The sequence below is a fragment of the Ureibacillus xyleni genome, from assembly GCF_900217795.1.
In the GTDB taxonomy this organism is placed as follows: Bacteria; Bacillota; Bacilli; order Bacillales_A; family Planococcaceae; genus Ureibacillus; species Ureibacillus xyleni.
The window spans coordinates 57,672-115,342 of sequence record NZ_OBMQ01000008.1; the positions used below are offsets into that span (position 1 = coordinate 57,672).

The following is a 57,671-nucleotide window of genomic DNA, read 5'->3' on the forward strand; positions in this document are numbered from 1 at the left end:
TTATACTTTAGTAGCCTTATTCCTAATTTCCGGAGTTTATCTAAATACGCTGCCATTAAATTATAGTGATAGTATTGTCCTTGCTTATTTACACTTTCCTATCTTTTTATGGGTAGTGGTAGGGCTTGCATTTACAGGAAATGACTATTCATTAGGCAGTTCAAGGTTAGCCTACATTAAATTTAATTTGGAATATGGCATTCTCTACGCAAGCATGGCTGTTAGCGGAATGGTGCTCGCATTATTAACCTTACAATTATTTAGCTTTGTTGGCTTGGATATAGAGAACTTTTATTTTAGCAATGTCGTGTTATTTGGTGCTGCTGCTCTCGCTATTGTGGCTGCATACCTCGTATCAATGAATCTTAAATTGGCCAAAAACATTACACCCTATTTAGCGAAAATTTTTAGTCCACTAGTTCTTGTCACATTGGTGGTCTATCTGATAACGGTAATATGGGTCGGAAAAAATCCATTCTTAGATCGCGATTTCCTATTAGCATTTAATGGAATACTTCTGGGAGTACTAGTCGTTACCATCTTTTCCATTACCGAGAGCGATTCTGATAGGAAGAAGAACATCTCAGATTATATAAATGTTGCTTTAATTGGTCTTGCACTTATCATTGACAGTGTAGCCTTGTCAGCCATCGTATTTAGGCTTTCTTCTTATGGAATTACGCCGAATCGACTTGCTGTTTTAGGAGTGAACATCCTGATTTGGGCTAATCTCATTTGGATTATGTTCTCCTATATACGTTTTCTACAAAACAAATCTGGCCCTTCCACGATCCAAGATGCCGTAACGAAATATTTGCCGGTTTACGGACTTTGGGCAGCTTTCGTAATTTTTACTTTCCCTATAATTTTTAATTAGGAAATAGAAAATGCATTAAAAAATGGAGTAATGCTTTTTCTTTAAGAGTTATTCCATATTTTGTTATGATGTACTCAGTAAGTAATTCATGTATATAGGGGAGTGCAGAAAAGATGGAATACATTACACTGAATAACGGGATAAAAATGCCGATTGTTGGTACAGGGACAAATACGTATGGAAAAGAAAATAACGACTATAATGGTGCGTTAACAAATGAAATTCCTGAACTATTATCAGCACTTGAGTTAGGTTATCGATCAATAGACGCAGCGATTATGTATAGAAATGAAGAGCTTGTTGGACGAGGTTTAGCAGAAAGCACAGTGCCTCGAGAAGAGTTATTCATTACGACAAAAGTTCCAGCGAGCGAAGAATATATTTCTTCAAAAGATGCGACTCGAGCAGCAATCGATAATAGTCTAAAAAACTTCCAAACAGACTATTTAGACTTGCTTCTTATTCACTTCCCGATTGAAGACAAAGAGCAGCTGAAAAACACGTGGGAAGTCTTTGAGGAATATTATGAGGCAGGCAAACTAAAGGCAATCGGGGTTTCAAACTTTGGAAAACATCATCTAGATGAATTGAAAGAATTCGCGAAAGTGAAACCAGCTGTGAATCAAATCCAAATTAACTTAAAAGAACGGAACACTGATCTTCTTGGTATATTAAAAGACGAGGGCATTACACCTGTTGCATGGGGACCTATGAAAGCGGAAGCTCATCAGTATGAAGTTTTGACTGAAATCGGTAAAGCCTATAATAAGTCTGGTGCTCAAGTCTTATTAAAATATCAAATACAGCGCGGGGTGGTCGTTATTCCGAAATCACACAATCCTGAAAATCAAAGAGCGAATCTAGATCTTTTCGATTTCGAATTAACTGCAGCAGATATAGAAAAAATAGAAAATCTATAACTAAACTACAAATAAAATTGAGAGCTTCCCCGAATCGAGAGGAAGCTCTTTTTATAAATTGCTAGTCTAATATTTTGACTTCTACTTGTTTTACCCCGAAATTAATTGCCTCTTGTTTTGTTGGAACAAAGACATCGATGCGTTTGCCTTTAATGGAACCACCAGTATCCCCTGCGATCGCTTCTCCATAGCCTTCCACATATACTTTACTGCCTAGTGGAATAACAGTTGGGTCAACTGAGATGACTTTTGCATCTGGGTTATCTTTCAGGTTAATGCCAGTAGAGGTAATCCCTGAACACCCATCACACGAAGCAGTATAAGCTGTAGCCTCCACTGTGATTTCCTTTGAATCTGCTTTGACTTCAGTATCTGCTTTATTTGTTGCGGGAGCAGGTGCCTTTGTTTCTACATTATTGATTACCGGAGTAGTTGGCTCAATACCTGCTTTACTTGTTGATGGAACTGTTACATTAGGTGTTCTTTCCTTTGATTTTGATGCTACAGGTTTCACCGGATTTTCAGTTAAAGTTGTACTATTAGTCTTCAACCCTTCAAAAATAACTAGTTTTAAACCAGGTTGAATAAGATCTTTATGTAATTGGTTCCATTCTTTAATTTGCGAAACGTTCACTTGATGATCTCGGGCGATGTCCCATAATGTGTCACCATTTTTAACAGTATAGTGTTTTTCCGAGACAATCGTTAGGACATCTCCTGGGTGTATAAGGTCTGTAGTAAGGTGATTGAACTTTTGGATATTTTCCACCGTCGTATGATTCGCACGAGATAAATCCCAAAGCGTATCTCCTTTTTCTACTGTAATCGTTGCCGCTTGTGCAGTAGTACCTAAAGTTATTGAGAGTACCGCTACTGGTACCATTGAAATCATTTTTTTAAACATCTTTTCTGCCTCCATATTCTGTGGTGCTATTCTTTTATTATCCTAACATAGAAAATCTTGAGAAAAAGAACAGGAGGATGTTAATTCCATTACTTCCATGGCGATTATATTTCAATCACATGTCTTTGTTGCAAGGTATAGATAATTGTTACGTTTAAATCATTCATTGATTCAAAAGGATTCTATTCTTATTAATGAAACTAGATTTTTAGGAAACTATATAGATTTTTACGTAGGTTGAATGGGGGATGCTATTTTAATTAACTTGTAGAGACAGACCGATGCTAAAGTTTGTGCTACTTTTTCCTGTAAATATTTGACTATGCAGGATAAATGTTCTATAAGAGGAAGAGCGTGTCCAATACTTAGAAATCATTGAGCAGGAAACGAAGCGATTGTCAGCACTCACGAAGCAGTTAATATTACTCAGTTCACTGGATCAAAAGAATTTACCCATTGAGAAAAAAACATTTTCACTAGATCAGCAGCTGAAGGAACTGTTATTTGCGAAACGGTGGGAGCTAGATGATAAGCAGATGGAACTTGATTGCATTTTGCAAGACATAACGGAGAATTTATGATTGAAAGTGAGTTAGGAAAAGGTACCACTGTTACAGTGAGGTTAGGGGAAGATTGAACACTTCAAGGATAGGGGCTAATGACATTCATAGTCCCTATTTTTCTTTGCCTAAAAACGACACTCTACAAGAGCAATTTTTGTCTATTAACTGCATCGGATTCTCTATTGTTAAGAAACTTTCTATTATAAGTTTAATTTTTTCTATTATGCCATCCGAATTTTTCATTATTTTTAAAATTTCTATTATTACAGCAATTTTTTCTATTAATCCCACGAAATTTTCTATTAACCGGTCGATTTTTTCTATTATCTCATCCGAAATTTCTATTATTTCTAAAATTTCTATTATTACAGCGATTTTTTCTAATAACTGCACGAAATTTTCTATTAATAGGGTGATTTTTTCTATTATCCCTTCCAAATTTTCTATTTTTGATAAACTTTCTATTATGAGAGCGATTTTTTCTATTAACTGCACGAAATTTTCTATTAATAGGGCCATTTTTTCTATTATCTCTAATAAATTTTCTATTATTAAGAAACTTTACTGCGAAAAAGCTGCAAAATTAAAAATCCTAAATTGGTCAAATTATGACTTATTAGGATTTTACTTATTTATCGCATTATTTGTTGCCATAACGAATAGATATTAACTCCTACTCAAAACAACTCTCTGCCTCAACAGCAAAGCCATCTATGACAGAGGAATAAGCTATTCCAGTTTCCTTTAACACGGTTGTTTGTACATAGTGGCCATCTTCGTTCAAAAGATAAACTTGAATAATGTTTAACAATGGGTTGACGATCCAATATTCCTTCACGCAATACTGCATGTACAGGTTTAATTTCACAACCAAGTCATGGGATTGATTTGAAGGCGAGACAATTTCAATAATTAAAGTAGGAACACCGATGTATCTTTGTTCCCCAAGGCCGGATTTATCACAAATGACAGAAATATCGGGAATGACAACCAATGCACCCTCTATTTTATCGGTCTTTAATTCTATATCAAACGGAGCAGAAAACACTTCACATGATCGCCCATCTAACAAATGAAATAATTGGGAGGACAATCTCATGAATATCCGTTGATGCTTGGTTGAAGGAGAAGGTGACATATACACCATTCCGTCGATGTATTCCCATAATCCATCATTTGACTCTCTAAATTCATAGTATTCTTCCAGTGTCATGCGATTTTCATTTGAAATTGTCATCTTCTCCCTTCACTTGATTATGTGTTATTATCCAGCCACATAAAAAAAGCAAGAACACTTCAAAATGAAATGTCCTGCTTTTCTCTCTATAAGTAAATAGCCACACACGCGACCATACATGCACATCCTGCGATGACAAATAAATGCCAAATCGCGTGATTATAAGGTAACTTTCGCCAAGCGTAAAAGATAGCTCCAAAAGTAAATAATAAACCTCCTGCAAGCAACACCGTAAACCCGTCAAATTGTAAAAATTCATATAACGGTTTTATGGCAAAAATGATTAACCAGCCCATTGCAATGTATAAAATCAATGACAATGTTTCAAAACGGTCAATAAAGAAACATTTAAACACAATGCCAAACAGGGCGATTCCCCAAATAATACAAAGTAAAACGATTCCTAACACACCATCAATGGCAATCATTAAAAATGGCGTATACGTGCCGGCAATTAACACGTAAATGGATGAATGATCTAAAATCGAGAAAAAACGTTTATATTTTTCGGGCATACTATGCAATAGTGTGGACATTAAAAACAGTAATACAAGGGATGCGCCAAAAACGGAATAGGATACGATTTCAACTGGACTTCCTGATTGAACCCCAATGAGTATAAGGGCAATACAAGCTGGGATACTTAATAATAATCCGATTCCATGGGTAATGGCATTCCAAAGTTCTTCTTTCCAATTTTTATAGTCAAAAGCTTGATCATTTTTCATATTTCTCACTCCTAATGCTTTCACTATAGCGAAAAAACATTTTGGCAAACACTATCATTTGTCACATTTTAACCGTTTTAAATGTAAGATTACATTTGTCATGTTTACAGTAAGTAATCGGTTACATATAATTATCTTAAGCTATAAAAGGATGTGTCAACTTGGGACGAATTCATATTGTTACAGATTCAACTTGTGATTTATCAACAGAAGAATTAATGGAACATGACATTAAAGTCGTACCATTAACGATTCAAATTGACGGACAAACATATGTAGACGGGAAAGATTTACAACCCGAATCATTTTTACATTTAATGAAAAACTCAAAAGAATTACCAAAAAGTTCTCAGCCTGCACCGGGTAAGTTCAAAGAGGTATATGACGAGCTTGGCAAAAATGGCGACCAAATCATCTCCATTCATATGACAAGTGGCATGAGTGGTACATATGATTCCGCAAGACAAGCTGCAGAAATGACCGACTCAGACGTAACCGTAATCGATTCAAGATATATTGCCGTTGCATTAGCCATCCAAATTCGTGAAGCCATCAAACTTCGCGATCAAGGTGCAACAGTTGAGCAAATCGTGGCGCGTTTAGATGAAGTGAGAAAAAATACACGCTTATTCGTTGTAGTAGATACACTAGAAAATCTCATCAAAGGCGGCCGCATCGGAAAAGGTAAGGGAATGATTGGTTCGTTATTAAATATCAAACCAATCGCAACATTAGATGACGGTTCCTACACGCCAATTTCAAAAGCACGGAGCCACAAACAAGTCGTAAAATATTTATACGAACAATTTTTAGAAGATACAAAAGGCAAAACAGTAAAAGCAGTCGGCATCTCCCACGCAGACGGGCTCGCAACTTTAGGCAACCCACTAATCGACTTAGTCAAATCATCAGGTTTTAACGATGTCGAAGTGAAATTCACTTCCCCAATCATTAGCACCCACACAGGTCCGGGGGCAATTGGATTTATTTATTTTGCGGAGTAGATAATAAAATAAAAGTGTCAATGTTGTGTACCCCCAACTTAGTTCGTTCACGTACAACTTAGTCCATCCGCAGAAAAAACAACCGAAAAAACGTCAGCGCAAAGTGTCAGATTCCTTATACCACAAGGGATTGGCACTTTTTTTGCGTTAAAAATAGGGAGGAACTATGTTGTCTGCAATTTTGAAGGGTTGGAAGAAAGAGGGGGGAAATGGGCAAATGGGGAAGAACTAAGTTGTATTTTTGGAATAGTTGGAAAGTAGATTGAGAGTAGATGGGGCAAGGGTTTGGGGGTGTCGGTTGAGGGAAAGATTGGCAAACCAACCAAGATGTCGCTACCAATTCAAGTTACCATGGCAACGTCATTAGTGTGAAAGTAAATTAACTGATACGAGATCTGCATTTTGCTGAATAAATATCAATTATTCGATTGGTCAATTATACGATTTTCTAGTATTGTTAAATAAAGGAAGTCTAATTATCAGCTTTATGTTTGTATAAATATTAACTGGTATGAATAATTATGATAATGGGAGGAGATTGATAATGATAATAAATTCTGCAATATTATCCGATGCACCAGTAATTCATGATTTAATGATTAAGGCATTTACGGAATACAAGAATGATATCCCACCATCAAGTGCTTTAGAAGAAACTGTTCAGTCAGTATCAGATTCTTTTGAAAAAGAAGAAAAAGCATTAATTGCTTATGAAGATAATCAACCAGTTGGAATGGTGCGATTTCAGCTAAAAGACGAGGGTTTGTATTTTTATCGTTTGTCAGTTATTCCCGAAAAGCAAGGTAAAGGCATTGCAAAAATGATATTAAAATCTTTAGAGGATTATGCAAATGAAATCGGAGTTCCTACAATACTATGTAAAGTTAGGATGATGGTAGTTAAGAATATACAGCTTTATAGTTCGATTGGTTATCATGTTTATGATGAAGAGATTGTGCATAAATCAAACGGTATAAATATTAAAGTTATTTCTATGAAAAAAGAACTTTAATTTTTCAAGTAACGAGGGCGATTGCTTAACAAGAGCAGTCGCTTTTTTCAAATGAAGATTAATCGAGGTCTGTTCATTGAACAAGGATAAAGAAACTCCCGAAGCAAGAAGAGAACGATTTAGACAAGAAGAATCAAAGAGGAATTCATGGTGGAGGACTTCAAGATGTGATTGGGGATTTAGGTTGGAAAGGTGCAGGAATACTCATTCTTTTAATAATAGTTGGTATCGTAATCTATTTAGCATTTTTCAATTAAATGGCAGGTCGGCGTAATAAAATTATAGTGGAAGTTGTTGAGAGACTTGGAAATGAGGTGAATCCAGTGGATAATGTTAAATGGATCAATGGAAGCTATAAAGAGGATAATCGTATTTTTGATTCGGAGTTTGAAGTGAAAAAATGGGCAGATGCTTTATATCCAGACTTTGTTGCTTATTTAGGTAATAAAAATAATGTAGGATATGCAACACCTGATGAAAAGGTAATTAAATATTTAGCATCTCTTTTACCTCAATGGGCAGTTTATAACAATTTGCAAATCGGTGTCTGTACAGGGAAAACAAAAATAAACGGTCAAATCATCTATAAAATTTGGACAGTAAAATTATAATTGTTTTTCACTAACGAAGGCATTTCTGGAATAACGGAAACGCCTTTTTTTATTTAATTAGATTACAGAGAAGTTTAGTAAGGTATTTGGATTATTATGGTAATATTGTTGGTAAGGGGGGTTAATACCATGGGGTTCCAAAGACAAAGGAAACTTAAAGATTGGATTCTTTTCATAATCATTTCGTTTATTTGTGTGTTTGGTTTAACATACAAAATAAACCTAAATAACGTTCCCAAATGCCACATAGGGAATGTTATTTTGGTTATTAATTGTATAATTATCGCTTAAATAATTTCGAGGAGGTTGTTTATGAAAATAACAGAAGACTACGGCAAAGTGAAGATAGATGACTTTGAATTTTATGGTGAAATTAAAGATGAAAAATGTTCTAAATGCAAGTTTAATTTAGTATATTACGATGATTTTGATTCTTATTTTTGTCCTAAATGTAATAGTTGGACTGAATCAAAATGTAGTGACCCTACTTGCAAATATTGCTCTATTCGACCAGACACTCCTTTAACTCGCAAATAGTGAAATTAAACTCCCCTGAAAGAACGTAATCATCTTTTATTTTCTTTGAATATTGTCTATACAGATTTTTATGTAAATATATAAACAGGGCTACGATAATACTTTTCAAGATTATGTAGAGTGTGATTTCTGAATAAAAACCTGTATATTTAATTGAAAAAACGCTCTTCAACAAAACCAGCTAATAGTAACTTATCGGTTATTCAATTAAAGGGCCATTAATTCAACCGACATAAAAGAGCATCGTACTCACAGTTAACCCGTTCAGTTGTCTGGTACAAAAAGAGAATTATACACAGAAATAGACTACCGATTAACATACTAATTGGTAGTCTATTTTTTATTGATATATAAGAATTCCCAATGAATTCACAGCATTTTTAACACAACAATTAGCAATTAAATTAGCAATGTAACAATAGTTGTTGTTATATAGTAAAAACATGCTAATTAGGATGTTAATTAATATGTTAAAACAGATGTTAAATTTACCTACTCAACGACTTTGAATAGCATATAGGGCGTATTCATCGGAAAGTATAGTCTATAAACGAAAGCGATGTATGAAAATGTTCGAAACATATCTGTCTTTCACATTAACATGAAACTTTTTTGGAATGTTTGAAAAATAGTTGTATAGTATAAATGGATGTTAAAATTTGGCTAATTCAGCTAAGAGGAGTTGTTCACTTAAATATATATTAAATTAAATGGAGGTGTATTATGGAACGAAAAAATATGATGATTAAAAAGATAGTAATTTATGGTCTTCTACTTATTACAACATTATCAACTTACCTTAGTTATCATCTATATAAGGAAAATCAATATTTTAAGATTGGAATGGGGGCAGAATATCATGCTACAGTTGTAAAAACTTTAAATCGAATTAATGAAAATGATATTAGCTTTTGGGTTGAAACTTTAAAAAGCGAAGAAGATGGCGATGTTCTTTTAGAACGTTATATTGATAATCTGAATGAACTTGTTAAGGGATATGATAGGATGAATGCTAATGTTGGCATTATCGGAATACAGATAAAACACCTTACAGAGCATTATCGTGAGTTAGAAAGTAATTTAGATGAAGGAAAGGATATTGAAATTTATAAGGAAGAAATCAGTATGAACATTAAATTTATAAGAGATGTTCTAACGCAAGTTCAATCGGATTTAGGTCATGATAAAAGTGAAATACTATGGTACACAGAACTGTCAAATGATGAAACAAAGACAGCAAATTATATATGGAAAGAATTTAAAAACTTCGAGAAGGAAAGTAAATGATGATTTTATCTAATAAGGGATTTTGTTGAATATTCGAATAAAAAGGACTTAGTTTACTTAATGAACTAAGTCCTTTTTTCTGTTAAAAGTTATGCTAATTACTGTATCAATTATAGTGATAATGTTCTTGTCAATATTATGCTATTTCGAATGCTATTTTGTATGTTTGTACTACTGAACTGAACGGGTTATACTCACAGTACCAATGCTCTTTCATTGCTTTTATTCAGTTATTCTTAATCCCTCGTACTCATTCTCCTCCTCCTGCTGTTCGAAATACCATAAAGAACGCTCGTACAATTCATCCTCAGTCATTTTAAAAAGAGGAGAGTCGAGAATGCAGTAATCCTCCTCCTCTTGGTCTTCCAGAGGCTTTTCCAGGTTTTCCTCGAACATTTCCCATGGATATTCACCAAGCTCTTCCTCCGCCCTCTCCTCTTGGTCTTCCAGAGGCTTTTCCAGGTTTTCCTCGAACATTTCCCATGGATATTCACCAAGCTCTTCCTCCGCCATTTGTGCAAGTTTGTCGGGATGCATTTTCATGATTGAAACTTCACGTACATTGACCACTTCATTCGCTTTTTTCTCGCCCAATGCCCTCGTTAAATTCTCGCAGAAGTTTAACTGTCTTTTCAGCTTTTCTAAGCGTTTCATTATCGAAATGTGGGATGGCTAAGGTTGAGATCATTCAACGAGGGGCAAGAGAATTAAAGACAACATCTTAGATAAATAGATTTACAATAGTAATTGTTACATCAGTTTAAGAAAATAACCATTTAGGCGATATAAAAAGTAAAGGATTACTGGAAAAAAAAGTTAATATAAAAGCGGAAGGTTGATGGAGATGTTTCAAGCAATAGGTTCCTATGACAATACAAAGATTTGGCAAGGTAAAGATGTAAGTAAAATTTCAAATTCCACTATCCAAAATACTCTTGTAGAGAATGAAGAAGTTGTAGAAAAATCAAATACTGTATTAGTAAATGGTGTTGAGTATAATGCTGAGGATGTTGAACGTTGGGATGTCTATATCAAAAATTTGCATCCGACTTTTATTGCCTTTGGGATTGTTGCAACTGAGGGTTTCGGAACGGATATTATTCCAGCAGGTTCGACATCCATTCATTTCTATGAATTTTGTTCAATGCTTGAAAGTGGAGAAGTGATTAGCAACGACAATGTTAGAAATGGTGAAGATAACTATGAAAATGCACATTGGAAAGAACGTTTGAAATTAGCGACTTTTGATAATGGGAAAAGTGATACCAAAAAAAGTGAAGATATCTTGGGGATTATTAATCGATGTTATGAACTTGGCATGATGACTGCAAATAATAGTTTAATTTTGCCAGAAGAGTTATCTAATATCCGTATGAAAAAGAGGTATGATGAACAACGCTCCTTATTAACTAAACCGAGTTTGCAAAATTTTAAAGAGCAGAGTAAAGATATTGAACAACTATATAAATCAACACGAGTTCTAAATGCCTATCGAAATTCAATTTGATAATTGTAGCTATATCGTGGAAAAAGTGATTGGAATCTAATTAAAGTATAAATATAAAGGGGTGTTGTCGTGAAAGAATTAATGCCGTATTTATGGAAGTTAGCATGGGTTGTCGGTTTATTTTTATTAACAATAATAAGTTTTAATATTGAAAAACATATCGATTCATACTCAACTTCCATACAAAGCATAACACCAGTATATTGTGCTAATTTTTTAATTCATTTAATTTGGGGTGTATATTTATCTTTAATATTAATAAAGAAATGGACTTTTCAAATTAACAAATCTCTATTTTTATGTGTATTTTTACCTTGCTTTCTTTTTTCTGTCATCTTACCAGTTGGCTTTCTTACGTCAATAAATTTCCCTATAGGCGGTGTATGGTTTATAAAAATTGTTTCCTCAGGATTAATTGAAATTGTAGCTGGTTTAACATTTATGTTAAGTATTTTTAATAAGAAAGTGTAAATAATTAAATCATTTCTCGAAGGCAAATTACTAAACTAATGGGGGCTTTAGTTCAATTACATTATTCAACAATTGCGCGCATTGATTAAATAATAGGCAACCGACATAAAAGAGCATCGTACTCATAGTACCAACGCTCTTTCATTGTTTTTATTTAGTTATTCCTAATCCCTCGTACTCATTACCTTCCTCCTGCTGTTCAACGTACCACAAAGAACGCTCGTACAATTCATCCTCAGTTAGTTTAAAAAGAGGAGAATCTAAAATGCAGTAGTAATTATCTCTTGGCATCCAGTGATTTCTCTACACTTTTCCTTATAGTAAATCAAACAAATTACCAAACATTCTTCCTACACCTCTAAATAACCAAAAAACTAATCGGAAAGGCAAGAATAATAATTCTGGTATCATAAATAGGACATCAACAATAAAATCTAAAAATGTATAATCATTATTACTTCTTTTACCTTTTCTAGTTCTATTTTTCTCTCTATTCCACCATTTCTTCATACGGCTCAATCCTTTCTCAAAATAGTCACAGACGTTCTTAATTTCTTTATTTAAATTTACGATTAAGGATTTGTTTGGATTCATTTTTGGAGGAATAAATTGGATTATTTTATGAAGCGTACCGGTTGCGCGGATTGAGTTCATGTTGTTAAGGTGTTTGAAGCAATAGTTAAACAATTAAGAGATTTTTATGAACCGTTCGAAGTCGTTTCATGAAAAAAAGGGGAATACGGTACATTTAATGATGAAGGAGTAAATATGGAAGATGTAAAGGATATATTTTTCCATTAAAAAGGAGGAGGTTTACCTTGGGCGAACAAACAATCTAAAAAACCCCCCTAATAAGCTAAAATAGGGGGAAACAAGATCTGCGTATGAAAAGAAATCTAGGACAATTTTTTCTTTTTGCATTTTCTATTATCGGCGAATGTTGCGATAAAGGTGCCGGACAAAACAGTGATCCATAAAATGAAATCCATTTTTTCATCTCCAATCATTAGAAAGTAAAATAGTATATGTTTAAGATGATAAAAAATTGGTTGAAGCGAATGATTAGACAGAAAACAATTATTTATTAATATTCAATATTTGGACGGAACAAAAAAGAAGAGAACTTAATAAGGCTTCCCATTCACTAATATCAATGGTTTCTAGGGCACTTTGTGAAGGTGTTTGAACTAGAAAATGAGTCCCTTCCCATCTGTTGGTAATTATAGTTTTGCAAGGATTTTAAAAGAAAATATAGGGTAATTTACGGTATTATATGGGTGGGTGAAGCAGAATGAAATCGGTAAATATGCAATTAGACGAAAACAATTGGCTAGAAATAACGCAGGTTAATGGTGAATTATTCGAGGTTCGAGTGAGTCAAAATGGTATTGTTAACGTATTTTATCTAACACAAGAAGAACTAAAAGCGACAGAATATCACTTAACTATGATGGATAATTAAATAGGTAAAAAATCATAAAATCGGTGAAAGTGAAATACTTTTACACAGTTTTATTAGAAGTATGTTTAGTATGGCAGCCGTTGAAAATGACCATTGAAGGATGTGCAGTAAATTCAAAAAGCTGTGTGAACATTTGCGAAGCTGTTTTTGGAAAAAGTGGGTTCGACTCCCGCCGTTCTCAAAATCGTCACGACGTTCTTAACTTTCTTTATTTTAATTTACGATTAAGGATTTTGATTGGTTTCATTTTTTGGAGGAATAAATTGGGATATTTGCGCAAAATAGAAATACTAGGAATTGCGTTTCATAGTCGAATTTTGATAGTAACATTTCATTTAACTTTGTAAAATTTAAAGAATTCCCCATACAAGTTGGTATCTGATTACAGTACCACTAATCATCGTCCTTATTGTTATTACATTTCATCGCATGTTGTTTAGATCAGCAACTTAATGATTCTTTTAATCGGAGTGTAATAGGGTTTGCACTTCAAAATTCTTCAGTAATGCAAACCGGATTGATTCTCGATACGATTGAGCAATCGAAGCTAGCCCGATTACAAAAAAATAAATTATATGAATTATTTATTTCAGAGTATGCTAGTATTCATCATGAAGCGGTCCCTAACGTTTTTTCACTACTGCCAAAACTTGTTCTTGAAGAAAAACTATTATACAAAATTCTGTATATTTACTTAAGTTATATGCATTTTATTCATGTTGAAAGCAATCAATATCAAAATGGAGCAATTAAATAAAATCCAAGCAATAGTTAGAAATAATTTTGTGCCGTAAAGAGAAATACACTTTAGCTATAATAATGTTGGTGAATGGTTACCGCTACTTGAGGATGAAGATGATATAGAAGATGTTCAAAATTGGGTGAGACGTGTAGAGAAAGGCAAAATGACCGTAGAGAAATTTAATCAATATGTCATGGATGTCCTTCTATTAGAAAAGGATTAGTTAAAGATCAAGGATAACTACAATAAATAGCGCGAAAGGCGAGCAAATGAACTGCGCCAGATTGCGATTAGATGACTTCGGTAAGTGCCGGAGTCTTTTTTATAATTGTCCACTTTGGTGGAAGGGAAGAAGGGATGAACCGTATCAAAAACAAAGGTGGTTTTTACTGAAAAATAAGTAGCACCAACCTGCTAATAGATTGGTGCTGACTTATAAAAACAATTAACCTAGTATTTCTAGAATACCTTGGCTCATTTGATTTATTTGAGCCATCATGGATTGTGAAGATTGTAATAATATTTGGTCTTTATTTAACTTAGTTATTTCTTTTGCCATATCAGCATCACGTATTAGTGATTCAGCATTTATTAATTGCTCTTCAGCATTTTTTACATTGTTATAAGAATGTTCTAATCGATTATATAATGCCCCATAAATTGCACGACGTTCTGTTAAAATATTATTTGCAATATCTACCCGACGTAGTGCCTCCATTGTCATCTCATATGATTCTGTAACTGTAATGCTGTTAATCCCTATTGCATTAGAACGATTATCATATAAAGGAATGATTGTTTGCTGAAATTCATTTGCACCGCCCTGTATAATTAAATCCTTTTGAAGTTTATGAGACAAATCAGAGTTTTCCGCAATTACATGTGCTAAATTCGGTGTTAAGTTTTCGGATATATCACTAGCCGATTTTGGTACAAAAATTTCTGTAGCATATTCGCCATATTCATTATTAAAAAACTGTTCAGAATTTCTTACACCAAAAACATAAACTTGAGTACCATTTAACTTATTAGCAAGTGATGTATTATCTAAGTCAGTTCCAAACTCTTCGGAATTCGTATCGGATAAAATAACGTATATTTTTTCACTATCTGTACGTAAGCCTAATTTACTAGGATTATCTACAATATCACTCAAGTGTTTTTCAGTACTTGTAACACCACCTGTTGCTACGTGTTTGTTTTTTAGGTGGTGTTTTACGGCATCAATATCATTTGTAGACATTAAGTCTCGACCTGTATGCACAACACTTGTACTCGCGATTTGCACATCTCCAATTGTCCGCATCTTTTCTACAAAAGTCGACAACCCCTGTGTCACCATTTGAATATCTGTAGCCATCGTTCCAGAATCATCAATTAAAAATACAATATCAAACTTTTTTTCGTTTGGACCACCAGGCTTTAGTTCTTCAGGTGTTAATACTTTAATTGTATTAAATTCTGTTCCCTCAGCAATATCATCAATCCCACGTTTCAAAGCATCAATTTCCAATTGAATTTTTTCTCGATCTTCTTGTGTATTCGTATCATTCGTAGATTTAATAATGAGTTCTCGAATACGAACGAGGTTTGGGTTTTGAATTTGACCAATACCCCCTTCAGCCGTATTGATTAAAGACAATCCATCTTGAATATTTTCCGCGGCTTGTTCTAAACCACGAATTTGAGCTCTCATTTTTTCACTAATACTTAAACCGGCAGCATCATCCGCAGCTTGGTTAATTTTATATCCAGAAGAAAGTTTATTTAATGTTTTATTCAGATCGGTATTTGTTTGATTGTATCGATTTTGAGTAAATAAGCCTTGGTTATATCGAATGCGCATCCTCTTACTCCTTGAATTTTATGTATAGTTAAATAATACTATAAAATTACAAATATGACCATTTATTTGGAATTTTAATAGTATGTGATTTGAACTAAATGAAAAGAAAACCGCACTTAAACTAGTCATGGAGAAACGTATCATAAGTAAATACGGTTTAAAATGTGCGGATTCTGCTGTGCGAATAAAAGTACTTGTACACGCGAGGTGACACCAATTTTACTATAGCGTGTAAAAATGTAGACACGAATCGTTCCTTGGGATAGGTTTAACATTTGCAAGTTCATGATTTTTGCTCCTGTATAATAAGCTTGAAAATTCCCTTTTCACGAGGTGTTAACGGCTCTATTTCTTTATAAGCTCTTTAAGTTTGGTGAAATAGGCTTGTAATGTTGGATTCCAAGTTCCTGCATAGGAAGGGTCGCGGAAAAAATGTTCGGGGTTATTTTTTAATAGTTGAAGAAAAAGAGCAAATAAACAAAGTAGAGTTCATGGGGATTAAGATGCTCTAAATCTGAACTTGGTTATACTCACATAAAATCTTTGTATATATCAACCTGAAAATGGAATTTTTATATTATAATTTTGAGAAAGAGAGGTGGGAATATACTTATGAGTAAAAAAGATAAAGCATTCACGCCATTGGAGAGTGAATTAAAGGAGATTAATAAGAGTAAAGAAGAAATCGGGGTTACTACAGTTTCAGCTCAGGGTAGAGCACATACTAATATCTCGGGTGTAAAGAATTTTTTAATTGTATTGATTCTTATAATTCTTACATCTGGAGTTACTTGGATATTATCCGAAAGTACACAAAAGAAGGAAACCACAATCTTTGTAGAGCAGATTCAAGAATTAGCAATGCTTGCAACAGCTGAAGCTAAAGTAACATTAGTCAAAGAGGAAGTGGATCATAAACTGTTTGGCAAAGATATTTCAGTAGATTTTTTGCCTGGTACAAAGCGAGAAATCTTATTAATTGTTCCTGCTACAGTCATTGCAGGCGTTGATCTTAAAGGATTAACTTCAGATGATATTAAAGTTAGTGAAGATGAAAGGGAATTAGAAATCGTCCTACCACGGGCAACATTTATACAAGATCCAGCAATTCAAATGGATAGTATTAAAACTTTCTCAGACAAAGGGTTACTCAGCGGAGAAGTACAATGGGATGAGGGGTTTGACTTAACAGCGGTAGCGCAGGATGAAATCAAAGAAGAAGCCAAGGAAATGGGTTTATTAAAAACAGCTGAAGAAAGTGCTGAGAAAGTCCTTAAAGGATTTTTTAGTAACCTGGATTATACTGTGAAAATAACATTTGAATAACAGGCTAAGAACTTCAAATAATGAAGTGTACTTAATGTGAAAATGCAAGTAACTGAGAGGAATGGTAGTTCTTCATTTTTTCCAATACATAATTGTTTTTTTAATCTAGAAGGTACTTTTCATGCCCGTTTAAGTGAAAGTGCCGTATTTCATATTCTATAATCTTTTCAATTAGGAAATTTCAATATCCGCTTCAGATTGACCGCAATTATAGCTTTAGCACCTTGCATGTTCATGTCAAATAGATTCATCACTTAGAGAAAAGGGGTTTACACAGGCGAACTATTTATCTCACTTTAAAATTGACCGAATTATATCAAGTCTCTTTCTACGTACGTCAATCCATTGAACCAATAAGTGCGGAAACAAACATAAAAATAGAGATTGATGAACGTTTATCGGAATGCATATTAAGTACACTTGGTTTGAAAAACTTAGAGCAACATTTAATGATTTGAGTTGAAATTTGAAGGGGAGAGTCGAGTAACGAAGCTAGGATGCGTTTAGTAAATGTTGTAGAAGAAACTTTCAAAAGTAAATTTTGAAAACACCATAATCGTTACACACTTAAATATAATGACCCTTCTACTAAAGTACAATGATTACAGTTTTAACTTTGATAGATGGAAAGGTCTTAGTAATACTGATATTTTTATTAAGTTACATAAACAATGAAGTAAATATAGCACGTCTATAGCGAAAGCAACTAATAATTGATTTCTTTTTAAAACACTTCCTTTTTTAAATGAGGTGTTTAACATTTACTACTCCCAAAAACTGTACGAGCATTTGTATGAAGCTAAAATTGCTGGTTCGACTCCCGCCGTCTCCATACATAGGATTTCAGAGGATATCAATGGAGGTTAAACCCTTGCTATATAAGAGGAGCTTTGACCTTTTTCCTTTGTTATTGAAAAACATCAAATAGCATAATCTTATTTGAAATTTAAGTGAGTCCGTTTTTACTAGTTCACAATATGAGCATTAAATAAAGTATCAGGGAGTTTTAGTTTACTGTCTTTTTGGAGATAATACCTTATTCTTGTGTGGAGTTTACAGATATTTGTAATGGTGGTATACAGAAAATTATTAGATAATCGCTATGGTATTGCTGAATGCTAACTCACGGTGAACCGTATCATCTTTTTATTTATAAAAGCCCAACATTTTATTTAAAACCTGTTGGGCGCTGTTTTCTAAACTGTTTAAAGTAATGCTTGGATTGCTTGTTCGATATCAAGGATCGAATCATCCGGCTCAAAACGAGCAACAACCTTCCCCTTACGATCCACTAAGAATTTTGTGAAGTTCCAACGAATATTATTTCCCATTAAAAAATCTGGATACATTTCTTCAATTCTACTAAACAATATTTTTGATTGCATCGTGTCTCTTTTAATTTCTGCTGGTTCCACTTCATGCTTTAAATAATTAAATAATGGATGCGTGTTCTCGCCATTTACATGAATTTTATCAAAAATAGGATAGGTAACACCAAATTGCCCCTTACATTGAGCAACTGTTTGTATGCCATCTTCCGGGTTTTGATTGCCAAATTGATCACAAGGAAAAGACAGCACGACAAATCCATCATCATTGTACTTTTCATATAACTTCTGTAAATCTTCGTACTGATATGTAAATTGACATTGGCTGGCTGTGTTGCAAATTAGCATTACTTTCTCTTTGTACGTTTGCATAGAGAGAATATCTCCGTCAGGCTTTGCCACTAAATAATTATAAATTCCCATGATGAATAACCTCCATTTATATTTAGTAGTATATAAGAATAATAATGAGTAATCCAAAAGTTTGCTTTAAAACAAGTTATTGTAAAAAAGTAAAAGGATACCGTAAGTGCAGGACTAAATAAATAAACCACCTAGAACGCTAGGAATTTCAGCGTTTTTAGGTGGTTTTGGTTTTAGGATGGGAAGGGATTATTAAGCAAAAAAATACACCTGCCAAATGTATTGAAAAAAATGTAGGCACGTGGTAAATTTATATAGATATGCACAATTAATTATTTTGTCGCATATTTATCCTATTTTAATTATACAGGAAAGTCCCTCGTTAGTCAACTCTTAAATCTGTTGAAGGAGTGAATGGAATGAATTTAGATTTCCAACGTGAACAAAAACGATTGAATGGTGTGATGGATGTAATTACAGATCGAATACTTCAACTGGAATCGGAAACGTCAAAGCTCCGAAATGAAGTGGTAAATACTCGCAAGCACTTTTGGGATGAAGTCAAAGTGAATACAGATACGTTTGATGACTATTTAGAAACGATTATTAGCTTAAGACAAGAAGCTCAAGCATTATCTGTCGGAGAAAGTACGCATGGTCACGCAGCAAGACGATTAGCTTCTTTACGCCGTATGCAGTCAGCTCCTTATTTTGGAAGAATTGATTTTCTGGAAGAGGGATATTCAGAACAGGAACAAATTTATATTGGTATTTCTTCGCTTATGGATTCAAGTGGTGAGGACTTCCTTATTTATGATTGGAGAGCACCGATTTCAAGTGTCTACTATGATTATGAGCCAGGACCTGCACAGTATATGACGCCGGGTGGTAAGATTAATGGAAGCCTAGAGAAAAAGTGGCAATATGTTATTCGTGATGGAAAACTGCAATCGATGTTTGACACAAGTCTCACAATTGGTGACGATGTTTTGCAACAAGTTTTAGGCAAAGGCGCGGATAAGTATATGCAGAGTATCGTTGCAACTATCCAAAAGGAGCAAAATCGAATTATTCGCCATGACCAAGGGCGTTTGCTGATTGTGCATGGTGCAGCTGGCAGTGGTAAAACTTCTGCAGCACTTCAGAGAATTGCATTTTTATTATATAAATATCGTGATTATATAAAAGCAGACCAAATCATATTGTTTTCGCCAAATGCTTTGTTTAACAGCTATGTTTCCCATGTACTTCCCGAGCTCGGTGAAGAAAATATGCAACAAGTGACCTTTCAAGAATATTTGGATCATCGTTTAAGTAAAGATTTCCACGTAGAAAATCCATATGATCAATTGGAGTATGTTTTAACAGCAACGAAAACTTCTTCGTATGATACAAGAGTTAAAGGTATTCAATTTAAAGCATCTGGCAAATTTTTTGATGCGATCAAACTATATAGAGAAACTTTAGAAACATCAGGCATGCTCTTTAAAGATGTAAAGTTCAGAGGGAAAATCATCATTTCGGCGCAACAATTATCACAGACATTTTATAGTGAGGGTATTTCACTAGATTTCCATAGCAGATTAGAAAAACTAAAGAAATGGCTAATGAGTAAATTAAAGGAAGTAGAAAAAATTGAAAGTTTGCAGCCGTGGGTAGAGGATGAAATCGAGCTACTCAGCAACGAGGCTTATCATAAAATTCACAAGTATTTAGCTAAGAAAAATGGCTTTGAACGAGAAGAACAAGGTAACTATGAGATGGATCGTAAAGCGCTTGCTCGAGTAATCGTTCGCCTAAAATTAAAGCCACTAAGAAAACAAATTCAAGCGTTACAGTTTATTGATATACAAGGGATCTATGAGCAAATTTTTGCAAAACCATTATTGATGCAACAGTTATTAAAAGGAGAAGTACCTGAAAAATGGGAAGATATTTGTCAATCTACCCTTCAAATGTTAGAAGTGGGAAAACTGTATTATGAAGATGCAACACCGTTTTTATTGTTGCAGGAATTGATTCTAGGTTTTGAAACGAATCGTTCAATCAAACATATCCTGATTGATGAAGCGCAGGATTATTCACCTTTTCAATTTGAGTTTCTAAAGCGCTTGTTCCCTTCAGCAAAGATGACAGTACTAGGTGATTTTAATCAAGCAATTTTTGCCCATGCAAGTGAAGTGGTCGATTTCCGAGTTCTTAATCACTTATATGGAGAAAAAGAAACTGAAGTAATCAACATGACACGTAGTTATCGTTCAACAAAACCCATTATCGAATATACACGTAGTCTCATTGCGAATGGGGAACAAATTATTCCATTCGAACGTGCTGGTGAGCTTCCGGTGGTAACACAAGTGAATACTCATACAGAATTGCACAATTACATTATGTCTAAAGTTTCGGAATTGCAAAGTGAGGGCTATGGAAGTATTGCGATCATTTGTAAATCAGAGAAGGAAAGTAAGGCTGCATTTGAGGCGTTACACAAAATCGATGGTATCAAGCTTATAAAATATGGCTCAGCAGAATATGAGAAAGGGGTTGTAGTAATCCCTTCATATTTAGCAAAGGGTATTGAATTTGAAGCGGTCATTATTTACGATGCATCTGAGCATATCTATGGAGATGAGAGTTTACGGAGAGTCTTTTACACGGCTTGTACGAGGGCAATGCATGAACTCCAGCTTTATAGCGTAGGAAAACCTAGCCCTTTTATACAAAAGGCGTTGCGGGAAAGACTGCTTCATTCGAATTCCTAAATTTTTTACGAGTAAACAACAATGATTTGATTTAAAATAAAAAAGAAAAGGGGGAGTTCTTTATTCACTCTATACATAAAATAGGTAACAGTTTTTGGTATATCACGCCAATTTCGTTAACGGACCGTCCGATTTTAGGCATGGTGGTTGGTGAGAAAAAGACATTACTGATTGATGCAGGTAACTCAGAAAGTCACGTGAATTATTTTCTGAACGAACTGAAAAAAAGGGAAATTCCAAATCCAGATCTCGTCGTCCTAACACACTGGCATTGGGATCATATTTTCGGTCTTTCCGCATTATCCCATACAGTTTCAATTGCTTCTACAGAGACTAGCATAGAAATGGAAAAGCTGATCCCATTTTCCTGGTCAGATGAGGCGATTGATGCGCGGGTAAAAGAAGGCGTAGAAATTGAATTTTGTGCCAAAGCAATAAAGGAAGAATACAAAAATCACCGGGACATTCAGGTTACGTTGCCAGATATGACGATTGAAAAAAGGGCAGAAATCAATCTTGGTGGTGTGACTTGTATCGTACAACATGTGGGAGGGGACCATGCTGCAGATTCTGTCGTAGTGTATATTAAAGAAGAAAAGATTCTCTTCCTCGGGGATTGTATTTATCCAAAAATGTATGCCCCAAAAGTACACTATACAATTGAAGAAACCTTACGAGTACTAGATGAAATAGAATCCTTTGAAGCTGAAAACTATATACTTTCCCATCAACAACCCATTTCAAAAGAGGAATTTGATAGGGAAGTGACCTTGCTTAGAACCATTGCGAAATTTACAAAGATTTGTGAAGGTGATCAACAGAAAATAATGAAGGAATACGAAACCTACGTAAAAAGGGAACTTACTGAAGATGAAATAGAGACCATCATCTATTTTGTAAATGGTTATTAAATGATTCAATAAAGTCATCAAAACATACTTTTAATGTTTTGGTGACTTTATGGGGGAAGAAAAATGAAGATTATAGAACTACCAATTGAATTTGAATTTAATGGGCAAGAAAATACCATTTATCCTAGCTTAATTATACTAAATAATGAACTCACTTTGGTCGATACAGGGTATCCAAATTTTTTACGTTTAATTGAAAATGAGATTATTCATAATGGATACGAAATGAAAAATTTGAAGAATATCATCATTACACACTATGATGATGATCATATTGGTTCCTTATCTGATTTCAAGGAAAAGTATCCTTGGATTAACATCATCGCTAGTGAAATGGAATCAAAATCCATTAGTGGCGAAATGAAGTCAGAGCGATTGGTTCAAGCCGAAGAAATACTAGAAAATATGCCACTTGACCAAATCGAATTTGGTAAATGGTTTATCAAGCAATTAAAGAATTTGAAGTATGTTTCGATTGATAAAAAGGTTCATGATGGTGATATGATTCTAGACAATAAATGTAAAGTAGTAGCAACACCAGGCCATACTTCAGGGCATATTTCTTTATATTTTCCAAGCTTAAAAAGTGTAATTACCGGGGATGCCGCTGTTCATGAAAATCATGAATTGGTCATTGCCAATCCACATTTTTGTCTAGATGTTGAAAGAGCAGAACAATCTTTGAGAAAGCTGAAAAACATGAAAGCTGAAACTTACTATTGTTATCATGGTGGTCCTAAACGTAAGTATGGGCGGTAGGAAATTTAATTGAAGATTATTTGATAATTAATTATATTGTCTTATAAATTCTATTGTTATATTATTGGTTTAAATAACCAATATTGGAGTGTATGCCCTTAATGAAAAGATTACTATTATTAATTCCGGTACTAATTATCGCTTTAATGGTACCAAGTATGACCACAGCTTCAGCTAATACAAATTATCACATGTGGAATGGGACTACGAAAGAAATCGACCTGTCGAAAGATGTACGAACGATTACATTTTCACAAGCAATCAATGAATCTCAATTACTTAAAAATGGTGCACAGCTTATTCAATTGTTTGATATTACAAATCCAGAAAATAAGCAACAACTCCTGACTTCTTTATCAATCGACCAAAAGGATGCAAGAAAGGTTCATGTCCATCTGCAAAAAGGTTACGCTTATAAAGCCGGTCATACATATTCTTTAGTAATTGAAAAAGATGTTTCATCCGCAAAGTCAAAACCATTAGAACAAGGGGTACAATTTAACTTTAAGATGAATGATAAAGCTCCTGTTCCTATAACATTTGGGAAAAGTTATAAAGTGACAAACTTAGACACTTCAACTAAAAGAAACTATGTGAATGTGTCAAAAGGAGCATTTTATGTAGGATATAATCAATATGGAAATATGGAATGGGATGACGTAGATACCTATTACACGTATATTCCTATGTTTGGTAATACTACTGCAATTATCTCTTACTTGCCGGGTGTAGATAGTGAAATTCTAGAACAAGAAAACTTTATGGTAGAACCAACGACAGATGTTGCATTTTATGGGATGAAAATTAACGAGGGAGACTCCATCGAAATTACGAATAATCATGATGAACAATCACTAAAAGTCTTTTTCGGAAATAAAGAAGCATCATCTCGTGTCTCCTATGTAAATTACTTGCAAGATGGTACAATCTTCCACTCAGAAACCGATCGACAAATAGAACGTTATGATTACACGAGCGCAGTACAAGCAAAAGGCAAAGTAATCATTAAAAATTTAGGGAAGAATCCGTTATACGTATTTAGTCAAAAAACTAAGTGGGATTATACAGAAATGAAAATGGTAAATGAAGATTAAAGCCATTCCAATTTAATATTTTTCCTAAAGAAGCGATTGCATAAAAAAGTGCAATCGTTTTTTACTTTACCAAAATAGTTCCAAATGCGCGTTTCCTGCAATCATACAGGAACGCCTTCTTTAGTTTGATATCATTATGATAGGTTTTGAGAATAAAAAGGGTTAGCTTTCGTTGTACTTTATGAAAAAGCTTTTTCAATAACATAGGGAGCGAAGTAAATGAAAAGTTCTTCAACCAACTTTATTAAGCGATTAAAAAAACAAAAAGAAGATGCACTCGAGTATATCATTGATGCCTATTTACCACTCGTCAAAACAATCGCTACGAAAATTTTACACAATATGAAACGACAAGATATTGATGAATGTATCAATGACGTTTTTTTAACAGTTTGGCAAAATGCACACCAATTTCAAGGAGATGCACAAGATTTTAAAAAGTGGATTGGTATGATTGCAAAATATAAAGCAATCGATCGATATCGCCAAACCGAAAAACAAATGGCACGAGAACAAGTAGATGGACCACTTGAACATAAAGCGAGTAGTTTACAGACAGATCGATTCATCATACAACGTGAGGATAAAAATGAAATATTACTCGCTATTAGTCAATTAGCAGAAATTGATCGAGATATTTTCATCATGAAGTATTATTTGGAGCTATCCAATCAAGAAATCGCAGAAAATTTAAGTCTTTCCAAAGCTGCTGTTGATAATCGCCTATATCGAGGGAAAAAGATATTAGCCACAAACACCAAATTAAAGGAGCGATTTTTATGAGTATAAAAAAGTGGATGGATTTAGACATCGATAACCTTGAGCTTTTAGAAGTGACCAATTTGGAGAAGGCACGTGTCAAACAACATGTATTAAAAAAACATAAAAAAGCACCCTTTTGGCGAAATATTGCAGTTGCTTCTATTATCATTCTTGGTGCTACAGTGACAACTGGATTTGCCTTCCCGACAATCGCATCACAAATTCCGTTTATGGATCAAATCATCAGTTATTTTAAGGATGAAAACCAGACTAATAATTTTGAAACCTTCTCGACCGATGTTGGACTTGTGCAGACGAGTAATGGTATTACGGTCATGATTGAGAATGCAGTATATGATGGAACAAATATTACCGTATCTTATGCAATTGAAACGGAGCATCCATTTAACGATTCACTGTCACATCACTGGTTTGATGTAGAGGGGGCAATAGCAGCTAGTGGTTCAGATGCAATGAAAAAAATTACCGACACACATTATGTTGGGATGACAACAATTACACCAACCTTCAAAGGTGATGTACATCCTGAAACGGTGCAGGTAACTTGGAAGCCAACATCATTTTCAGATAATGAAGGGGTAGAAGTAAAAGGCGATTGGTATTTTGCTTTCTCAGTCGAACGGTTAGAAGGAAACCTAGAACTACTGAACAAAACCGTGCAAAACAAAGATGTGACGTTTACCTTGCAATCTATTGAATATACCCCGGTATCAACAAATATTTCATATGAACAAGTGGTGTCGGATGAACTGCTTCAATCGTGGGATAGTGTGACACCTGTATTTAAAATTACAGATAACCTTGGACATGTGTATTTAGATAAACTTAGTGGTGGAGGGATGTCTCCTGATCATTTTAAAACATTTAAAGGAACAACAGAATTTGGTACTATTCAGGAAGAAGCAAGTCAACTAATCATTCAACCAATTGGCATTGCAAGTTTGAATGATGGAAAAGGTCAAATAGAAATTGAACTTGATCCGATTGTGATTGATTTGAAGTGACCTTTTTCATTTTATAGCATGTTTTTTATTCGTTTATTATTGGTGGGGTTCTTTACTTTCTGAACGTTATTCGTGGTAAAATGGTTGTGGTTTTATGAAACATCTGACAATTTCGTAGAGAAGAGGACTACATGCATGAACTTTGAAGATTTAGTCATATCACGCCATTCTGCAGTGAACTTTATTAAAGAAGAAAAAATGACAGAAGAGGATTTTAAGAAAATCTTTGAATTAACAAAATTGGCACCAAGCGCTTTTAACTTACAATTCACAAATTATCTGGTAATCACAGACGAAGAAAAAAAGGAACGAGTAAGAGAGTTAAGCTATAACCAATATAAAATTCATACAGCAAGTGCTGTGATTATTGTAATGGGCAATAAAAAGAGTATTGAGCCTTCAGAAGCAGAGAAAATCTATAGTCCAATGAAAATGCTAAAAATGATGGATGAAGTAGATTACGACATGACAATGGAAGCCATTAAAAATTATGGTGAGGGCTTAAAAGAGGATCAACATAATATCGAACTGGAATTAGCCCGAAACACCGGCCTTCATGCAATGTTATTTATGCTAAGTGCAAAACATTTTGGATTTGATACATGTCCAATGCATGTTCATAATGTCGAGCAATTAAGAGCAGAGTTCAATATCCCAAATCACCTAATGCCAGTGATGATGATTACAATTGGGAAAAGCGTGGATAAAGAGCGCCCACGTGGATACCGTAAACCTGTGGGGGAATTTGTGAATTTTAATGGATATAAATAAAATAGGTTTATCTGAAAAAGCGATTGCATAAAAAGTGCGATTGCTTTTTCTTTTAATAGTATAGTTTAAGGGGTGTTCAAAGACTATAAAAGAAGGGAAGTAATGCAGATTTACTCATATTGCATACTCTCTATTATTAAGGACTTTACTGAACGACTTTCATAGACCCTTGAAGGACAAAACCCCATGGAAAAGCGAATGGAGTGACCTTCATACGCCCGAGGAAAGTCAAAACCACGAGGAAAAGCGAATGGAGTGATCTTCATACGCCCGATGAAAGACAAAACCACGAGGAATAGCGAATGGAGTGACCTTCATACGCTCGATGAAAGACAAAACCCCGAGGAAAAGTGAATGGAGTGACCTTCATACGCGGGATGACCGACAAAACACCATGGAATAGCGATTGGGTGACCTTCATCATACGCGGGATGATCGACAAAACATCGAAGAAAAGTGATTACCTTAATCACCTAATGAAACACAAAACCCCGAGAAAAAGTGATAACTATATTGAATTTTTTAACTGAAATAAAGACCGGCTGTATTAGTTGGAATTCACATTATCAATAGATTCTACTTTACGACCTTCATAGACCTTGCAATTTCTAACATGATTTCTTTAGGAATCCTTGAACTATTCATTTCAATAGAAGTTCCATCCTGTGTCCATAGCAATAATCCGCCCGTGATTAGTTCTCCTTTCGTATCTACCTCTCCACTGTTCCCCCATGAGCTAAAAATGCCTTTATTTGCATTTATATCAACTTCCTCTGCATTTGGACTTAGAAATTTCCCTTTATTGGAAGATCCTTTACGCTGTTCAATTCCGACTTTAAGGATAGTGTCGTCTTTATCCATATAGTGCAATCTGAAATGTGTAAAGTTTTCTTCATCTATAGGGTATGTCTTAATCTCTAATGTCCAATCAGTAGGTGTTTTCTCGGGTACAAAGACGGGGAAATCCACCTTTTCTTTCACTTCTGAAACTGTGATGCTGTCATGGTTGTACTTGATTTCCTTTGCTTGGACTACAAATGGCGTAAAGAAGATTGTAACGATAGCAATTATCTTTAGTAGCATGTGTTAACCACCTCCTAATGGGCTATAGGTAGTAGCATTTCCTTATTAGGTTCAATTATTAGGCTACATCAAGGGTATTTGAAAAAGGTTATCTAAATGTATGGAAGAAACTAATAGAATCGGGTGTGCGAGGGGAATGCACTAAAGGCTAGATTCGCATATTGCTAAAATCTAGCCGAATACCAAATGCGCCTATAGAAAACCTCATTTAAAGTGGATAAACTCTATCGCCTTTGTAGAACTGTTTAAACTTAATACATTGATCCTAATTAAATAATTAATAAATTTTCTAAGGCATATAGTCCAGATGCTGACGTAAACAAGGGAAAATAAAGTATAACTCACTAAAGTTAAAGGAATTGAATCCACACTTATAAAATCTCCAAATGCTGAAATCCCCACAATATAAGTTAGTAAAATCATGCCTATAGATAATATTATGCTCGAATAGAAAATAGAAACAAACAACCCCTTCCGATAAAGAAATGTTCCTAAAACAATCCCAAGTAATCCAGTAGTAAACAGCAAAATTACAGCTTCTTGCACATTCACTAAAACAAGAATCAACGCAGAAGCAAAAAATACCGCCAATCCAAGAGAAATATTAGACAAAGCTGCAATTGCAATAGGAAGTGTACTTAATGGACTTAAAAGCAAACCAATCGCAGGTAAAAATACCGGTGCCGATTGCATGGATACCGTAAGTGTGGTTAAGACACCCCCAATACTAATGAACCTCATCTTGTTCATTTTTCCCGTCCTTTTAGTATCACGGAATAATTTCAAAGACAGTTCCTTTATTGTAATCCGTCACATTCGCAGAGCCATAAACCCCTAAATAAAGTCTCGTTTGATCCAGATTCGTTCCTAAACTAACATAATAAGCAGATTGAGACCCAAAATTATAATCCGTTTCAATGACACTATAATCATTTAGCTGACCATCGATTCTTGCTCGGGTATAAGCTAGAACGCCTCGAGCAGGTGGTGGAGATCCCTCATCCCGGGCGAAATCTGTAAACACCACGCTTCCCGATAAATCAGGAATTCTGTGCCCCATATAGGCTTGCACTCCTGTAAGCGCAGTTCCTCTAAACTTATCAGCGCGGGACTCTTGATGATAATAACAAGTTAATGGCTGAAGACGTTTTACGGAAGTGTTTACGGCATCGTCAAAATAGGCAGTGGAGATCTCATCCAAAGACGGATTTGTAGAGCATTCCTTGATCAACGAAGTAGGAAAAGTGCCTTCCCACCCTCGCCAGCCAAAATTAGTCAACCCTTCATTCTCAGCTTTTAGAAGTGCAGTTTGAACAAGCTGAATCACCGGTATGGGTTTATACTGAACGAATGAAAAAATGGACTCGACCAAATCCTGTCCGACATTTCCAACATATTTTATATACTGATTAAAAAAATGTTGATAGGAAATGCCGGGTATATTTCGAACGCCTTTAGCAATGACCGTAAGTGTTTCCTGAATCGATGGGGGAAGTTCATTAAAACGTGTGACGATAGGTGGGTTATTGATAAATATATTCCGATCCACATCAATTTCAATAATTTTACCGGCGATTTCTAAATCATCCTGGCTCAAATTAAATGGATCATAGCCAGACCCACCATCCCCAGTTGTTAACACAAGTTTTCCTGTTTCAGGTGAAAAGTTTAAGCTATTGATTCCATTATGATTCATAAACGGTCTACGTAAATTCAGTAATGTCCGTCGTTTTTCTGGTTGACCATTCGGCGGTACAATCCATTCTTCCACGGTATCAATATGATCATAATGATTTTCTCTATCCAACCACTTGAGATTTAACGTTTTCGGGTCACAGGGGTCCGGGGTGAAAGAACCTTGAAGCGCGCCTGAACCTTGTGAGCCAGCGACGGAATAATGTAGATAAAACAACCCGTTATAATAAAACCCGGGATGAAAGGCTAACCCAAGCAAACCGCGTTCATCATAACCACCAGCAGCACCGAGTTGAATGATTCGGGAGCGAATATCTAAAAACGTGTTGATAGTGCCATTTCCAATGTGAAAAATTTCCCCGACTTGAGTGGCTATAAACAATCGTTCAAATCGATCCCCCGGAAGGATAGCTGTCTTCAAAACAGTGGGTAAATTGATATTACTCACAATCGGCTGTAAACCAACTTTCACTTTATTCAACAACCTACCACCTTTATCCGTTTTTTCTTATTCAACAATATGGTTAGAACTTTTTTATTAGTACAATGGATACCTTCAAAAAAAGGCCGGATTCCAAATGGTAACCCAAGCCTATATAATCAAATCACTCCACCTCAAACCACTCATGCATCTGTCTTAAAATTTGCGTTACGTAATTGCGAGCCTCCCGTGCAGTTCGAATCGTTACAAATTGTGCGTGGGCTGGTCGGTTGCGATACTTCATTCGAACATCTGACGTTATCATCTTCGCAAAATTCCCCTGTTTTAGCTGCTCTTTCCCTGTAGGCGTTAATATCTCAAAAACATATTGATAGAATAATTTTTTCAATTCAACATCCACATCATTTTCGCGAATTTTTGAAATCTTCCCGAGCAAAAATTCCAGTGGCCCCAGTTCAAGTCCTGTTTTATCTTTTTTATGGATGGTTAGTAAATTGGAATACAATGATAACCACGGTTTTTGTTTATCTCCTTCAACTTCTTGGATCATCGTTAATAAACTATCCCACTCAATTTTCGGCAGTATTTGCAGTATCAATTTTTGGTTTAATTCCAGTTCGATGATTCTAAAATAGCCTAAACACAACATCCCGGCATCACTGATAGAATCAGTATTCTCGGAAATATTTAAGAAAATATTTTCATTCGAACGCCAAGCTGCTTGTCCCATGGGTGATAACTGTTTAACCCAACTATTTTGTTCAAGTAATGAGTCAAGTTGTTCCTTTTTTTCTTGAAATTCAGGAAAAGATTCTAAATAACCTAATAAACATTCTGTGAACTGTGGATCATCAGAATCATTTTGTAAATACGCAAAAGTTAAACATTCAAACTGGATCATGCGCGGCTGACCAATTATGTAGTCGATAAATAATAAAACAAATTTCGTAAAATGATGAGGGCTTAACGCCTGAAAAATTCGAATTCCCTCTAAAATGATATCATCAGTAAGAGACGGGGAATTGAGCCATAAATATTTTAGTAAATCAATTTCAATCAGTGGCTGGTTTACATCATCTACAGAAAAATCGGTCCATTGATTAATACATTCTATTAAGTTCGTAAAATCTTCATCCTGTAGCTCTTTTGTAATTTCTTCATCTTTATATAACGATTGTAAGGCAGCTGTTTTTTGTGATTCGATAACTTTTAATTTTTCAAAATAAGAGAGAATCAAATGCACCGAATTTGTGACATACTGCAGTTTATGGTACGGATTTGTCGTTTCTAAGTAATCAATTGACAATGTATCTGTTCCTTGTAGTGTTAAATGCTGCATTAAGTAATGATAAAAATCCTTTGTAAGCGGGGGATTTTTTTGTTGGTGCTCGTAAATTTTTTGTTTATCCCCTTGAAGTGCAAAAATATCCAGTTTATAATTCATCATTTCTTCATAGAACCGGTTTTGTTCATCCATCTGTTTAAATTGGTGAAGTGCACGATCAAACTCTCCAATCTTATAAGACGTTAATCCCTCATAATAATGAAGTTCTTCCTTTGGTAGTTTATCCTCGAGTGATCCAATAAGCTTAAATGCATCCAAAATAAAATGATTCTTGATGAAATATTGTAACTTTTCATATGTATCCTCAGGGGCTTTATCTTTCACTCTTTTTCCTTTAATGTTGGCAAGAACCACCATAGGATATCGAGTTATATAACCATTTAATAATTTATGCTGACTATAAAGTTGCGTAATGGTTTGTAGCTCTCTCTTTGAAATTTTAGTATGGAACTTTTTATTTTCCCGTGAAGTTTCAATTAAGCTTCGTACTTTCGTAATCGTTTCCGTCATCCCTCGCGACTCTGAAAATTGCTTCCATAAAGCGTAAAGTTCATCATCATTTTTAATCAAATTCATGATTGAGACAAATTCATCATTTAGAAGCTGTTCAATATGTATATATGTTTTTAATAAAGTTAATTTTTTGCTAACGTATTCTTCTGCTGGAGTCTCTTTGGAAAACTCAGCATTCATCCATTGATAAAATGTAACATAGTCTGGTTTTTCCTGGGCTTCTAGCAAAAACGCATTGCTAGTTCGGTAATAAATACTTAAATAATGTTGTAATCGCGTCTCAAAATCAAATTTTAATACTGTTTGTGGTAACGGAATGTCTCCAGTAAAAATACTTTCAAATGTATAAGGGTATGAAAAAGAAAAACGTTCCTCTGCATTTCGATATATATTTAATGGGATAATAGAATCCGTTTGAAAATTATTGAATATTAATTTCTTTTTAGCCATCTCGTTGCCTACTTTCTAAATAATTGTGAATGCAAGTTACGCATGAATTCATTATATGCATAATCATACAGGTAATTAAACCAATAAAGGGAAATGTATAGATTTAAGTAACGTATACCTTTGAATGTGTTATTATCAATAGGTTGAATAATAGAAAATAGGAGAGTCCTAGAATGAAAAAGAAATTGAATTATTTACTCTTATCTTTAACAACCATCTTTATCGTTGGTTGTAGCGACATAGAAAATGCATCCATTACAGATGTAGAAACAAATCCCCAAGAAGTAACGACAGTTGATACAAATAAAGAAAAACCTATCACGACGGTTGATGATGAACCAGTAGTAGAGGAAACACCCACTCAACCAAATAATGAACAGTTCTCAGGCTACAAACTGATTGTAGTGGATGGTGGTGATTTGTCTGGATATCGTGAACCTAACGTCGTAGTGAACATTGGTTATGGAGACCGTGAATATTGGGCTTTTACGAATGAATACGGGCAATTGGTACGTGTCACTGCTGACGAAATCATTCTACAAAATGACCGGAACGAACCGGTATTATCTTCGGGCAGATACTATGCTGATGAGGCAAAAGTTCCGGGTGTCGAGAGTGCCGATTTAGATGAAGGACATATCATTGCTGATTCTTTAGGAGGAGTATCAAACGCTTATAATATTACCCCACAAAATAGTACGCTCAACCGACATGGTGATCAAGCTTATATGGAAGATGCGATTCGTAAAGCTGGTAGAGCCACTCAGTTCGAAGCAATTATCACATATCCGAATACGAAAACGCAGATTCCTTCTAGTTATCAGTATACCTACACTTTAAAGGGCAATAAGATTGTTGATACATTTGACAATGTGAACCCAGATAAAGTAAACGAATCACTCGGTTTAACAGGAAATAAATCCAATTCAACAAGTTCAACCACAAAAGGAGATATTTCCACTGTTGATACAAACGGCAATGGCCAGGTAACAATTAAAGAAGCAAAAGCAGCAGGTTTCAGTATGCCAATAACGAGTGATCATTGGTTATACCCATATATGGATGATCGTGATGGGGACGGCATGGTTGGTGAGTAAGCCCTTTGAACTTCGAAGACCATGAAAGTGTAAAAAGTCGAATATAATTCGGCTTTTTTAATTTTCGCTTGTCTTATTAATTGAGGAATTTTCCATTTTTTGTTTAAATATGTTTATCACCAATCATTACAACATACTATTTAAAAGTATAAAGTACGATAAAATGAGGGATACACGATGCATATAAAAACGATTGATAAATGTACACTTGTAGATATATTGTCAATTTGGAATGAAGGATTTTCAAATTACTTTGTACCGGTTCATATGGATGTAAATAGCTTTTTAAAGCGTCTGGCGAATGAAGATATTGATGCTTCCTCTTCCTTTGTTGCCGAAGAAGACGGGCAGCTACAAGGGATTCTACTAAACGGCTTTTATGAACATAATGGTGAGATCCTTGCTTGGAACGGGGGAACAGCTGTACATCCAAATGCTAGAAGAAAAGGTGTTGGACGTATGCTCCTACAAAAGAGTTTAGTAGAATATAAAGCTCGTGGTGTGAAACGTGCAAGCCTTGAAGCCATCAAAGAAAATACAGGTGCGATTTTGCTTTATGAGGAGTTTGGCTACAAAATAAAGGATGAACTGATTTACTTTAAAGGTCATATTGATAAGCAGGCATCTATTGATGTTGAATTTATAAACCCTAAGCTCCTACCCAAATTATCGATTTATAATGAAGACGTTCCGTGGCAATGCCGTTTACAAAGTAACTTCTCAGCTCAAGCGGCTATATTTTTTGACCAATCCAAAAATCCAATCGGTTATGCGCTATTTAAACAAACGGGTGATGAGACGACGAATATTATCCAACTGGAACTAACGGAAACCGTAACACAAGATGAATTTCTTGCAATGCTCGCTAGTTTAACAGAAGGGGGAAGTTTTAGAACGGTCAATACCCCAAGTTCTTCAAGAGCAGCGAACCATTTCATCAACTTAAGGACGGAAGAAATCCTACGCCAAGTATGGATGGAAAAAGAAGTGGGGAGTGGTTAAATGTCTGAAACAATTGTACCTTTTACGGGAGAGTCCTTAGAACAATGTATCGAACTGTACATGAATGTTTTTAACAGTGACCCGTGGAATGAAACTTGGACATATCAATCTGCAAAGGAAAGATTGACAGATTTAGTGAACACACCTAAATTTCTTGGTTTTCTATTGTTTGATACTGAAAATTTAATTGGTTTAATAGCAGGTAATAGTAAAAGAACGTATTCTGGATTAACTTTTTATTTAGCTGAACTTTGTGTAAAACATACAACGCAAGGAAAAGGATATGGTTCAAAATTGCTGCATTATCTAGAAGATCAATTAAAGCAAAGAAATATTCAAAGCATTTATTTACTAACAGAACCTAGAGGACTTGCAGAAGCGTTTTATCTAAAAAACGAATATAGAATAAACGACAATAGAGTAGTAATAAAAAAGAATTTATAGTGTTTTTAACCAACGTGAATTGACCCTATAAGATAGACTTTTTCACTGTCTATTTTATAGGGTTTTCCTTGTAGAACTTTATTCTTTTCTAAACAACTTATCCCCAAGAGGAATTCCAAACACAACAACCACAAACGTTAAAACTGTTAGCGCTTCTAAAATAATATACGCAGCTTGATCGAACATCATATCGCTCCTTTTGTAATATCCATTTCATAATGCGCAATCATCCGTGCTTTTATAACTTATTTTACTTCAAAACAACCATTAGTATGCAGACGTAATTTCATTTACTGTCCACTTGAGCATGATTTTTGTATAATAATGGAATATTGATCTTATTTATAAAAGAATCTAGCGTTTAAATTTGGATATAAATTGAGGTGGAATGAATTTGATGATAAATACTAGTACATTTCCCGTAATCGAGACGAAAAGATTAATTTTACGAGAAGTGTCAATTGAAGATGCGAGCAGCATTTTGACATATCTTTCTGATGAAGAGGTCATGACGTATTATGGCTTAGAACCGTTTCAATCAATAAACGATGCGTTGGATGAGATTGCATGGTATCAATCGATATTAAACAATAAAACGGGCATTCGATGGGGAATTACTTTAAAAGAACAAGGTGTTGTGATAGGCAGTTGCGGTTTTCATAACTATGTTTCCCAGCATTTTCGTACCGAAATAGGCTTTGAATTGAGTAAAGAGCAGTGGGGAAAGGGCATCGCTACTGAGGCGGTTGCTGCGATAATCAATTACGGATTTGAACAGATGAATTTTCAACGGATCGAAGCATTAATCGAGCCACCTAATCTTCCATCACAAAAGTTAGTAGAAAAATTAGGGTTTATCAGAGAAGGATTATTAAGAAGCTATGAATATACAAATGGTAAATTTGATGATTTATATATGTATTCTTTGTTAAAGCAAGATTTTGAAAAAGTAGTTTAACTATTCCAAAGGGCGCATTTTCTTTAGAAATGCGTCTTTTATCGTTTAAGTGTTTACTGCAGATGCTAGTTATGAGAATCACACTATTACTATTAAGTATTGCATAACTAACATTCGTTCTATATAATTACATACTAACGAACGTTAGTTTACTATTAAGGCGAGGAGGAGTTCGCTAGGATTAAGGGCATTAAAGTTTAAAAATATAGATTTCCAATATCCTAAGATGAAAATGTTTGAAATCCAATGTTAAGGCAAAAATTATGAATCACTTATTACAAGGAGAAATAGGATGAAGTTTAATACTATTTTAATAGCTGTATTTCTTTTTTTAATGGTATTTTTACCAACGCAAAGTACTGCTGCTAGTTTTTCAGAACCTCTTTCCATTAAAGCAATCTATAAGCATGTTAATCAAATAGCACAGAATCCGCATCCAACAGGTAGTATTGAAAATAAAAAAGTTCGGGAGTATATAGTTGAAGAGCTAACTCGTACAGGGTTAAAGCCGACTATTCAAACCGAAGAAATAACAACAACAAATAAAGGAAGAAGTACATTCATCATTACGACAACTGTTCATAATGTAATCGTAAAATTAAGTGGTACTGAAGGGAAGAAAGCGGTCGTTATAATGGCGCATTATGATTCTGTACCATTCGGACCTGGAGCAAACGATGATGGTGTTGCTGTAGCGAGTATGTTGGAGATGGCGAAAAATCTTAAGGAAAAAGATTTTAAAAATGATGTCATCTTCTTATTTACGGATGCTGAAGAGTTAGGGATGCTAGGAGCAAAAGTTTTTTGGGAAAGACATCCACTAGCCAAAGATGTTGGCATGGTAATGAATCTCGAATCCCGGGGTTCAAAAGGGCCTATGACAATGTTCCAAACTAGTCGCCAAAATGGGTGGTTAATCGAAGAATTCTCTAAAGTAGCCCCAAATCCAGTAGCCAGTTCTCTAACAGGAGATTTTTATAAGTTAATGCCCAATGATAGTGATTTAACTATCCCGATTAATAAAGGGGTTCCGGGGATAAACCTAGCTTATGGCGAAGGTTGGACAGACTACCATTCCGAAATGGACAACCCCGACCAATTAAATAGACCTACTGTAAAACACGTTTCAAATACCATTTATGAACTAACGAATCACTTTTCTCAACAAGATCTCACAACCATAAAGAAAACAGATAAAATCTATTTTAGTTTTTTGGGAAAAGTAGTCCATTACTCAAAAGACCTTATGTACATATTTACAGCTGCAATTACGATTCTGTTTATGATTTGCATTATAAGAGCTTTGAAAATGAAGGTACTCGAATGGAAGAAGTTGTTGTTTGGTTTTTTAGGGATATTCGTAACGATGGTTTTGGTTGGGGCAGTAAACTTTTCTTTATGGTTGTTAATAAAAAGCACGTGGGCAAATGATGTTAAAGTATGGGACACAGTTTATCATGCAAATTATTTTTTAATAGCCTTTATTTCGCTGACCGTCCTTTTAAGTATAGTATTGTATCAATATTTGTTTAAAAAAGTAGCAAGAAACGAATTATTTGTTGGAGGTTTAATATGGTGGGCACTGTTGCTAATAATAACGACCATATTTTTACCTGGCGCCACTTATTTATTTGCGTGGCCATTATTAATAATGTTGCTCTCGATTCTATTAATAAGAAGCAAAGGGTTATCATTCAGTATGACTATTATTTCAGTTGCGACTATAGTTTTACTTTATATCCCATTCTATAAAATGCTTTTCACATGGATGCAGATTAGTATGGTGGTACCAATGCTTGCCACAATGGTACTCTTATTTATAAGCATATTACCAGTAATTGAAGTTTTAACAAAAAGACGTATCAAACTAATATTACTAAGTATTACTGCATTATTGTTTATCTTTACAGCAGTTAATAGTAATCCGAACGAAAATCTTCCTCTAGATAGCAATCTCTTTTATAGTGTTAACTCGAATACGAAACAGGCTTATTGGATTAGTAAAACGGAATTAAATGAATGGACACAACAATTTTTTTCTGACGGTACTACACAAAATTTAGATGACTTTATCCCAAATAGAGGGTTTATTTCTAACGTTTTAGTAAATGAAGCTCCATATATTAATTATCCTTCTCCAAATTTACAGATTATAACAAATGAAATTCAGGGAAGTACAAGAAGAATAAAATTAAAAGCAGCAGAAGGTACCAGTGCTAGATCATTTATGCTGGAGTTTAAAGAAGGAGAAGTGTTAGAGGCGTTTATTAACGGTAAAGAAATTGTCGCTTCATTAGGTGATGAAAATTTGGGGAAATGGCGTCTTACATATTACGGTGTTTCAAATAAAGGGTTTGATTTGGAAGTTGTGCTAAAGAATTCAAATCCCGTAACAATTAAGGTAACGGATTGGTATGATGCACTTCCTTCATTTGTAAACACCATGTATTCACCGAAACCCGATTCTTTAACGTCAAGGTTAGAATATAGTGACTCAACTCTAGTAACAAAAGAGATAGAATTATAAAAAATCTTGTTTAATTAATTAAAGGTAGCTACGATTAAGACTTTAGTCATGGCTACCTTTAATGTTTGTACACTATTAAAAATGATAAATCACATTGAATAATAACTAGTTTTGGTCTTAGGGTTTTAAAACAACTGTTCCTAAACTTTGACGGGTTTCAATAAGTTCATGTGCTTTTTTTACATCAGATAAAGGAAAAACATATTTAATTTCTGGTTTTAACTGATTCTTCATCATTAAACTAAACATCATTTCAAGACCTTCTTTTACTAATTCAGGACGAGATGATAGTAATTCAGCTATATGTAGACCCATGACGATTTTATTCGGGAGTATATTTATTAAATCTAAGTTATCCCATTGACTATTTTGAGAACTAGCTGAGCCTATATATATCAATCGTCCAAATGGAGCAAGCACTTCAATACTGCCTTTTAATATTTGCCCTCCTACTGTTTCCAAGATTAAATCTACACCTTTTCCATCAGTTGCCTCAAAGACTTTTTCAGTCCAATCTGGTTCGCTATAGTTGATACTAATATCTGCACCAATTGAAAGAGCATAATCTAATTTTTCTTTGGAGCTTGCAGTTGCAATAACTTTACTAGCACCAAATGCTTTGGCCAATTGTACAGCAATATTTCCGAGTCCTCCACTAGCTGCATGAATCAATACTGTGTCTCCTTGTTTAATATTTCCTATAGTTTTCAATGCATGATACGCCGTTTGCCCTTGTGTTAATAATGGAGTTACAGCTGTTCGGTCAACATGTTCTGGTAAAGGAATTAACAGATAAGCAGGAACGGTCACAAATTCCGCATATGAACCACTTGGAACTTGAGCCATAACCTTAGAATTTATACATATGGATTGAACACTTTCGCCAATTCCGATCACTTCTCCACTAATAACACCCCATTGCCCCATTGTCATTGGTAACTCAACCGGAAACGGATAAGTCCCTTTTCTCTGTTGGATTTCGGAATAATTAATAGCAATATTTTCAACCTTAATAACCACTTCATTCGGTCTAGGTACAGGTATTGCAATTTCTTCAACTTCTAAAACTTCAGGTCCACCATTATTATACAGTTTTACACACTTCATGATTAAACACCTCATCCTTTGTTATATATAACATGTTATATATAACAATATAAAATAAACCGACGTATAATTCAACATATTTTACAAAAAAAGGTTGTTTATTTTTTGAAAATAAAAAAGCCAGTAATAATTACTGGCGTAAAAACACGTATTTTAGATAGAAGGTGAGCTTAACTCACTAATACATTCCTTAGCCCAGTTAATTTCTGCCTCTAACACTTTATAGGATTTGCTTACTGAGAAAAGCCAGAACCTTTTTTCCTTTTCAAATGGTCCATTTTTTATACTTTCTATTATGTTGTCTAAGTATGAAAGAGTTTCTTGTTGATTCTTTATGAAGGTTTTTAATTGGAAAATTAATTCTTCTTTTTCAATCTGAGATCCAAAAAACATTCTAAGTCCTACTTCATCCTTAAAAATTGTATTAACATTGCGAGGAGAAGTGTTTAACCATTGAAGGAATTCTGATTTACCTTTATTGGTAATTTTATAAATTTTTTTATCCGGTCGAGAATCTTGTTGTTCTACAGAGGATATTACATTTTCACTACTCTCAAGTTTCCCTAACTCTCGATATATTTGACTTAGATGAGCAGGCCATAAACATTTTATTGTTGAATCGAAAGCATTCTTAATATCATATCCCGTCATATCTTTGTGAGTAAGCATTCCTAATATTGCAAATGAAATTGACAATGTTATACCACCTTTAAATTCCTAAAATTATATATAAAATGTTATATATTATGAATGTTGTTGTCAATTACTCTAGGGAATGGAATAATACTGTACAAATTTTTTACTAGGTATAACATGTGTTAATTAAGTTTGAAGGATTAAATTAGTAGCTTTAATAAAATTTTCGGTATTATTAAGAAGTGCTTTTATTACTTGCTGGACACCTCACGTTTAAATTAAGTGCCTATTTTTGAAAAATTTCTCTGATTTCAAGAATAAGTTCAATAGCAATTAATCCTCTATAACAGCCTTCCCATCTTCCCGTAATTTCTTTAATGACGAAACCATCTGATTGATTTGTTCATCCGAGTGCCTTTCCCACAAGCCCAATTCAGCTACGATTTTCAAAGGAGATTTCGATCGATATGAACGTGTGGGGTTTCCTGGAAATCTTTTGTCTGTTAAGTTCGGATCGTTTTCAAAATCGCCTAATGGTTCTACAATATAAATTCTTTCTTTGGCATGCCCTGTTGCTAATTCAGCTCCCCACTTCGCAGCATCCAATGTTGCCGTAAAATAGATATAGTTTGATTTTTTATCTTGGTAATTGGATAAGTGTAGTGGCTCTAATAAATCCCCAATGTTTAACTCTGCTTTCGTCCCATGAAAAAATGGCCCACGATCTAACATATCGTTTCACCTCGTTTTAGATTTGTGTTACTCAGTATAGTCTAGGAAGTACGAAAAGAGTAGTCTATAATTCATTTACATATAGGTGTAAAATATAAGTAGAAAGAATAATCCCCATAACCCTCATTAATACATGCAAGGTCCGACATTTTCCGTATAAAGAATATCAAGTACATAATAAATATTGATGATACGCTGCAAATGTGAGGAGGGAAATGAATGTTACAACAATTTAATCTTTTGATGGACTACATCGAAACGCATTTAACAGAGGACATCTCTAGAGAAGAAATCACGAAAATCGTAGGGCTTTCTGATTATCATTTTAAAAGAATGTTTTCGTATTTGGCCGGTATGTCTTTGAGTGAGTATATCAAAAATAGGAGACTATCCGTTGCCAATGCGGAATTAATCAACGGAGCAAGGGTGACCGATGTTGCTTATAAATATCGTTATCAATCCGTAGAAGGGTTTTCAAGAGCCTTCCGTGAATGGAACGGCTTTTTACCTTCAGAAGTAGTGAAAAACAAAATTCAAAAATCATTTCCCAAGTTCACATTTTTTATCGACATTAGAGGAGGGAAATCGATGGAATTTAAAATTGAAAAGAAAGAACAATTTAATATAGTTGGTGTATCAAAAAGAGTGCCTATCCAATTCGAAGGTGTAAATAATGCAATTGTTGAATTAGCCCAAACAATCACGGAGCAACAAAGAAAGGAAATGCATCAACTCGCAGATTTATACCCGCATTATGTGTTGAATGTTTCGTATAACTTTGACGATGGTTACTTAGAAGAAAAAGGATATTTAACGCATATGATTGGTTTTGCAACGACAAAAGAAAATCTTTATGCCGATCTTGAGCAAATTACGGTAGAAGAAAGTTTATGGGCAATCTTCCCAAATGAAGGACCATTTCCCCAAACGCTACAAGAAACAACGGCAAGAATTTATTCTGAATGGTTACCGTCTTCAGATTATGAACTAGTTGATTTACCAGGAATTTCGTTTTCGAAGCACAACGGACAATCAGAAAATGTATATAGCGAAATTTGGGTGCCAGTAAAGAAAAAATAGCGAGGATTCAACATGTATAGAAAACAAAGCAATATCAACTTTTAATGCATATTTTCTTAGACGTGCGCGGGATCTTATTTTTGTAAATTAGTAGAATAGCCTTTGTTTTCCATATATATCACAAAAACATACAAAACTCAATCGTACGAGCCCTCTTTCTACGTATTTTCTCAACCAAGTTATGAAAATTTTTATTTTTGTTTCTGTTCATTAATGGAGAAATTTGAAAGGTTTAAGAATAAAATATTATGTCAGTGTTTCTCTAGTCAAAATTAAAGAGAGTTGAGATAAATGTGTATTACTAGTAATTTTATTGAACTTCAGGCTTATCAAATATATGAAGAAATAAGAAAAGAAACGATATATAAATTAGTTTGGTTAGAGAATTCAGAAGGTCGAATGATTCAACTAAACAATATACAAAGTTATTGGGATGGTCAAACACTATTAACGAAGGCATTTTTAGAAGATATAAATGGGAAATTATATATTGTAAACATTAATAATAATGGTTTAAGTTTTGCAAAGGGAGAAATATCTTATAAAGCATATAGAAGGTTGGAAAAAAGCGAAAATAGAAAAGGCATAATTTTTTTCTCAATGTTAGTTTTTCTAACAATGATCACGATGTTCACGTTAGAAAAGCTTTTACTTAATTTAGTATAAAATAGGTGTACAGGAAACGGGGTATGGATGACAACCTACATTGTCATTCATCCCTTTGTTTTTATTTCAATATTGTGTAAGTTAGTGTAAAAAACAAATATAGAATGAGATGGATTATGACAGAAACTTTTCGACAATTACTAGAACATGCCGTTTTATTTGCAATATTAATTAGTGTCTTTGTTAATGTACTTATAAGTATCATTGGTGTCTTGCCAAGTGTATTTATAACAGGTGCAAATCTTTTGTTTTTTGGTTTATATCACGGACTAATCGTCTCGATAATAGGAGAAGTTCTAGGGGCAATCGTTAGTTTTATCTTATATCGAAGAGGATTAAAGAAATGGCGAAGTAAGGATTTCCAGCACCCTTTAATGCTTAAACTAAAAAATCTAGAAGGTGTAAAAGCGTTTTGGATTATTCTTACTTTGAGAATTCTCCCATTTGTTCCATCTGGGGTAATCACGTTAGGAAGTGCACTATCAAAAGTCTCTCTCCGTTTCTTTGCAATTGGTAGTACTTTAGGGAAAATTCCTTCACTAATCATCGAAGCTGGTGCTATTTATGGTTTTATGCAAGTGGAGCTAAAGTGAAAAATTTTCTTTATCGTAATTTTGACTCTTTTCCTTTTATGGAAGGTAAAAAATAAATGAATTTATTGCTAAGTAGTATTAGAGTAAAATGTTGAACTCCATAATTTCTCCATATGTTTTTGTTACAGTTGAATCATAATGAAACACAAGGAGGAAATATGATTAATTCTAAATTATTAGTTACTACCTTACTAGTTGGTACTGTTTTAATTGGAGGTTGTAGTGTTGGCAGTTCAGAATCAGAACATGAAACCATGAATCATTCAAACATGGCAGGTATGGATCATTCGAATATGTCTCAAGAAGAGATGATGAATATGGAAAATGGTCATGCAAGCCATACAAACCCTTTACCATTAAATGATTCAACTGGTGAAAATGAATTACCACTTCCACCATTACTTCAACCTAATAATGGTGTTGTGGACATTATTGCGCAACAGGGGAAAACAGAAATTTTTGAAGGTGTAGAAACCGAAACATACGGATACAATGGCTCATTTTTAGGACCGGTTATTACGGTAAATGAAGGAGAAACCGTAACCTTTAGAACGAACAATAAATTATCCGAACCAACAACTTTTCACTGGCATGGTGTAGAAATTCCGGGTGAAGGTGATGGAGGACCACATCATATTCTAAAACCCGGTGCAACGGAAGAAGTAAAATTCACTGTTAAGCAAGGTGCTTCCACACTTTGGTTCCATCCTCATCCAGAAGGGGCTACAGCAGAACAAGTATATAAAGGACTAGCGGGATTAATTTATGTTGAAGATGATAATTCAAAAAACCTTGCAATACCAAATGAGTATGGTAAAAATGACTTTCCTCTAGTATTCCAAGATCGACAATTTACAGAGGATAAACAATTTGATTATCAAGCAGTTCTTAATGAAGATGGTACAATTGGTGATACGTTATTAGTGAATGGGACATTAAATCCAAAGCTTACAGTAGGAAAAGAAAAAGTAAGACTACGTTTACTAAACGGATCAAATGCACGAAACTATATATTTAAATTAAATACGGGTGATAAATTCCAACAAATCGCTACAGATGGTGGATTCCTCAATAAACCAACTATTATGAGCGAAATTTCACTAACACCAGGTGAGAGAGCGGAAATTATTGTTGATTTCTCAAAATATGAGGCAAAAAGCAATATTGCGCTAGTGAACGAAGAAGATACAATTTTATTGCCATTCCAACTTGATGAACATAGAACGAACTCAATAAAAATTCCGGAAAGTTTAAATGATTACGGTATTACAGAAGAAGAAAAGATGCTACCTGTAACGAAAAAACTTGAACTATTTGGAATGGGAACAATGGTATCTATTAACGATAAGCAATTTGATATGAACCGAATTGACTTCACACAAAAACAAGGTGAGACGGAAATTTGGGAAATCTATAACAAACCAGATATGATGGGTGGCATGACACATCCGTTCCATATTCATGGGACACAATTTAAAATCGTATCAATTGATGGAAAAGAACCACCTGCAAATCTACAAGGATGGAAGGATACCGTATCCGTTGAACCCGATCAAACTATAAAATTAGCTGTGAAATTTAATAATAAAGGGATATATATGTTCCACTGTCATGTACTTGAACATGAAGAAAACGGTATGATGGGACAAGTTGAAGTTAAATAATGAAAGAAGAGGCCTTCCGGAAATGTCGGGAGGCCTTTATATGTTTACGCTGGCATTTCTGTTGGTGTAGGTGCAGCATAGCCATCTTGATATTTTGTATCAATCGTGTTTCGAATTTCTTTTAGAGTCTTGCCATCTTGGTAAAGTCGAATTGATTCTACGGCAATTTCTAAACAAGCAATACAACGAGTACCGTGGTCATCCCACACGATTGAACCATCTTTTCGCGTTTCCGCAATAAAACAGTTTAAGTTACTGCGGTGTCTAGCTGATTCACCACAACCACAATAACAAGGAATCCACTGTAAAATATCCGTTGCTTGTCCTGCTGCTGCATAAACAAGACGGATTTCTTCAGATTGCGCATCTAAAAACTTTGGTAGTTCTTTCGCTGAAGAAGTCGTTTCTTGAAGATCTCCTGATAAATGATTATGTGAAGTATGGGCTAAATCTTCAGTTTCTTGGCTTTCTACATGTTGCTCGCTCGCTTGGTTATCTTCTTTTGTACTACAAGCAGATAGTACGAGTATGATCGAAGCTAAGAGGGGTAGTAGTTGTTTTTTCATTTTCATGCCTCCAATTTTTTTGGAATGGATAGTTTCTTAAAAGTTCACATACTAAAACAATTATAAGCGGAAATTATGCAATATCTATGGTGGATGTAGAAATTTATGAAGTTTTGTACTTTCAGAACAAGAAAAAGAGGAGAAACATGAAATATTCGCGTATAAGTCTTTATAGGATTGCTAAAAAATAGCATAATGTAAACATACTCCCTTCAATAGCCCTTTGAAAGTTCGGGAAAGGAGATGAAAAAATGAAGGATAACGCATTTACAGTAGAAAATTTATCGAAAGCTCTTTTTGTTGTAAATAAACATGCAAAAACAGCCATAGATCCTAAATTTTTATATGAGCTAAAGAAAAAAGCAATCGTAAAATTGTTAGCTGAAGGGAAAGCAAAAAAAATCGGTTTGCATTTCTCGAAAAATCCGAAACTTTCTAAACAAACCTCAACAGTATTAATTACGTGTGGAGACTATTTATTTCATCAACTCCCTTCAAAAGAGGATTTTCAAAATCTTCCACACTTAGGCGACTTAGATGACCAACATAGAAATCCTAAAACCCATGTATCTTTAAAACAAGCAAAAGCGCTATTAGTTGCATACACAGGATTAAAACCACCTCAGCCAACAAATCCATATGCACCAAATACAAAAAAACAATCCTTCTCACCATTTGCAAAACGGTTTGGAGAGCGATAGTATGTTTCATGTTGAAACAGGGTCAGTTATGAAACTTGGCTTAGTGATCCAGTATCACATTGTGGCTCGCAATTTATTACAAAAGGTAATTTTCCGAAAATCACATAAAAGAACGTTTCTACTTTATTGAGTAGAGCGTTTTTTTTTTATTTTTAGTCAAAATCACTTATGTTTCATAAGGCGATTTTCTACCTACCTAATTCCAAAATTTTAAAAATTAAGGTGTCTATATTTTTTAACCATGCTACATTCGAATTGTACTAAACAAATTAAGGAAAGAAGGGCGAAAAAAATGCAATTTAAAATTGAAACATTTCCAACGTATCGTATTGCTTATATGCGAAGAGTTGGAGAGTATGGTCCTGCCAATATGGAAGTAATGGAGAATTTAAAAAAATGGGCGAAAGAGAACAATGTACTGGAATCTGCAACTCTATTTGGGATTCCACAAGATAATCCAGTTACAACAAATCCCAATAACTGTAGATTTGATGCATGTATTGTAATTCCAAATGACTTTCAATTAGATGATTCTGTTCATGAAGGGGAACTTTCTGGTGGGAAATATCTTGTGTTTGAAGTTCGACATACTGCAGAGGCTATTCAAAATGCATACGCTGAGATTGTACCATCCCTACAAAGCAATGGATTTCAAATGAGGAGCAATCCAATTATGGAGAAATATACAGGTGATCTAATTAGCAACCCATATTGCGAAATATGCGTACCTATTTAATGATCATTTGAAGATTGTTTTTCATACTTAGCTCCACTAGACAAGGAAGAACAAGTTAAAATCAATAATCTACTTGTTCTTCTTTCTTAAGTGTTGTTAAAAAGATGGGAAAATTGGTTCACACAAAAATCTCATCTATCTGAATTTACAGAATGTTTAATAGGCAGTATCACACTAACCGCAGTTCCTTTGTTCATTTCACTACTTATTTCGATGAATCCACCATGTTCCTGTACAATTTTATGACTTATCATTAAACCTAATCCAGTTCCTTTTTCTTTAAAACTGTAAAAAGGTTCACCAATTTTCTTTAGTCGTTCTTCCGAAATTCCAGAACCATTATCCACAATGCTAATCTTCATATTATTTGCCTCGTGCTTATTAACTTGAACCTTAATCATTCCACCATAGGGCATAGCTTCTACTGCATTTTGAAGAATATGAAGCAGTACTTGTTTGATCTGATTTTCATCACCACAAAGAGTTAAAAGGTTTTGATCGTACTCTTCCACGATTTTTATATTTTGTAGTTTACTTTGTGAAGAGAATAAAGTTAGAACTTGACTTAAAAGCATCTTGACATCAATAATCTCCATTTTGGATATTTGAGGCTGAGCAAAATCCAAAAACTCTTGAATGACTTCCTCAATTCTATCAATCTCTTCTAAAGTGGTTTCAATAAAGAGTGGGTTTTTTACCTCAGTACGAAACAGTTGAACAAACCCTTTTATCGAAGTGAGGGGGTTTCGAATTTCATGGGCAATACTCGAAGCTAGTTGCCCAACAATCGATAGCTTTTCTGATCTCCTTAATAACTCTTCCGTTCGTTTCCGCTCAGAAATATCCCGACCTACTGCGATGAAATACTCGATTTCACCTTGTTCATCAAAGACAGGGGAGATTTTTGCCTCAATATGAACCCAACCACCTTTAGCATGGCTATAGCGTAATTCGACTTGACTCGGTGTTTTTGATTCAATCATATTACTAATTTGTTTCTTAACCTTACAAATATCTTCGGAATGTAGCGATTCTAATGCACTATTCCCGATAAATTTTTCAGATGGATAACCTAATACCTTTTCGTATGAAGATGAAGCATAAAGTACTTCTCCGTTTTTATCCAATAACGCAACTAAGTCAAGCATACTATCTGATATGATTTTATATTTAATGTTTCTTTTCTTAAGTTTCTCTTCTAACCGCTTTTGTTCTGTAATATCTACACACGATCCTATTACTGATACGACTTCTCCGTCTTTTCGAATAGGGGATAAGGAAGCAAGATAATAAATGCCATTTAATTCCCCTGTATATGTTACGTTTTCCTCACCTTGCCAAGCCCTTTGATAATAGTCAAGCTTGTCCTCGGCATAATCTGTTGGGAATAAACCTTTAAGGTCCATACCAACCACTTGCTCTGGTATTAAACCCATTCGATGTAGTAATTTTCCCTCGCATAATGTATGTATAAACTGGCCATTTTCTTTTCTAAGTTTAAACATCATCCCTTGTTGTTGTTTCATAATTTCAAGAAAATTGTGACGGATGTTTTCAAGCTCTATTGTCATCATTTCCTGATTGTAATGTTCTAAAGAGATTACTCTATCAGGGAAAACGTTTTCTATCTGTTCCATAGTTTCACTTCACTCTCCTAAGGAATCAATTTATATACGAATCATTTTAACTAACTCAAATAGACTTTTTAACCATATTGATGGGATAAAAAGACAAATTACCAATCTAATACAAAATATATACCATTATTTTATAGTATTCTACAATTATTTTAGTAAAATACCAATATTAATTTATCCAATTAGTCTATTTGGAGGGAGAAAAACAGCTAAGCCTCTGAGAAATCCCAAATGCCTAGCTTCGAATTGTATAAAATTTTCAGAATTGTTTTTGTACCGGGTACGCTACGAAAACTGCCAGCGCAGCTATAAGCATTGTTCCACTTAAAATTAAAAAACAAGCAATAATGAAACTTGAAGAGATCATGCCCGTAAACAATGCAATGACCATTAATCTAAAGAGCAATCCGGCTGTTCTAAAAAGACTATCCACTCTGCCCATCATTTCGTTTGGGATATGATCCATCATGAACGAATTTCTCGCCACCCTAGTTCCACTATTTCCAAGTGCTAGAAAGAAGGTAAGCGTTAAAAATAACGGTAGTGGTACAAAAACAATGAATGAAATTGCAACAGAATACAAAACGACTCCTGCTAACACCGTTTTTTCATTCCCAATTTTGTTTGCAATGATGGGTATGGTCATCCCGGCAGTAATGGCTCCAATGGCATAAATCATATTTTCTAAAGCATAAATGTCGCCGGATACATTTAGCACGTCTGATAAATATACCGGAAATAAATAGTTCGTGATTAATACACTAAGGAATGGCATAGTAGAGAAAAAAAGAAAAACGAACAATTTCGGATTCTTCTTCACGTACTGGAGGCTTGACCATTCGTCTTTACGAATTTTTACTTCCTTAACGCTTTTCTTTTTCTGATAAGGTAAACGTAAATAAAAATAAGTAGCAGCAGCGTATGAGGCGACATTTAGTAAAAGAATGGATTGCAGCTCCCAATGGATGAGCAGATAGCTAGCTAATGCACCGGCAATCATACTTGAGAGTTGACCTTGTACCTCCATCGTCCCATTTAACGACTTATATTGATTTTTGTGAAAGATTTCCTGATTCATTGCAAACATTGTTGGATAAAAAATGGTGTAATAAAGATTTCCGATGATATAAATGACCGTATAATGCCAAATTGAATACGTGTAACCAGCAAATCCTACGATGGCAAATAACAAAACTGCGATTAAACATAAAATTTCACTGAATACTAAAAGTTTTTTACGAGAAACCCGGTCAATCAAAGTTCCAACATACGGTGTAATAATAAAATTTAATACGGTCACCCCAAATGTAATAAAACCATATAACACATTGCCGCGTTCACTCGTTACTAAAAGCCACGGAATTGCAATCATCGTAATACCAGAACCAATCGATGATGCAATATTCGCGAGCAAGATTAAACGGAAACGCGAATCACGAACAATTTCTTTCATAATCAATAGTCCTTTGCAAAAGTTTTGTACTTTCTGACATAAATTGTATCGAATCCAATATGGAAAGAACACCGTCAGAAGTCTGAATATTCCTTTTACAAAAGACTATATTCGTTTAATCTACCTTATAATGATGAAGTCTTTCTCATTCTCACAAATCGGCAACTCACTTGTAGTTAATTGCTGTACAGATGCTCGTTTCAATGACTGCATACAACTTACGAGAAAATCAATTTTCGATTCTTCTCCTTGAAATTCGCCCTCTACACTTCCATCTTCCATGTTTTTTACCCATCCCGTTAAGTGTAATCGTTCGGCAATAAAGAATACCTCTAAACGAAAACCGACATTTTGTACCTTTCCATTAAAAGTGATTCTTTTTCTAGTTATAGGACTAGGACTAAATTGAGGTACCTTAAACTGATTGGCATGCCAAAAAATATAGCCATCCCTAATTTTCTTTAACACTTTCATCTCCTAAACAAACACCCCTATCCAAAAATAACAAGTCCATTTATATTATAACGCTCAACATCACCACTATATATCTATTTTGGTGACAAACTGGGACAAAGAATTCCGTCATCAAAATAATTCGAAAAAATGAGGACAAAATGGTTTCTATTTCGTAAACAAGTAGAGGAGGGGGAGCAAATGGAATCCAACGACTTAAGAGATATGCGCTTGAAGCAGGTAGTAGTTTTAAATGGATTGATCCTTTTTTATCATAAGTGTGATTCATAATGAACAAGTAAATACCGTTCATATCAAATATCAATACCTTTGCCTTTCATTTAACGTTAACGGTGGAACTTAACTAAAGAGGGGGAGTATTATGCTAATTGGTTTAATGCAAGGAATCGGGATTTTTTATTATTGGACTTGGTTTATCTGGCCATTTGTCTTAATTTTTTCATTAGTTTACTCAATTGCTTCCTTAGTAAAAGACGAAAAAGCATCGATAAAGCCAGCCTTACTTGCTTCAATCTCTCTTTTAATAATACTAGCTGGCATCACTGGACCGTTGATGTCACCGTAATATACGGTTGCGTAGAGCAATCGTTTTTTTATGTTAAAATAAGGATGAGCGGCAAACTTTGGGGGTGAAACAAGATGAAACTTTGGGAAGAAGAATTAGATGAATATTATCAAGGGGAAATCGATTTGCAATCATTAGAAAATCTTCAAAAAGAATTGAAGGTTGAATTGCCAAATTTCTATATTCAATTACTGAAGAAAAGAAATGGATTTTATTTGAAAAAGAAATATTATCCTACCAACACGCCGAATAGTTGGGCAAACAATTCTGTTCATGTCGATTTTTTATACGGAATTGGGGAAGCCCCTGGATTATTAGATAATCTTTATTTACGCAAAGAATGGGGAATCCGCAGTAAAAAATTACTAATAATATCAGCGGACGCCCCTATGTTCATTTGTTTAGATTATAGAAGAAAAAAGAATCCTTCTGTCATTTTTATTGATGTTGAACAAAATCAAGAAATCCAATTAGCAAAAGATTTTGAGGAATTTGTGGAAGGTCTTGTTGATTATATTGAGGAAGAACAATTAAACCTCGATGATGCAGAACTATCTGTACAGGAAATAATAGAGTATTATTAAAAATTGACAAAGTATTACTAAAGGGGAAGCCAGCAGAAATTGACCGGTATTTTACGAAAATTCTCTCAACGAATAATGAGCTAATTCGGTATATGGTGGAAAAAATGAGGCAACACGAAAAACCAAAAGTCCACTTCAATTTTAGGGCACTGAAAAAGTCGATTTTAATAAATTTTTATAATAAAAATACGCTCAGATCTTTTAGGAAGTGGGATTCACGAAGACTCCTACGGGAACAGCTTGAGCTGAAGACCCCGCAGGAGCTTGCGACGAGGAGGCTGAAGCCAAGCCCGTGGAAAGCGAAGTGAATCCCTCCTTCTATTTAGAAGCAAATAATTACTATAAATTTTTATCGGTATTTAGTTTTTCAGTGGCTTCCTTCAATTTACTGCTATTTTTATCCTGCTGTGCAGAAGGTGAGAATAAAGGCACGATAGAAGATACATATTTGTTGGAGGTATTAAACGAACTATCCCAAAGCAAAAATCGAGATGTTAGGGATTTAAGTTTGTATAGCTTGAAGGAATATCATAAGAGGGTGAATAAGTAAGGTGAAAAGTGTTAGACTCTTTATCCAAAAAGGGTTTGGCACTTTTTTCTTGGGGAGATAGGGTTTATAAAGACAGATTATCCGACACTTTTTCAAACAATACTAATCTCAATATAAAGGAAAATAGTTACATTCTCTTAATAATCTATTACAATTACAAATATAGTAAAAACTAGGTTAAAAGAGGATGTGAAAATAATGAAAAAATTTAAATCTAGCTTATTTCTTTTAATACTGCTCATCATCTATTTTTCATTATCTACAAATGTATTTGGTGAAGAAGCTAAACAGGAGATAGAACCTCCAAGTCTAGAAACATTAAATACTGTTGAACTAAAAAACTATTCCACTGACGCAATATCTTGGTCATATGATTATACAGGGAAACCAAGTGGGCTTACGGGTGTATCGTCTCCGATTATTACTTACTATATAAAAATTACCGGAGATGCTAGTTATGAATTAAATATGTTAATAGATGGAGTAAAGGTAGATGCCGATTATGATGAACAATCAGGGTATTTGACATACCAAGCCAATAATCTAACTGGAACTCATAAAGTATCTATTGAATTAACTGTTTATGGTAAAAAGAATCCGATTACATCATGGAATTTTACAATCGACACATCACCAGTCAACCCATTTGAAGGGAAAAATCTAAATATACTTAATGCTGTCCAAACAGAATCCATTTCCCGATTGAACAAATACCGTAATGAATTACAATTACCATCTTTTTCAGAAAATGAAATATTACATAAAGCAGCACAGGCACATAGCAATTATTTAAGTACAAATAATGTAACTGGTCATAATGAAAGTAGTAACAAAATTGGATATACAGGGAATCATCCTTGGGAACGTGCTGCTTATTTTGGATTCACAGGGAGTGCAGGGGAAGGTATTACTTACCAAAAAAAGACAGGTTTATTAGGTGTCGATAATTTAATGGATGCGCCATATCATCGTTTAAGTATTATTGACCCTCATAGCGATTTAGCAGGAATAGGTTATAACGATCGCGGGGATATCGTAATAAATTATGGCAGTTACACTAGAACAGAAAAACAGGCTGAAGTTGTTCTATACCCATATGACAAACAACAAAACGCAAAAGTATCTTGGTTTGTGGCTGAAAATCCAAATCCGTTACGTTTTTGGGGTGTTGATAAAACATACGTTGGCTATCCAATAAGCTATGCATACTTTCCAGTTAACAGCAATGATCAATTGCTTGTAAAAAGTTTATCGTTAACAAATGAAAGTGGTCAAAAAGTACCGTTTTATGATGTTACACCGAGTAGAGATGATCATTCAAAAAACCATGTTTTTCTAATCCCGAAATCACCACTTGAAGTAGACCATACATACTTTGTGGAGGTTGAAGCCTCCGTTAAAGATGCAAAAGGAAATGTTAGAGATGTTTCCCGTTCTTGGTCATTTAAGACTGCAGATCAGTTAGACATACATGATATATATTTTTCAAAATATCTCCAAAACAATTTTATTAATGTACACTTTAATAGTGGAGAAGAACCAACTTCCACAATAACAATTGAGAAAGATGGGGAAGTATATATAAAATATCAAGATAATAGACAATGGACATACCAACCAATTACGGAAGGAGACTTTACGTTAACAATCGAAAGTCTATTATTTAATAGTAAAAAAACGATTCCAATTACAATTACAAAAAATAATGAGATTCGATATAATGGTGACGGCGATTGGAATGTCTTGTACAGCAAAGAAAATCCCGGAGTAATAGACACGATTCCTCCTGTTCTTCAAGGAATTGAAAATGTCGCAATCAATCTTAATGATCGGTTTGATCCAAAATTTAATGTTTCAGCAACAGATAATGTAGATGGCGATATTACAGAAGGAATTGTAATAGAAGGTACTGTAGATACAACGAAAGTAGGAACATATGAACTGATTTATAGAGTGGTAGATCAATCAGGAAATCAAACGAAGAAAATCAGAAAAATCACTGTTAAAGAATCAAATGCACCGAAAATGCCGATTGTAAATGAAATATCGAATATGTCCACTTTCGTAACAGGTCAAGCTGAAGCAGGAACGGTCATTACGATGAAATTAGGTGAAGATATATTAGGCACAACCGTTGTTTCAACAAATGGTACATTTACTATTCCAATCGTAAGCCCTAAATTTGGGACACAACTTTACTTTATTTCCTCTGATGAATATGGCAATGAGAGTGAACCTTCCATTATCACTGTCATGGACGAAATAGGGCATGAACATTTCTTTACTTGGCAGCCGGAAAAATCTGTTCCAGTAGATAAGAATTGGACAATCGCATTTAACGATGTGATAGATGAAAAAACCATTAACGCAGAAACGGTTTATATCCAATATAATCAGCAAAATGTTGAAGGGATTAAATTAAGACTAGGGCAAGATCGAAAATCATTAGAAGTTTTAGCACCTGAAGCGGGTTATGAAAAGGGAAAAACATACTTCCTTTATATTGAAGGGAAAGTTAAATCTACTTCCGGGAAATTTTTAAATAAACCTATTAAGTTAAAATTCTTCGTAAATTAATCTAAAAGGTTGAAGTATACAGTTAATTGTATATTTCAACCTTAAATTTTAGACTAGATGTTGAAAAGTTCCCCAATAGCTGTCCAGTAATATTAGAATGAGTAAGCGTATATTTTGTTGCCGTAACACCATTTCTATATTCAACGGTTAGTTTTTCAGGATTGAACTTACTCAAGGAATCAACTCCAATATGCAATTTGCAAGACATTGGTTAAAAGTTGGAGGGGAGGAAAAGAATAAGTAAAAAATAAGGAGCTAAAACGTTGAAAAAACTAGGACTATTATTCATGTTTATTGGCATCGTATTCATTGCGATTTTTACGTTAACCAACATCCAAATTCCGTTTACGGCTTGGCTAATCGGCTTTTTGATTAGTTTGCTTGTTTCTGTTGCAGGAATGGTGCTCTTAATTATATATTTAGCGAAGGAAATCAAAGAGGAAAAACGGCGAAAATAGTTTAAGAGGTGGTTTAGTTATGCAACAATTACAATTTGAAGCATCTTGGGACAAAGCATTGTCTCCGCAAGATCGACAAAAGATAGAACAAGTATTTAATGAAACGAAGCATGGTTCCGAAATACATTGCACATCTTTACAAGTAGCAATGAATCATAAAGAGGCGTTATTAGTGACTGTAATCGTGCATAATTTTACCAATCATCTCCTCACATTTCATCAAACAAAAGTAAGTTATCACATCGATGAAAAGTGTATTGCAGATCACGCGTTCACTTTACCAGCTCTTGCCATTCCGCCTAAAGTGAGTATGCCATGGACGTTTATTTTTCCAAAAGGGAGCTATAAACCAAATTTTTCCTATGAAAAGGGACAATTGGTAATTCATTAATTCTGTGCTGTCGCTAAAATAAACTAATGATGAAGCGGTTTCTGCAAAGGAGTCCGCCTTCATCTGTTTGAAACCTACTTCACTCAAATTTCCCCTCAAAAATGACCTACATCCGGATTATGAAAACCACTCCATCCGAAATCTCTCCATGCAACCACACATAGCAATTCATTCTACAACTTAATTAAATAGGAAATGATTTACAAACTATTGTGGTACAATAGAACTAAATGCGAGGGAGTGAAAAGAAATGGGTAAAAAGGTAGTTGCAGGTAGTAATGAAGTCAAATTTCGAAACTACTTTGAGGGGAAGTTTGGCCAAAATATTTTAGGAGGAAAGCGAAACTATCAAAGTGATGATAAATTAGTTTCGATATCTGTTGATAATTCCATACAGATAGGAAATAAAGAAATTCTCATCGAAATTGATTCGGGCAACATGGCTAAATTATTAGTAGGCCAATATGTTTTATTAAATCAACTTTACAATAGGAATCACGATGGCATATTTTTAATCATTCATTATTACAAAGATCAAGATGGAAATGAATATAACCCAAAAAGAACGGAATACAATCTATCCTTTGTGAATGAAACAATCTATGAAAATAACGCATTAACATTCAAGGTATTTAATCAAAGTAGTTTTGAAAAGTTATGTGAGCAGTGCCATTCACTCCAGGACTTCATTAACCATCTATTCAGCTAAACTTTATAAGAAAGAGGAGGTTTTAATATGCTATCCTTATCAACGAATTCTCTATATTCTTTATTACTCAATTGTATGTTCCACAAACCAACAAAAAATGATGGAGTTCCAGCTGTTGGAATCATTGCTGGGAATCATTACGAAAAAAGTACACACTTACATACGGTTTTAGTGCTGCCAGAATTATACTCAGAAAATGTTACTGGGGCCGAATTCGATTTATTTGAAGAAAAGGCATTAAGCTATATTGATTGCATGCGATCAGATTTTGAGGCATGTGCTTCTTTTGAATCAACAGTAAAGGATACATATTCAGGTGATGATTTGGAACCAATCAATGAACATCTGCAAATCCTCGAATCTGGTATATTACCTTATAAAGTGAAAGTATTGCTAGTCTTATCCAATGAACCGAAGAAAGCACTCACTATCGAAAGGAAATGTGCCAAAGCTACGAAATATACACAGGCACCTAAAAGTGAATTTTTACCATATGAAGAACCTTTAAATCATGAATTTACATATATCTCTGGTTATGCTGATCAATATTACTATGAAATTAGAGCCTATAAACTTTCAGAACAACACATAGAAAATATTAGCATCCAACACTCTGAAGATTTCACAACTAAAGAAAAGCCAGCAAAAATGAAAAGAAAACAACCTCGTAAATTTGTATTATTACAAGGAAAAAGATATAAACAGATTTTCGTGAAAAGCAAAAAACAGCTATTAGCAAAATTACCAGAGTTGATGATTCGTTTTGATAATAGTAACGAATACAATAGCAGCATTGGGATGTATAAAGTTGTCACCATCAAAGGAAAAGTGGTACATACAAGAGAAGTCTTTGAAGATGAAACGATTGAAGAGGAAATTAATGTAGAATTTAACCTAGATGACCTTCTTAAAGGGTACATAGAAGATATTACGTTATGTAGAATCATGCGTTACCCGATTGTATTAATGGAGGAGGATTTGTATTGAAAAAAACTGTTTGCGTTGTAAGAGAATATCCTGTTCCATTAACTCCTGAAGAAAACGTAAGGCAAAATTTATGTGCAGAACTATTAAATTATGTTCCTAAAGAATCGTTGCTTGTAGAAATCCCAATTTCGGCATATGTACCGGTTGCAGGGAGAGCAGACGTGGTAATCAATGATTCAGAAAATAAACCTTTAATTGTCATTGAATTAAAAGAGCCTAAAGTGATGTTGGGGGACCATGTCAAAGAGCAAGTGACCAATTACAACAAATATATAAAAGCACCTTATGTGGCAATACATAACGGCAATGAAACAATATTATATGAACATGAAAATGGCCGATATTTTGAAATCTCCCATAAAAATATTATTGACTTAATTGGGAACCAACCTTACGAAAGAGTTCAATATTTACCATTTAAAAGGCTTAGTATTGAAGAA

60 protein-coding genes and 1 pseudogene (2 of these 61 cut by a window edge) are annotated in these 57,671 nt (G+C 34.4%); 41 read left to right on the top strand and 20 right to left on the bottom strand.

Annotated elements, in window-relative coordinates; all coding sequences use genetic code 11:
- Window positions 1-877: the 3' portion of a DUF4153 domain-containing protein gene (locus tag CRO00_RS12415; protein WP_097073998.1), read on the top strand. The gene continues 365 nt to the left of window position 1, outside the view; the window shows 877 of its 1,242 coding nt (coding positions 366-1,242); its start codon lies off the left edge, out of view; its stop codon occupies window positions 875-877.
- 113 nt (window positions 878-990) lie between these two features.
- Window positions 991-1,797, top strand: coding sequence for an aldo/keto reductase (locus CRO00_RS12420; RefSeq protein WP_097073999.1), 807 nt, complete (start codon window positions 991-993; stop codon window positions 1,795-1,797).
- 61 nt (window positions 1,798-1,858) lie between these two features.
- On the opposite strand, the gene CRO00_RS12425 is transcribed toward CRO00_RS12420, so the two are convergent.
- Window positions 1,859-2,701: a 3D domain-containing protein gene (locus CRO00_RS12425; RefSeq protein ID WP_097074000.1), complete on the bottom strand. Its 843-nt coding sequence runs from the start codon at window positions 2,699-2,701 to the stop codon at window positions 1,859-1,861.
- A 395-nt stretch (window positions 2,702-3,096) separates the two neighbouring features.
- Between CRO00_RS12425 and CRO00_RS12430 the strand changes: the two genes are divergently transcribed.
- On the top strand, window positions 3,097-3,282 hold the full coding sequence (locus CRO00_RS12430; protein ID WP_237658411.1) for a hypothetical protein: 186 nt from the start codon (window positions 3,097-3,099) through the stop codon (window positions 3,280-3,282).
- 93 nt (window positions 3,283-3,375) lie between these two features.
- Here the strand turns inward: CRO00_RS12430 and CRO00_RS12435 are convergent, their stop codons facing one another.
- The 3 genes from CRO00_RS12435 to trhA all read right to left on the bottom strand — a co-directional run bounded on the left by CRO00_RS12435 (window position 3,376) and on the right by trhA (window position 5,229).
- Complete coding sequence (locus CRO00_RS12435) at window positions 3,376-3,759, bottom strand: hypothetical protein (protein ID WP_141396967.1); 384 nt, start codon at window positions 3,757-3,759, stop codon at window positions 3,376-3,378.
- Between the two features lie 178 nt (window positions 3,760-3,937).
- Window positions 3,938-4,501, bottom strand: a complete 564-nt coding sequence (locus tag CRO00_RS12440) for a Uma2 family endonuclease (protein ID WP_097074002.1) — start codon at window positions 4,499-4,501, stop codon at window positions 3,938-3,940.
- A gap of 86 nt (window positions 4,502-4,587) precedes the next feature.
- The gene (trhA, locus tag CRO00_RS12445; protein WP_097074003.1) at window positions 4,588-5,229 is read right to left on the bottom strand and encodes a PAQR family membrane homeostasis protein TrhA; all 642 of its coding nucleotides are present in this window, start codon (window positions 5,227-5,229) and stop codon (window positions 4,588-4,590) included.
- Window positions 5,230-5,390: 161 nt separating this feature from the next.
- On the opposite strand from trhA, the gene CRO00_RS12450 reads away from it, so the two are divergent.
- The 6 genes and pseudogenes from CRO00_RS12450 to CRO00_RS12475 all read left to right on the top strand — a co-directional run bounded on the left by CRO00_RS12450 (window position 5,391) and on the right by CRO00_RS12475 (window position 9,680).
- Window positions 5,391-6,233 (top strand): DegV family protein, encoded by an 843-nt coding sequence (locus tag CRO00_RS12450; protein ID WP_097074004.1) that lies wholly within the window; start codon window positions 5,391-5,393, stop codon window positions 6,231-6,233.
- Between the two features lie 544 nt (window positions 6,234-6,777).
- The gene (locus tag CRO00_RS12455) at window positions 6,778-7,245 is read left to right on the top strand and encodes a GNAT family N-acetyltransferase (RefSeq protein ID WP_097074005.1); all 468 of its coding nucleotides are present in this window, start codon (window positions 6,778-6,780) and stop codon (window positions 7,243-7,245) included.
- A 76-nt stretch (window positions 7,246-7,321) separates the two neighbouring features.
- Window positions 7,322-7,502 (top strand): annotated as a pseudogene (locus CRO00_RS20470) (DUF6366 family protein).
- Window positions 7,503-7,856, top strand: a complete 354-nt coding sequence (locus CRO00_RS12465; protein ID WP_097074006.1) for a hypothetical protein — start codon at window positions 7,503-7,505, stop codon at window positions 7,854-7,856.
- A gap of 312 nt (window positions 7,857-8,168) precedes the next feature.
- Window positions 8,169-8,393, top strand: a complete 225-nt coding sequence (locus CRO00_RS12470; protein WP_097074007.1) for a hypothetical protein — start codon at window positions 8,169-8,171, stop codon at window positions 8,391-8,393.
- A gap of 723 nt (window positions 8,394-9,116) precedes the next feature.
- Entirely contained in the window at window positions 9,117-9,680 is a 564-nt protein-coding gene (locus tag CRO00_RS12475; RefSeq protein WP_097074008.1) for a hypothetical protein, read from the top strand.
- A 222-nt stretch (window positions 9,681-9,902) separates the two neighbouring features.
- On the opposite strand, the gene CRO00_RS12480 is transcribed toward CRO00_RS12475, so the two are convergent.
- Window positions 9,903-10,334 (bottom strand): hypothetical protein, encoded by a 432-nt coding sequence (locus CRO00_RS12480; RefSeq protein ID WP_141396969.1) that lies wholly within the window; start codon window positions 10,332-10,334, stop codon window positions 9,903-9,905.
- 190 nt (window positions 10,335-10,524) lie between these two features.
- On the opposite strand from CRO00_RS12480, the gene CRO00_RS12485 reads away from it, so the two are divergent.
- The gene (locus tag CRO00_RS12485; RefSeq protein WP_141396970.1) at window positions 10,525-11,187 is read left to right on the top strand and encodes a hypothetical protein; all 663 of its coding nucleotides are present in this window, start codon (window positions 10,525-10,527) and stop codon (window positions 11,185-11,187) included.
- Window positions 11,188-11,256: 69 nt separating this feature from the next.
- Entirely contained in the window at window positions 11,257-11,658 is a 402-nt protein-coding gene (locus CRO00_RS12490; RefSeq protein ID WP_097074011.1) for a hypothetical protein, read from the top strand.
- A gap of 315 nt (window positions 11,659-11,973) precedes the next feature.
- Here CRO00_RS12490 and CRO00_RS20475 read toward each other — a convergent pair whose 3' ends face one another.
- A complete protein-coding gene (locus tag CRO00_RS20475) occupies window positions 11,974-12,312 on the bottom strand; it encodes an acetate and sugar kinases/Hsc70/actin family protein (protein WP_237658412.1) in 339 nt (112 codons plus the stop codon).
- Window positions 12,313-12,949: 637 nt separating this feature from the next.
- Here CRO00_RS20475 and CRO00_RS20325 point away from each other — a divergent pair.
- Entirely contained in the window at window positions 12,950-13,120 is a 171-nt protein-coding gene (locus CRO00_RS20325) for a hypothetical protein (RefSeq protein ID WP_202615672.1), read from the top strand.
- Window positions 13,121-13,625: 505 nt separating this feature from the next.
- Window positions 13,626-13,877 carry a hypothetical protein gene (locus CRO00_RS12500; protein WP_097074013.1) on the top strand — a complete coding sequence of 84 codons (252 nt, stop codon included), beginning with the start codon at window positions 13,626-13,628 and terminating at the stop codon, window positions 13,875-13,877.
- 430 nt (window positions 13,878-14,307) lie between these two features.
- Here CRO00_RS12500 and CRO00_RS12505 read toward each other — a convergent pair whose 3' ends face one another.
- Together CRO00_RS12505 and CRO00_RS20010 are read right to left on the bottom strand one after the other, a co-directional pair.
- Window positions 14,308-15,708: a flagellin N-terminal helical domain-containing protein gene (locus tag CRO00_RS12505; protein WP_097074014.1), complete on the bottom strand. Its 1,401-nt coding sequence runs from the start codon at window positions 15,706-15,708 to the stop codon at window positions 14,308-14,310.
- Window positions 15,709-15,848: 140 nt separating this feature from the next.
- A complete protein-coding gene (locus CRO00_RS20010; protein ID WP_141396971.1) occupies window positions 15,849-15,995 on the bottom strand; it encodes a helix-turn-helix domain-containing protein in 147 nt (48 codons plus the stop codon).
- A gap of 325 nt (window positions 15,996-16,320) precedes the next feature.
- On the opposite strand from CRO00_RS20010, the gene CRO00_RS12510 reads away from it, so the two are divergent.
- Window positions 16,321-17,034, top strand: a complete 714-nt coding sequence (locus CRO00_RS12510; RefSeq protein WP_097074015.1) for a DUF4230 domain-containing protein — start codon at window positions 16,321-16,323, stop codon at window positions 17,032-17,034.
- Window positions 17,035-17,336: 302 nt separating this feature from the next.
- The gene (locus CRO00_RS20480) at window positions 17,337-17,492 is read left to right on the top strand and encodes a hypothetical protein (RefSeq protein ID WP_237658413.1); all 156 of its coding nucleotides are present in this window, start codon (window positions 17,337-17,339) and stop codon (window positions 17,490-17,492) included.
- A 747-nt stretch (window positions 17,493-18,239) separates the two neighbouring features.
- Here the strand turns inward: CRO00_RS20480 and CRO00_RS12520 are convergent.
- A complete protein-coding gene (locus tag CRO00_RS12520; protein WP_097074016.1) occupies window positions 18,240-18,785 on the bottom strand; it encodes a glutathione peroxidase in 546 nt (181 codons plus the stop codon).
- 359 nt (window positions 18,786-19,144) lie between these two features.
- Here CRO00_RS12520 and helD point away from each other — a divergent pair, with 359 nt between their 5' ends.
- The 7 genes from helD to CRO00_RS12555 all read left to right on the top strand — a co-directional run bounded on the left by helD (window position 19,145) and on the right by CRO00_RS12555 (window position 26,809).
- Window positions 19,145-21,487 (top strand): RNA polymerase recycling motor HelD, encoded by a 2,343-nt coding sequence (helD, locus tag CRO00_RS12525; protein ID WP_097074017.1) that lies wholly within the window; start codon window positions 19,145-19,147, stop codon window positions 21,485-21,487.
- 62 nt (window positions 21,488-21,549) lie between these two features.
- Entirely contained in the window at window positions 21,550-22,398 is an 849-nt protein-coding gene (locus tag CRO00_RS12530) for an MBL fold metallo-hydrolase (protein ID WP_097074018.1), read from the top strand.
- A 63-nt stretch (window positions 22,399-22,461) separates the two neighbouring features.
- Window positions 22,462-23,157 (top strand): MBL fold metallo-hydrolase, encoded by a 696-nt coding sequence (locus CRO00_RS12535; protein ID WP_097074019.1) that lies wholly within the window; start codon window positions 22,462-22,464, stop codon window positions 23,155-23,157.
- A 101-nt stretch (window positions 23,158-23,258) separates the two neighbouring features.
- Window positions 23,259-24,251, top strand: coding sequence for a hypothetical protein (locus CRO00_RS12540; protein ID WP_097074020.1), 993 nt, complete (start codon window positions 23,259-23,261; stop codon window positions 24,249-24,251).
- Window positions 24,252-24,470: 219 nt separating this feature from the next.
- On the top strand, window positions 24,471-25,034 hold the full coding sequence (locus tag CRO00_RS12545) for a sigma-70 family RNA polymerase sigma factor (RefSeq protein ID WP_097074021.1): 564 nt from the start codon (window positions 24,471-24,473) through the stop codon (window positions 25,032-25,034).
- Window positions 25,031-26,038, top strand: a complete 1,008-nt coding sequence (locus tag CRO00_RS12550) for a DUF4179 domain-containing protein (RefSeq protein ID WP_097074022.1) — start codon at window positions 25,031-25,033, stop codon at window positions 26,036-26,038. The genes CRO00_RS12545 and CRO00_RS12550 overlap by 4 nt, the downstream gene beginning before the upstream one ends.
- A gap of 135 nt (window positions 26,039-26,173) precedes the next feature.
- Window positions 26,174-26,809 (top strand): nitroreductase family protein, encoded by a 636-nt coding sequence (locus tag CRO00_RS12555; RefSeq protein WP_097074023.1) that lies wholly within the window; start codon window positions 26,174-26,176, stop codon window positions 26,807-26,809.
- A gap of 576 nt (window positions 26,810-27,385) precedes the next feature.
- On the opposite strand, the gene CRO00_RS12560 is transcribed toward CRO00_RS12555, so the two are convergent.
- The 4 genes from CRO00_RS12560 to CRO00_RS12575 all read right to left on the bottom strand — a co-directional run bounded on the left by CRO00_RS12560 (window position 27,386) and on the right by CRO00_RS12575 (window position 32,337).
- Window positions 27,386-27,892 carry a DUF4367 domain-containing protein gene (locus CRO00_RS12560; protein ID WP_097074024.1) on the bottom strand — a complete coding sequence of 169 codons (507 nt, stop codon included), beginning with the start codon at window positions 27,890-27,892 and terminating at the stop codon, window positions 27,386-27,388.
- A gap of 204 nt (window positions 27,893-28,096) precedes the next feature.
- The gene (locus tag CRO00_RS12565) at window positions 28,097-28,678 is read right to left on the bottom strand and encodes a hypothetical protein (protein ID WP_202615673.1); all 582 of its coding nucleotides are present in this window, start codon (window positions 28,676-28,678) and stop codon (window positions 28,097-28,099) included.
- Window positions 28,662-30,068, bottom strand: coding sequence for a PQQ-dependent sugar dehydrogenase (locus CRO00_RS12570; protein WP_097074025.1), 1,407 nt, complete (start codon window positions 30,066-30,068; stop codon window positions 28,662-28,664). Before CRO00_RS12570 ends, CRO00_RS12565 begins: the two co-directional genes overlap by 17 nt.
- 124 nt (window positions 30,069-30,192) lie before the next feature.
- On the bottom strand, window positions 30,193-32,337 hold the full coding sequence (locus tag CRO00_RS12575; RefSeq protein ID WP_097074026.1) for a hypothetical protein: 2,145 nt from the start codon (window positions 32,335-32,337) through the stop codon (window positions 30,193-30,195).
- Window positions 32,338-32,510: 173 nt separating this feature from the next.
- Between CRO00_RS12575 and CRO00_RS12580 the strand changes: the two genes are divergently transcribed.
- The 5 genes from CRO00_RS12580 to CRO00_RS12600 all read left to right on the top strand — a co-directional run bounded on the left by CRO00_RS12580 (window position 32,511) and on the right by CRO00_RS12600 (window position 38,365).
- A complete protein-coding gene (locus tag CRO00_RS12580; protein ID WP_097074027.1) occupies window positions 32,511-33,434 on the top strand; it encodes a DNA/RNA non-specific endonuclease in 924 nt (307 codons plus the stop codon).
- A 177-nt stretch (window positions 33,435-33,611) separates the two neighbouring features.
- A complete protein-coding gene (locus CRO00_RS12585) occupies window positions 33,612-34,436 on the top strand; it encodes a GNAT family N-acetyltransferase (protein ID WP_097074028.1) in 825 nt (274 codons plus the stop codon).
- Complete coding sequence (locus tag CRO00_RS12590) at window positions 34,437-34,880, top strand: GNAT family N-acetyltransferase (protein WP_097074029.1); 444 nt, start codon at window positions 34,437-34,439, stop codon at window positions 34,878-34,880.
- Window positions 34,881-35,277: 397 nt separating this feature from the next.
- Window positions 35,278-35,838 (top strand): GNAT family N-acetyltransferase, encoded by a 561-nt coding sequence (locus tag CRO00_RS12595; RefSeq protein ID WP_097074030.1) that lies wholly within the window; start codon window positions 35,278-35,280, stop codon window positions 35,836-35,838.
- A gap of 292 nt (window positions 35,839-36,130) precedes the next feature.
- Complete coding sequence (locus CRO00_RS12600; RefSeq protein WP_097074031.1) at window positions 36,131-38,365, top strand: M20/M25/M40 family metallo-hydrolase; 2,235 nt, start codon at window positions 36,131-36,133, stop codon at window positions 38,363-38,365.
- Window positions 38,366-38,482: 117 nt separating this feature from the next.
- Here the strand turns inward: CRO00_RS12600 and CRO00_RS12605 are convergent, their stop codons facing one another.
- The 3 genes from CRO00_RS12605 to arr form a co-directional block, all read right to left on the bottom strand.
- The gene (locus CRO00_RS12605) at window positions 38,483-39,472 is read right to left on the bottom strand and encodes a quinone oxidoreductase family protein (RefSeq protein ID WP_161946682.1); all 990 of its coding nucleotides are present in this window, start codon (window positions 39,470-39,472) and stop codon (window positions 38,483-38,485) included.
- A 153-nt stretch (window positions 39,473-39,625) separates the two neighbouring features.
- A complete protein-coding gene (locus CRO00_RS12610) occupies window positions 39,626-40,168 on the bottom strand; it encodes a PadR family transcriptional regulator (protein ID WP_097074033.1) in 543 nt (180 codons plus the stop codon).
- A 273-nt stretch (window positions 40,169-40,441) separates the two neighbouring features.
- The gene (gene arr, locus CRO00_RS12615) at window positions 40,442-40,840 is read right to left on the bottom strand and encodes an NAD(+)--rifampin ADP-ribosyltransferase (RefSeq protein ID WP_097074034.1); all 399 of its coding nucleotides are present in this window, start codon (window positions 40,838-40,840) and stop codon (window positions 40,442-40,444) included.
- Window positions 40,841-41,059: 219 nt separating this feature from the next.
- Between arr and CRO00_RS12620 the strand changes: the two genes are divergently transcribed.
- From CRO00_RS12620 to CRO00_RS12635, 4 genes are all read left to right on the top strand, one after another.
- Entirely contained in the window at window positions 41,060-41,920 is an 861-nt protein-coding gene (locus CRO00_RS12620) for an AraC family transcriptional regulator (protein ID WP_097074035.1), read from the top strand.
- A gap of 291 nt (window positions 41,921-42,211) precedes the next feature.
- Window positions 42,212-42,586: a hypothetical protein gene (locus tag CRO00_RS12625; protein WP_097074036.1), complete on the top strand. Its 375-nt coding sequence runs from the start codon at window positions 42,212-42,214 to the stop codon at window positions 42,584-42,586.
- A gap of 116 nt (window positions 42,587-42,702) precedes the next feature.
- Window positions 42,703-43,179: a TVP38/TMEM64 family protein gene (locus CRO00_RS12630; RefSeq protein ID WP_161946683.1), complete on the top strand. Its 477-nt coding sequence runs from the start codon at window positions 42,703-42,705 to the stop codon at window positions 43,177-43,179.
- A gap of 158 nt (window positions 43,180-43,337) precedes the next feature.
- The gene (locus CRO00_RS12635) at window positions 43,338-44,843 is read left to right on the top strand and encodes a multicopper oxidase family protein (protein WP_237658414.1); all 1,506 of its coding nucleotides are present in this window, start codon (window positions 43,338-43,340) and stop codon (window positions 44,841-44,843) included.
- A 44-nt stretch (window positions 44,844-44,887) separates the two neighbouring features.
- On the opposite strand, the gene CRO00_RS12640 is transcribed toward CRO00_RS12635, so the two are convergent.
- Entirely contained in the window at window positions 44,888-45,409 is a 522-nt protein-coding gene (locus tag CRO00_RS12640; RefSeq protein ID WP_097074038.1) for a PCYCGC motif-containing (lipo)protein, read from the bottom strand.
- Window positions 45,410-45,660: 251 nt separating this feature from the next.
- Here CRO00_RS12640 and CRO00_RS12645 point away from each other — a divergent pair, with 251 nt between their 5' ends.
- Both CRO00_RS12645 and CRO00_RS12650 read left to right on the top strand, forming a co-directional pair.
- Window positions 45,661-46,110, top strand: a complete 450-nt coding sequence (locus CRO00_RS12645; protein ID WP_097074039.1) for a YkyB family protein — start codon at window positions 45,661-45,663, stop codon at window positions 46,108-46,110.
- 292 nt (window positions 46,111-46,402) lie between these two features.
- A complete protein-coding gene (locus CRO00_RS12650) occupies window positions 46,403-46,846 on the top strand; it encodes an AraC family transcriptional regulator (protein ID WP_097074040.1) in 444 nt (147 codons plus the stop codon).
- Between the two features lie 131 nt (window positions 46,847-46,977).
- Here the strand turns inward: CRO00_RS12650 and CRO00_RS12655 are convergent, their stop codons facing one another.
- The 3 genes from CRO00_RS12655 to CRO00_RS12665 all read right to left on the bottom strand — a co-directional run bounded on the left by CRO00_RS12655 (window position 46,978) and on the right by CRO00_RS12665 (window position 50,410).
- Window positions 46,978-48,483 (bottom strand): PAS domain S-box protein, encoded by a 1,506-nt coding sequence (locus tag CRO00_RS12655; RefSeq protein WP_097074041.1) that lies wholly within the window; start codon window positions 48,481-48,483, stop codon window positions 46,978-46,980.
- A 259-nt stretch (window positions 48,484-48,742) separates the two neighbouring features.
- Window positions 48,743-49,936 carry an MFS transporter gene (locus CRO00_RS12660; protein WP_097074042.1) on the bottom strand — a complete coding sequence of 398 codons (1,194 nt, stop codon included), beginning with the start codon at window positions 49,934-49,936 and terminating at the stop codon, window positions 48,743-48,745.
- Window positions 49,937-50,056: 120 nt separating this feature from the next.
- Window positions 50,057-50,410: an acylphosphatase gene (locus tag CRO00_RS12665; RefSeq protein ID WP_097074043.1), complete on the bottom strand. Its 354-nt coding sequence runs from the start codon at window positions 50,408-50,410 to the stop codon at window positions 50,057-50,059.
- 361 nt (window positions 50,411-50,771) lie between these two features.
- On the opposite strand from CRO00_RS12665, the gene CRO00_RS12670 reads away from it, so the two are divergent.
- The 8 genes from CRO00_RS12670 to CRO00_RS12710 all read left to right on the top strand — a co-directional run.
- The gene (locus tag CRO00_RS12670) at window positions 50,772-50,975 is read left to right on the top strand and encodes a hypothetical protein (RefSeq protein ID WP_097074044.1); all 204 of its coding nucleotides are present in this window, start codon (window positions 50,772-50,774) and stop codon (window positions 50,973-50,975) included.
- 74 nt (window positions 50,976-51,049) lie between these two features.
- Window positions 51,050-51,559, top strand: coding sequence for an SMI1/KNR4 family protein (locus CRO00_RS12675; RefSeq protein ID WP_097074045.1), 510 nt, complete (start codon window positions 51,050-51,052; stop codon window positions 51,557-51,559).
- 748 nt (window positions 51,560-52,307) lie between these two features.
- The gene (locus CRO00_RS12685; protein WP_097074047.1) at window positions 52,308-54,686 is read left to right on the top strand and encodes an immunoglobulin-like domain-containing protein; all 2,379 of its coding nucleotides are present in this window, start codon (window positions 52,308-52,310) and stop codon (window positions 54,684-54,686) included.
- A gap of 263 nt (window positions 54,687-54,949) precedes the next feature.
- Entirely contained in the window at window positions 54,950-55,144 is a 195-nt protein-coding gene (locus CRO00_RS12690; protein ID WP_097074048.1) for a hypothetical protein, read from the top strand.
- 19 nt (window positions 55,145-55,163) lie between these two features.
- The gene (locus CRO00_RS12695) at window positions 55,164-55,535 is read left to right on the top strand and encodes an SLAP domain-containing protein (protein WP_097074049.1); all 372 of its coding nucleotides are present in this window, start codon (window positions 55,164-55,166) and stop codon (window positions 55,533-55,535) included.
- A 250-nt stretch (window positions 55,536-55,785) separates the two neighbouring features.
- Complete coding sequence (locus CRO00_RS12700; RefSeq protein ID WP_097074050.1) at window positions 55,786-56,244, top strand: hypothetical protein; 459 nt, start codon at window positions 55,786-55,788, stop codon at window positions 56,242-56,244.
- Between the two features lie 27 nt (window positions 56,245-56,271).
- The gene (locus CRO00_RS12705; RefSeq protein WP_097074051.1) at window positions 56,272-57,231 is read left to right on the top strand and encodes a hypothetical protein; all 960 of its coding nucleotides are present in this window, start codon (window positions 56,272-56,274) and stop codon (window positions 57,229-57,231) included.
- Window positions 57,228-57,671 carry the 5' end (the start) of a type I restriction enzyme HsdR N-terminal domain-containing protein gene (locus CRO00_RS12710; RefSeq protein WP_161946684.1) on the top strand. It continues 645 nt past the right edge of the window, so the window shows 444 of its 1,089 coding nt (coding positions 1-444); the start codon lies at window positions 57,228-57,230; the stop codon falls past the right edge of the window. Before CRO00_RS12705 ends, CRO00_RS12710 begins: the two co-directional genes overlap by 4 nt.

What these genes read in the sequence shown, in the direction of transcription:
- CRO00_RS12420 (WP_097073999.1), top strand. Translation starts at nt 991, where the DNA reads ATGGAATACATTACACTGAATAACGGGATAAAAATGCCGATTGTTGGT.
- CRO00_RS12425 (WP_097074000.1), bottom strand. Translation starts at nt 2,701, where the DNA reads ATGTTTAAAAAAATGATTTCAATGGTACCAGTAGCGGTACTCTCAATA.
- CRO00_RS12440 (WP_097074002.1), bottom strand. Translation starts at nt 4,501, where the DNA reads ATGACAATTTCAAATGAAAATCGCATGACACTGGAAGAATACTATGAA.
- trhA (WP_097074003.1), bottom strand. Translation starts at nt 5,229, where the DNA reads ATGAAAAATGATCAAGCTTTTGACTATAAAAATTGGAAAGAAGAACTT.
- CRO00_RS12455 (WP_097074005.1), top strand. Translation starts at nt 6,778, where the DNA reads ATGATAATAAATTCTGCAATATTATCCGATGCACCAGTAATTCATGAT.
- CRO00_RS12465 (WP_097074006.1), top strand. Translation starts at nt 7,503, where the DNA reads ATGGCAGGTCGGCGTAATAAAATTATAGTGGAAGTTGTTGAGAGACTT.
- CRO00_RS12470 (WP_097074007.1), top strand. Translation starts at nt 8,169, where the DNA reads ATGAAAATAACAGAAGACTACGGCAAAGTGAAGATAGATGACTTTGAA.
- CRO00_RS12475 (WP_097074008.1), top strand. Translation starts at nt 9,117, where the DNA reads ATGGAACGAAAAAATATGATGATTAAAAAGATAGTAATTTATGGTCTT.
- CRO00_RS12480 (WP_141396969.1), bottom strand. Translation starts at nt 10,334, where the DNA reads ATGAAACGCTTAGAAAAGCTGAAAAGACAGTTAAACTTCTGCGAGAAT.
- CRO00_RS12485 (WP_141396970.1), top strand. Translation starts at nt 10,525, where the DNA reads ATGTTTCAAGCAATAGGTTCCTATGACAATACAAAGATTTGGCAAGGT.
- CRO00_RS20475 (WP_237658412.1), bottom strand. Translation starts at nt 12,312, where the DNA reads ATGAACTCAATCCGCGCAACCGGTACGCTTCATAAAATAATCCAATTT.
- CRO00_RS20325 (WP_202615672.1), top strand. Translation starts at nt 12,950, where the DNA reads ATGAAATCGGTAAATATGCAATTAGACGAAAACAATTGGCTAGAAATA.
- CRO00_RS12500 (WP_097074013.1), top strand. Translation starts at nt 13,626, where the DNA reads ATGCAAACCGGATTGATTCTCGATACGATTGAGCAATCGAAGCTAGCC.
- CRO00_RS12505 (WP_097074014.1), bottom strand. Translation starts at nt 15,708, where the DNA reads ATGCGCATTCGATATAACCAAGGCTTATTTACTCAAAATCGATACAAT.
- CRO00_RS20010 (WP_141396971.1), bottom strand. Translation starts at nt 15,995, where the DNA reads ATGAACTTGCAAATGTTAAACCTATCCCAAGGAACGATTCGTGTCTAC.
- CRO00_RS12510 (WP_097074015.1), top strand. Translation starts at nt 16,321, where the DNA reads ATGAGTAAAAAAGATAAAGCATTCACGCCATTGGAGAGTGAATTAAAG.
- CRO00_RS12520 (WP_097074016.1), bottom strand. Translation starts at nt 18,785, where the DNA reads ATGGGAATTTATAATTATTTAGTGGCAAAGCCTGACGGAGATATTCTC.
- helD (WP_097074017.1), top strand. Translation starts at nt 19,145, where the DNA reads ATGAATTTAGATTTCCAACGTGAACAAAAACGATTGAATGGTGTGATG.
- CRO00_RS12535 (WP_097074019.1), top strand. Translation starts at nt 22,462, where the DNA reads ATGAAGATTATAGAACTACCAATTGAATTTGAATTTAATGGGCAAGAA.
- CRO00_RS12540 (WP_097074020.1), top strand. Translation starts at nt 23,259, where the DNA reads ATGAAAAGATTACTATTATTAATTCCGGTACTAATTATCGCTTTAATG.
- CRO00_RS12545 (WP_097074021.1), top strand. Translation starts at nt 24,471, where the DNA reads ATGAAAAGTTCTTCAACCAACTTTATTAAGCGATTAAAAAAACAAAAA.
- CRO00_RS12550 (WP_097074022.1), top strand. Translation starts at nt 25,031, where the DNA reads ATGAGTATAAAAAAGTGGATGGATTTAGACATCGATAACCTTGAGCTT.
- CRO00_RS12555 (WP_097074023.1), top strand. Translation starts at nt 26,174, where the DNA reads ATGAACTTTGAAGATTTAGTCATATCACGCCATTCTGCAGTGAACTTT.
- CRO00_RS12560 (WP_097074024.1), bottom strand. Translation starts at nt 27,892, where the DNA reads ATGCTACTAAAGATAATTGCTATCGTTACAATCTTCTTTACGCCATTT.
- CRO00_RS12575 (WP_097074026.1), bottom strand. Translation starts at nt 32,337, where the DNA reads ATGGCTAAAAAGAAATTAATATTCAATAATTTTCAAACGGATTCTATT.
- CRO00_RS12580 (WP_097074027.1), top strand. Translation starts at nt 32,511, where the DNA reads ATGAAAAAGAAATTGAATTATTTACTCTTATCTTTAACAACCATCTTT.
- CRO00_RS12585 (WP_097074028.1), top strand. Translation starts at nt 33,612, where the DNA reads ATGCATATAAAAACGATTGATAAATGTACACTTGTAGATATATTGTCA.
- CRO00_RS12590 (WP_097074029.1), top strand. Translation starts at nt 34,437, where the DNA reads ATGTCTGAAACAATTGTACCTTTTACGGGAGAGTCCTTAGAACAATGT.
- CRO00_RS12595 (WP_097074030.1), top strand. Translation starts at nt 35,278, where the DNA reads ATGATAAATACTAGTACATTTCCCGTAATCGAGACGAAAAGATTAATT.
- CRO00_RS12600 (WP_097074031.1), top strand. Translation starts at nt 36,131, where the DNA reads ATGAAGTTTAATACTATTTTAATAGCTGTATTTCTTTTTTTAATGGTA.
- CRO00_RS12605 (WP_161946682.1), bottom strand. Translation starts at nt 39,472, where the DNA reads ATGAAGTGTGTAAAACTGTATAATAATGGTGGACCTGAAGTTTTAGAA.
- arr (WP_097074034.1), bottom strand. Translation starts at nt 40,840, where the DNA reads ATGTTAGATCGTGGGCCATTTTTTCATGGGACGAAAGCAGAGTTAAAC.
- CRO00_RS12620 (WP_097074035.1), top strand. Translation starts at nt 41,060, where the DNA reads ATGTTACAACAATTTAATCTTTTGATGGACTACATCGAAACGCATTTA.
- CRO00_RS12625 (WP_097074036.1), top strand. Translation starts at nt 42,212, where the DNA reads ATGTGTATTACTAGTAATTTTATTGAACTTCAGGCTTATCAAATATAT.
- CRO00_RS12630 (WP_161946683.1), top strand. Translation starts at nt 42,703, where the DNA reads ATGACAGAAACTTTTCGACAATTACTAGAACATGCCGTTTTATTTGCA.
- CRO00_RS12635 (WP_237658414.1), top strand. Translation starts at nt 43,338, where the DNA reads ATGATTAATTCTAAATTATTAGTTACTACCTTACTAGTTGGTACTGTT.
- CRO00_RS12640 (WP_097074038.1), bottom strand. Translation starts at nt 45,409, where the DNA reads ATGAAAAAACAACTACTACCCCTCTTAGCTTCGATCATACTCGTACTA.
- CRO00_RS12645 (WP_097074039.1), top strand. Translation starts at nt 45,661, where the DNA reads ATGAAGGATAACGCATTTACAGTAGAAAATTTATCGAAAGCTCTTTTT.
- CRO00_RS12650 (WP_097074040.1), top strand. Translation starts at nt 46,403, where the DNA reads ATGCAATTTAAAATTGAAACATTTCCAACGTATCGTATTGCTTATATG.
- CRO00_RS12655 (WP_097074041.1), bottom strand. Translation starts at nt 48,483, where the DNA reads ATGGAACAGATAGAAAACGTTTTCCCTGATAGAGTAATCTCTTTAGAA.
- CRO00_RS12660 (WP_097074042.1), bottom strand. Translation starts at nt 49,936, where the DNA reads ATGAAAGAAATTGTTCGTGATTCGCGTTTCCGTTTAATCTTGCTCGCG.
- CRO00_RS12665 (WP_097074043.1), bottom strand. Translation starts at nt 50,410, where the DNA reads ATGAAAGTGTTAAAGAAAATTAGGGATGGCTATATTTTTTGGCATGCC.
- CRO00_RS12670 (WP_097074044.1), top strand. Translation starts at nt 50,772, where the DNA reads ATGCTAATTGGTTTAATGCAAGGAATCGGGATTTTTTATTATTGGACT.
- CRO00_RS12675 (WP_097074045.1), top strand. Translation starts at nt 51,050, where the DNA reads ATGAAACTTTGGGAAGAAGAATTAGATGAATATTATCAAGGGGAAATC.
- CRO00_RS12685 (WP_097074047.1), top strand. Translation starts at nt 52,308, where the DNA reads ATGAAAAAATTTAAATCTAGCTTATTTCTTTTAATACTGCTCATCATC.
- CRO00_RS12695 (WP_097074049.1), top strand. Translation starts at nt 55,164, where the DNA reads ATGCAACAATTACAATTTGAAGCATCTTGGGACAAAGCATTGTCTCCG.
- CRO00_RS12700 (WP_097074050.1), top strand. Translation starts at nt 55,786, where the DNA reads ATGGGTAAAAAGGTAGTTGCAGGTAGTAATGAAGTCAAATTTCGAAAC.
- CRO00_RS12705 (WP_097074051.1), top strand. Translation starts at nt 56,272, where the DNA reads ATGCTATCCTTATCAACGAATTCTCTATATTCTTTATTACTCAATTGT.